This is a genomic window from Cupriavidus sp. a3, assembly GCF_051015765.1.
GTDB classification, from domain to species: Bacteria; Pseudomonadota; Gammaproteobacteria; order Burkholderiales; family Burkholderiaceae; genus Cupriavidus; species Cupriavidus oxalaticus_A.
In genome coordinates this window covers 1,030,300-1,087,726 of sequence record NZ_CP170644.1, presented here as the reverse complement: position 1 = coordinate 1,087,726, position 57,427 = coordinate 1,030,300, and the positions used below count along the sequence as shown (strand labels likewise).

48 protein-coding genes and 2 pseudogenes are annotated in these 57,427 nt (G+C 65.7%); 21 read left to right on the top strand and 29 right to left on the bottom strand.

The window, feature by feature from the left end:
• The first annotated feature begins 524 nt into the window (after positions 1-524).
• A complete protein-coding gene (locus ACAD63_RS26780; RefSeq protein WP_368671209.1) occupies positions 525-1,157 on the top strand; it encodes a TVP38/TMEM64 family protein in 633 nt (210 codons plus the stop codon).
• A 141-nt stretch (positions 1,158-1,298) separates the two neighbouring features.
• The gene (locus tag ACAD63_RS26775) at positions 1,299-2,249 is read left to right on the top strand and encodes a Bug family tripartite tricarboxylate transporter substrate binding protein (RefSeq protein ID WP_240745854.1); all 951 of its coding nucleotides are present in this window, start codon (positions 1,299-1,301) and stop codon (positions 2,247-2,249) included.
• Between the two features lie 74 nt (positions 2,250-2,323).
• Here ACAD63_RS26775 and ACAD63_RS26770 read toward each other — a convergent pair whose 3' ends face one another.
• Both ACAD63_RS26770 and ACAD63_RS26765 read right to left on the bottom strand, forming a co-directional pair.
• A complete protein-coding gene (locus tag ACAD63_RS26770) occupies positions 2,324-3,040 on the bottom strand; it encodes a DUF899 family protein (protein WP_135702743.1) in 717 nt (238 codons plus the stop codon).
• Positions 3,041-3,150: 110 nt separating this feature from the next.
• Positions 3,151-4,635 carry a PLP-dependent aminotransferase family protein gene (locus ACAD63_RS26765; protein ID WP_135702744.1) on the bottom strand — a complete coding sequence of 495 codons (1,485 nt, stop codon included), beginning with the start codon at positions 4,633-4,635 and terminating at the stop codon, positions 3,151-3,153.
• An 81-nt stretch (positions 4,636-4,716) separates the two neighbouring features.
• Here ACAD63_RS26765 and ACAD63_RS26760 point away from each other — a divergent pair, with 81 nt between their 5' ends.
• Entirely contained in the window at positions 4,717-5,340 is a 624-nt protein-coding gene (locus ACAD63_RS26760) for an FMN-binding negative transcriptional regulator (RefSeq protein ID WP_135702745.1), read from the top strand.
• Between the two features lie 128 nt (positions 5,341-5,468).
• Here the strand turns inward: ACAD63_RS26760 and ltrA are convergent.
• The 16 genes and pseudogenes from ltrA to ACAD63_RS26680 form a co-directional block, all read right to left on the bottom strand.
• Positions 5,469-6,832, bottom strand: a pseudogene (ltrA, locus tag ACAD63_RS26755) (group II intron reverse transcriptase/maturase).
• A 452-nt stretch (positions 6,833-7,284) separates the two neighbouring features.
• On the bottom strand, positions 7,285-9,027 hold the full coding sequence (locus ACAD63_RS26750) for a tannase/feruloyl esterase family alpha/beta hydrolase (protein ID WP_135702746.1): 1,743 nt from the start codon (positions 9,025-9,027) through the stop codon (positions 7,285-7,287).
• A 313-nt stretch (positions 9,028-9,340) separates the two neighbouring features.
• Entirely contained in the window at positions 9,341-10,363 is a 1,023-nt protein-coding gene (locus ACAD63_RS26745; RefSeq protein ID WP_434034626.1) for a class I fructose-bisphosphate aldolase, read from the bottom strand.
• A gap of 98 nt (positions 10,364-10,461) precedes the next feature.
• Positions 10,462-10,966, bottom strand: a pseudogene (locus ACAD63_RS26740) (Dyp-type peroxidase).
• A gap of 68 nt (positions 10,967-11,034) precedes the next feature.
• Complete coding sequence (fba, locus tag ACAD63_RS26735; RefSeq protein WP_133094601.1) at positions 11,035-12,072, bottom strand: class II fructose-bisphosphate aldolase; 1,038 nt, start codon at positions 12,070-12,072, stop codon at positions 11,035-11,037.
• Between the two features lie 36 nt (positions 12,073-12,108).
• Entirely contained in the window at positions 12,109-13,344 is a 1,236-nt protein-coding gene (locus tag ACAD63_RS26730) for a phosphoglycerate kinase (RefSeq protein ID WP_434034625.1), read from the bottom strand.
• A gap of 12 nt (positions 13,345-13,356) precedes the next feature.
• Complete coding sequence (gap, locus tag ACAD63_RS26725) at positions 13,357-14,367, bottom strand: type I glyceraldehyde-3-phosphate dehydrogenase (RefSeq protein WP_434034624.1); 1,011 nt, start codon at positions 14,365-14,367, stop codon at positions 13,357-13,359.
• A 59-nt stretch (positions 14,368-14,426) separates the two neighbouring features.
• Positions 14,427-15,122 carry a phosphoglycolate phosphatase gene (gene gph, locus ACAD63_RS26720; protein ID WP_434034623.1) on the bottom strand — a complete coding sequence of 232 codons (696 nt, stop codon included), beginning with the start codon at positions 15,120-15,122 and terminating at the stop codon, positions 14,427-14,429.
• Complete coding sequence (gene tkt / locus ACAD63_RS26715) at positions 15,119-17,134, bottom strand: transketolase (RefSeq protein WP_434034622.1); 2,016 nt, start codon at positions 17,132-17,134, stop codon at positions 15,119-15,121. The genes gph and tkt overlap by 4 nt, the downstream gene beginning before the upstream one ends.
• A 28-nt stretch (positions 17,135-17,162) precedes the next feature.
• Positions 17,163-18,041, bottom strand: a complete 879-nt coding sequence (locus tag ACAD63_RS26710; protein ID WP_135702750.1) for a phosphoribulokinase — start codon at positions 18,039-18,041, stop codon at positions 17,163-17,165.
• Positions 18,042-18,052: 11 nt separating this feature from the next.
• On the bottom strand, positions 18,053-19,147 hold the full coding sequence (locus tag ACAD63_RS26705; RefSeq protein WP_133094596.1) for a class 1 fructose-bisphosphatase: 1,095 nt from the start codon (positions 19,145-19,147) through the stop codon (positions 18,053-18,055).
• A gap of 51 nt (positions 19,148-19,198) precedes the next feature.
• The gene (gene rpe, locus ACAD63_RS26700; RefSeq protein ID WP_135702751.1) at positions 19,199-19,903 is read right to left on the bottom strand and encodes a ribulose-phosphate 3-epimerase; all 705 of its coding nucleotides are present in this window, start codon (positions 19,901-19,903) and stop codon (positions 19,199-19,201) included.
• Between the two features lies 1 nt (position 19,904).
• Positions 19,905-20,669: an HAD family hydrolase gene (locus ACAD63_RS26695; protein WP_135702752.1), complete on the bottom strand. Its 765-nt coding sequence runs from the start codon at positions 20,667-20,669 to the stop codon at positions 19,905-19,907.
• Between the two features lie 3 nt (positions 20,670-20,672).
• A complete protein-coding gene (cbbX, locus tag ACAD63_RS26690; RefSeq protein ID WP_135702753.1) occupies positions 20,673-21,596 on the bottom strand; it encodes a CbbX protein in 924 nt (307 codons plus the stop codon).
• A gap of 146 nt (positions 21,597-21,742) precedes the next feature.
• A complete protein-coding gene (locus tag ACAD63_RS26685; RefSeq protein ID WP_135702754.1) occupies positions 21,743-22,162 on the bottom strand; it encodes a ribulose bisphosphate carboxylase small subunit in 420 nt (139 codons plus the stop codon).
• Between the two features lie 39 nt (positions 22,163-22,201).
• Complete coding sequence (locus tag ACAD63_RS26680) at positions 22,202-23,662, bottom strand: form I ribulose bisphosphate carboxylase large subunit (RefSeq protein WP_133094591.1); 1,461 nt, start codon at positions 23,660-23,662, stop codon at positions 22,202-22,204.
• 181 nt (positions 23,663-23,843) lie between these two features.
• On the opposite strand from ACAD63_RS26680, the gene ACAD63_RS26675 reads away from it, so the two are divergent.
• Complete coding sequence (locus ACAD63_RS26675; RefSeq protein ID WP_133094590.1) at positions 23,844-24,797, top strand: LysR family transcriptional regulator; 954 nt, start codon at positions 23,844-23,846, stop codon at positions 24,795-24,797.
• A gap of 105 nt (positions 24,798-24,902) precedes the next feature.
• Here ACAD63_RS26675 and ACAD63_RS26670 read toward each other — a convergent pair whose 3' ends face one another.
• Positions 24,903-25,310 (bottom strand): hypothetical protein, encoded by a 408-nt coding sequence (locus ACAD63_RS26670; RefSeq protein WP_195427216.1) that lies wholly within the window; start codon positions 25,308-25,310, stop codon positions 24,903-24,905.
• A gap of 463 nt (positions 25,311-25,773) precedes the next feature.
• On the opposite strand from ACAD63_RS26670, the gene phaZ reads away from it, so the two are divergent.
• Positions 25,774-27,024 (top strand): polyhydroxyalkanoate depolymerase, encoded by a 1,251-nt coding sequence (phaZ, locus tag ACAD63_RS26665; protein WP_434034621.1) that lies wholly within the window; start codon positions 25,774-25,776, stop codon positions 27,022-27,024.
• 11 nt (positions 27,025-27,035) lie between these two features.
• Here phaZ and ACAD63_RS26660 read toward each other — a convergent pair whose 3' ends face one another.
• The 4 genes from ACAD63_RS26660 to ACAD63_RS26645 all read right to left on the bottom strand — a co-directional run bounded on the left by ACAD63_RS26660 (position 27,036) and on the right by ACAD63_RS26645 (position 36,158).
• A complete protein-coding gene (locus tag ACAD63_RS26660) occupies positions 27,036-28,376 on the bottom strand; it encodes a TolC family outer membrane protein (RefSeq protein WP_434034620.1) in 1,341 nt (446 codons plus the stop codon).
• 190 nt (positions 28,377-28,566) lie between these two features.
• Entirely contained in the window at positions 28,567-32,508 is a 3,942-nt protein-coding gene (locus tag ACAD63_RS26655; RefSeq protein ID WP_434034619.1) for a beta strand repeat-containing protein, read from the bottom strand.
• 88 nt (positions 32,509-32,596) lie between these two features.
• Positions 32,597-33,979 (bottom strand): HlyD family type I secretion periplasmic adaptor subunit, encoded by a 1,383-nt coding sequence (locus ACAD63_RS26650; RefSeq protein WP_135702758.1) that lies wholly within the window; start codon positions 33,977-33,979, stop codon positions 32,597-32,599.
• Complete coding sequence (locus tag ACAD63_RS26645) at positions 33,963-36,158, bottom strand: type I secretion system permease/ATPase (RefSeq protein ID WP_135702759.1); 2,196 nt, start codon at positions 36,156-36,158, stop codon at positions 33,963-33,965. The genes ACAD63_RS26650 and ACAD63_RS26645 overlap by 17 nt, the downstream gene beginning before the upstream one ends.
• A 494-nt stretch (positions 36,159-36,652) precedes the next feature.
• Here ACAD63_RS26645 and ACAD63_RS26640 point away from each other — a divergent pair, with 494 nt between their 5' ends.
• Complete coding sequence (locus tag ACAD63_RS26640) at positions 36,653-36,877, top strand: DUF2188 domain-containing protein (RefSeq protein WP_135702760.1); 225 nt, start codon at positions 36,653-36,655, stop codon at positions 36,875-36,877.
• A 128-nt stretch (positions 36,878-37,005) separates the two neighbouring features.
• Positions 37,006-37,263: a hypothetical protein gene (locus tag ACAD63_RS26635; RefSeq protein WP_240745800.1), complete on the top strand. Its 258-nt coding sequence runs from the start codon at positions 37,006-37,008 to the stop codon at positions 37,261-37,263.
• 29 nt (positions 37,264-37,292) lie between these two features.
• Here the strand turns inward: ACAD63_RS26635 and senA are convergent, their stop codons facing one another.
• Complete coding sequence (senA, locus tag ACAD63_RS26630; RefSeq protein WP_135702761.1) at positions 37,293-38,495, bottom strand: selenoneine synthase SenA; 1,203 nt, start codon at positions 38,493-38,495, stop codon at positions 37,293-37,295.
• On the opposite strand from senA, the gene senB reads away from it, so the two are divergent.
• From senB to phnE, 5 genes are all read left to right on the top strand, one after another.
• Positions 38,494-39,489, top strand: coding sequence for a selenoneine biosynthesis selenosugar synthase SenB (gene senB / locus ACAD63_RS26625; RefSeq protein ID WP_135702762.1), 996 nt, complete (start codon positions 38,494-38,496; stop codon positions 39,487-39,489). The two genes, senA and senB, sit on opposite strands and share 2 nt — an antisense overlap.
• A 104-nt stretch (positions 39,490-39,593) precedes the next feature.
• Positions 39,594-40,469 carry a putative selenate ABC transporter substrate-binding protein gene (locus tag ACAD63_RS26620; protein ID WP_135702763.1) on the top strand — a complete coding sequence of 292 codons (876 nt, stop codon included), beginning with the start codon at positions 39,594-39,596 and terminating at the stop codon, positions 40,467-40,469.
• Positions 40,466-41,293: a phosphonate ABC transporter ATP-binding protein gene (locus ACAD63_RS26615; protein ID WP_133094584.1), complete on the top strand. Its 828-nt coding sequence runs from the start codon at positions 40,466-40,468 to the stop codon at positions 41,291-41,293. Before ACAD63_RS26620 ends, ACAD63_RS26615 begins: the two co-directional genes overlap by 4 nt.
• Entirely contained in the window at positions 41,290-42,111 is an 822-nt protein-coding gene (locus ACAD63_RS26610) for a PhnE/PtxC family ABC transporter permease (RefSeq protein ID WP_135702764.1), read from the top strand. Before ACAD63_RS26615 ends, ACAD63_RS26610 begins: the two co-directional genes overlap by 4 nt.
• A 3-nt stretch (positions 42,112-42,114) precedes the next feature.
• The gene (gene phnE, locus ACAD63_RS26605) at positions 42,115-42,906 is read left to right on the top strand and encodes a phosphonate ABC transporter, permease protein PhnE (RefSeq protein ID WP_135702765.1); all 792 of its coding nucleotides are present in this window, start codon (positions 42,115-42,117) and stop codon (positions 42,904-42,906) included.
• Positions 42,907-42,916: 10 nt separating this feature from the next.
• Here phnE and ACAD63_RS26600 read toward each other — a convergent pair whose 3' ends face one another.
• Positions 42,917-43,195, bottom strand: a complete 279-nt coding sequence (locus tag ACAD63_RS26600; protein ID WP_434034618.1) for a DUF1330 domain-containing protein — start codon at positions 43,193-43,195, stop codon at positions 42,917-42,919.
• A gap of 26 nt (positions 43,196-43,221) precedes the next feature.
• Between ACAD63_RS26600 and ACAD63_RS26595 the strand changes: the two genes are divergently transcribed.
• A complete protein-coding gene (locus ACAD63_RS26595) occupies positions 43,222-43,686 on the top strand; it encodes a YaiI/YqxD family protein (RefSeq protein WP_135702766.1) in 465 nt (154 codons plus the stop codon).
• Positions 43,687-43,848: 162 nt separating this feature from the next.
• The gene (locus tag ACAD63_RS26590) at positions 43,849-44,712 is read left to right on the top strand and encodes a DUF4239 domain-containing protein (protein ID WP_240745802.1); all 864 of its coding nucleotides are present in this window, start codon (positions 43,849-43,851) and stop codon (positions 44,710-44,712) included.
• Between the two features lie 605 nt (positions 44,713-45,317).
• On the opposite strand, the gene ACAD63_RS26585 is transcribed toward ACAD63_RS26590, so the two are convergent.
• Entirely contained in the window at positions 45,318-46,190 is an 873-nt protein-coding gene (locus ACAD63_RS26585; RefSeq protein WP_135702767.1) for a LysR family transcriptional regulator, read from the bottom strand.
• 174 nt (positions 46,191-46,364) lie between these two features.
• On the opposite strand from ACAD63_RS26585, the gene ACAD63_RS26580 reads away from it, so the two are divergent.
• From ACAD63_RS26580 to ACAD63_RS26555, 6 genes are all read left to right on the top strand, one after another.
• Positions 46,365-47,351 (top strand): NAD(P)H-quinone oxidoreductase, encoded by a 987-nt coding sequence (locus ACAD63_RS26580; protein WP_195427223.1) that lies wholly within the window; start codon positions 46,365-46,367, stop codon positions 47,349-47,351.
• A gap of 864 nt (positions 47,352-48,215) precedes the next feature.
• Positions 48,216-49,052: a phytanoyl-CoA dioxygenase family protein gene (locus tag ACAD63_RS26575; protein ID WP_434034617.1), complete on the top strand. Its 837-nt coding sequence runs from the start codon at positions 48,216-48,218 to the stop codon at positions 49,050-49,052.
• A gap of 37 nt (positions 49,053-49,089) precedes the next feature.
• Positions 49,090-49,485: a RidA family protein gene (locus tag ACAD63_RS26570; protein WP_240745803.1), complete on the top strand. Its 396-nt coding sequence runs from the start codon at positions 49,090-49,092 to the stop codon at positions 49,483-49,485.
• A 90-nt stretch (positions 49,486-49,575) separates the two neighbouring features.
• On the top strand, positions 49,576-51,009 hold the full coding sequence (locus ACAD63_RS26565) for an MFS transporter (protein ID WP_135702770.1): 1,434 nt from the start codon (positions 49,576-49,578) through the stop codon (positions 51,007-51,009).
• Between the two features lie 68 nt (positions 51,010-51,077).
• Positions 51,078-52,409, top strand: a complete 1,332-nt coding sequence (locus ACAD63_RS26560; protein WP_434034616.1) for an NAD(P)/FAD-dependent oxidoreductase — start codon at positions 51,078-51,080, stop codon at positions 52,407-52,409.
• A 25-nt stretch (positions 52,410-52,434) separates the two neighbouring features.
• A complete protein-coding gene (locus ACAD63_RS26555) occupies positions 52,435-53,796 on the top strand; it encodes a flavin monoamine oxidase family protein (protein ID WP_255519656.1) in 1,362 nt (453 codons plus the stop codon).
• Positions 53,797-53,803: 7 nt separating this feature from the next.
• Here ACAD63_RS26555 and ACAD63_RS26550 read toward each other — a convergent pair whose 3' ends face one another.
• Positions 53,804-54,463 carry a TetR/AcrR family transcriptional regulator gene (locus ACAD63_RS26550; protein WP_434034615.1) on the bottom strand — a complete coding sequence of 220 codons (660 nt, stop codon included), beginning with the start codon at positions 54,461-54,463 and terminating at the stop codon, positions 53,804-53,806.
• 370 nt (positions 54,464-54,833) lie between these two features.
• On the opposite strand from ACAD63_RS26550, the gene ACAD63_RS26545 reads away from it, so the two are divergent.
• Positions 54,834-56,048, top strand: a complete 1,215-nt coding sequence (locus tag ACAD63_RS26545; protein WP_434034614.1) for a porin — start codon at positions 54,834-54,836, stop codon at positions 56,046-56,048.
• A gap of 110 nt (positions 56,049-56,158) precedes the next feature.
• Here the strand turns inward: ACAD63_RS26545 and ACAD63_RS26540 are convergent, their stop codons facing one another.
• Together ACAD63_RS26540 and ACAD63_RS26535 are read right to left on the bottom strand one after the other, a co-directional pair.
• The gene (locus tag ACAD63_RS26540) at positions 56,159-57,085 is read right to left on the bottom strand and encodes an MBL fold metallo-hydrolase (RefSeq protein ID WP_135702774.1); all 927 of its coding nucleotides are present in this window, start codon (positions 57,083-57,085) and stop codon (positions 56,159-56,161) included.
• A 199-nt stretch (positions 57,086-57,284) separates the two neighbouring features.
• Positions 57,285-57,427, bottom strand: a 143-nt coding sequence (locus tag ACAD63_RS26535) for an NAD(P)(+) transhydrogenase (Re/Si-specific) subunit beta (RefSeq protein WP_434034659.1), incomplete at its 5' end; no start/stop codon positions are given.

Genomic DNA, 57,427 nt, shown 5'->3' with positions numbered 1-57,427 from the left:
ACATGCGGTGCACCCGCAGCGTCGCAAGACAGGGAAGCGCGCGGGACGACATCCCTGGTCTCGGCTGCGCCCTCCAATACTGCCTTCGGGCGGTAGCTTCACTGCCAACTTGAGCGCGTGCCGGCATCGCCGGCCCACGCCCGGCATCTCCCCGGAATAGCGAATTGATTCAAATGGCTAAGCGAGATCGGTGCCAACCGGGCTAGCGTCTTGATTCTGTTCGGAAATTTTGCGGTGGAAGAATTGCCGGCCAGCGCAAACCGGAAAGAACGTTTCAGAGAGGAGACAACTACGTCGGGGCTCGTATGTCTCTAGCGGGGCAATGAGCCGTCAATCTCTTGCAGTTTGTGCCGCGAGCTAAAACTCGAAATTGCCGCCAGTGGCCGCGCGCACGGCGCCCCCCGTCGTGATCCACCGTGCCCTCGCATCGAAACTTCGGCCCTGCCCGCGGTTCTAATTTTTATATGCTGAGCAAATTGTCTGCCAATCGGCGCACCATCTGGTTCTGGTCTGCAGTCGGCACCGTGGCGGCGCTGATCGCCCTGGCCGTGCTGTCCCCGCCCGTCAAGGGCTTTGCCGACCAGGCCATCGCCTGGGCCCAGGCAACGATGGAACAGCATCCCGGGGCTGGCGCGCTGGTTTTCTTCCTGTTCTCCGCCGTATCTGCCATGCTCGCTTTCGCCTCGAGCGTGGTCCTGGTGCCGCCGGCCAGCGCCGTGTTTGGCAAGCCCCTCACCGTTCTTCTGCTCTGGGGCGGCTGGGTGCTGGGCGCGGTTGCCGCCTACGGCATCGGCCGTCTCGCCTATCCGTTGCTTGCCCGCAGCGGTTATGCGGACAAGCTGGCGAAGTACCAGGACTACGTATCGAAGCGCATCAGATTCTGGGCGGTGCTGCTGTTCTGCATCGCGGTGCCGTCCGAAATTCCCGGCTATCTTTTTGGCACGATGCGCTACCCCTTCGCGAAGTTCCTGGCCGCCATCGCCATCGCCGAAGCGGGCTATGCGATTGGCATCGTCGTCGCGGGCGAGAGCCTGGCGATCGACCGGCCCCTGCCCTTCTTCATCGCCGCCGGCATCCTGGCGGTCGTCGCGGTGCTGGCGGGACTGGCGCTGCGTACGGCCAGGAAGCACAAGGCTGGCGGCCTGCGTCGGCGCTGAGGCGGGCGTCGGCTCAGATCAGGTCGTTGCGGGCAGTCCCCGGGTGAATATAGGATTACCGGCACAAAAGACATACGCTGACGAGCCGATTCCCTGATCCACACACGGAGACAAGCCTTGACCACGAAATATCGATTCGCCTTGGGCCTGCTGGCCACGGCAAGCCTGATTGCCGCTACGCCGGCCTCGGCACAAGGGCAGTGGCCGAACAAACCCATCCGCTTTGTCGTGCCTTTCGCCGCTGGCGGCGCCAATGACCTGATGGCGCGCGCCGCGGCCGAGGGCGCTTCCAAGGAGCTGGGGCAGACCGTACTGGTCGAGAACCGCCCGGGCGCCGGTGGCACCGTCGGCGCGGACGTGGTGGCCAAGAGCAAGCCCGATGGCTACACCTTCCTGATCAGCGCCGCCGGTGTCATTTCCAACAGCATGATCAAGAAGTCGATGCCGTTCAAGGACGACGACCTGGTGCCGGTCGCCATGATCGGCCTCGCGCCGTCGGTGATCGTCGTGCCGAAGAACGCGCCCTACAAGGACTTGCGCGACTTTGTCGAGGCCTCGAAGAAAGGCACCGGCTTCAACTTCGCCACCGCGGGAACCGGCAGCACGCCCCACTTTGTCGCCGAGATCCTGAACGTAAAGTACGGCGCGAAGCTGCAGCCGGTGCCGTACAAGAGCGGGTCGGAGAGCACCACGGCAGTGCTGGGCGGCCAGGTGGAGGGCACCTCCGAGGCCAGCATCATCGCGCTGCCGCACATCCTGCACGAAGGCAAGTTCAAGGCGCTGGCCACGACCTGGACGCAGCGCATCTCGGCCTACCCGCAGCTCTCCACCGCGGTCGAGCAGGGTTTTCCGGATTTGCAGATCGCCCACTGGGCCGGTGTCCACGCGCCCAAGGGCACGCCCAACGCCATTCTCGACAAGGTCGCCGCGGCGGTCGACAAGGCCATGAAAGATCCCGACGCCTCCGCCAAGCTGAAGGCCGTCGGCATCGAGCCGATCGGCGGCACGCGTGCGGATTTCGTGAAGTTCGTCAATGCGGAACGGAAGCGGCTGGGCGAGATCGTCAAGGCGGCCAGGATGCAGGAGAAGTGATGGCAGCGCAGGCCGTCGCAATGGCCTGCGCTGTCAGCGCATCCTGCGACGAAGGACTGGTCGCGCGCGGGGCGTTAGTAGGCAAGCTTCGGCATGAACTGCCCACGCCCCTCGGGCGTCATGTCGAGCAGGCCCCAGAGCGCACTGACGGCGTCGCCGGATCGATGATCCGTGCCAACGTCCGCCGGTGCCCAGGTAAGGTCGCTGCCCCAGAAGTGGCGGACCTTGCCGTGGTCGAGACGGAATACGTTGAATGCGGTGTCGTCCCATTCCTCGCCGGGCTTCCCGCCGCTCAACGCCCGGATCTGCGCCGGCAGTTTCGTTGAGTCTCCGAAATAGTCGGCGTCGTAGCTGTTGCCCGCGGTCGAGAGGAACTGAAGATGCGCCCATCCCCGTTCGCGCGCCCACGCGACCAGCCGCGCGATGGGCGACTTGGCGACGATATAGAGCGCAGCACGCTGGCCGACATGCCTGGCCGCGCCGTTGACGGAGTCGAGCAAGAGCGTGCACATCGGGCATGGCGTATCGCGGTCCGGGCCGTACATGAAGCTGTACAGGACCAGGGTGGGATGCGGGCCGAACAGCCCGGACATTGCGACCGTTTCGGGCATGCCGTTCGCGCCGATCCGCTCGAACACGTAGTCCTGCGGCACTTCGCCGCCTGGCGGCAGCGCGCGGCGCTGCGCCGCGACGGCCTCGATATGCCTTCGCAACGCAATTTCCTCTTCAAGCAGTGCGTTCCGCGCCTTGCGGTACTCGGCGCTTTCGTTGGGGTAAGTGACGTGCAACATGCTAGCCTCCTGCGGTTGCTCCCTGTTAGGCTTGTCGACGCCGGGATCGGTTCTCCGCGCCTTCGAGCACACCGGCATAGACGCGATCCGATAGCACCGCAGCATAGGGTTCACGCGGCCATAGCCGCGATGACCGCGCCCAGGATGCGCATGCCTTCCTCAATCTGCCGGGTCGTCAGGCTGGCATAGCCCAGCACCAGCCCGGCCGGTCGTGTGGGTCCTGGCGACGGCGGCAAGGCAAACAGCGGCGACAACGGATAAACGCCCACGTCCTGCTCCCGCGCGGCAGCCGCCAGCGCCGCTTCGTCCCGCGGGCGCAGCGACGGCAGCCACAGCACCACATGCAGGCCGGCCGCCGTGCCGCTGACCTCGGCATCCGCGGGCAGGTAGCGGGCAATGCCATCCAGCAACGCCGCACGGCGGCGCTCGTTCTCCCGGCGCATGCGCCGCACATGGCGTTCGTAGGCGCCGCTCTCGATCAGCGCGGCCAGCGCGCGCTGCTCCAGCACCGGCGCATGGCGGTCGGCCAGCCGCTTGGCCTGCCGGAACACCGGCACCAGTTCGGCAGGGAGCACCAGGTAGCCGAGCCGCAGTTGCGGCGACAATGCCTTGGAGAGGGTGCCGACGTAGATCACGCGTCCGTCGGTGTCGATCGACTGCAGCGTGTCGATCGGGCGCTGGCCGTAGCGGAACTCGCCGTCGTAGTCGTCTTCGACGATCCAGGCATCGTGGCGCTGTGCCCATTGCAGCAATTCCATGCGCCGGCCGACCGGCAGCACGCCACCCAGCGGGAACTGGTGCGATGGCGTCACGTATGCCAGGCGGACGCGCTCGTGCTGCGGCAGGCTGGCGGTATCCAGTCCGTGTTCGTCCGCGGGCGTGGGCAGGCAGGTGGCGCCGGTCGCCGCGAAGCAGCACCGGGCCATCAGGTAGCCGGGATCTTCAAAGGCGAAGGCGTCGCCGGCATCCAGCAGCAGCCGCGCGCACAGGTCGATGGCCTGTTGCGAGCCGTTCACCACCACGATTTGCGCGGGCTCGCAGGCAAGCCCGCGGGCCCGCCGCAGATAGCCCTGCAGGGCGCGGCGCAGCGCAGGGTCGCCCTCCGGCGCCGCATAGTAAAGGCCGTCCTGCTGACGCAGCAGTTCGGCCTGATAGGCGCGCCGCCACGCCAGCGTAGGGAAATCCCGCGACGCCACCGCGCCATAGCGGAAGTCGAAACGAAGCGGTTCCGCGTCGGGGAATGCCGGCATGCCGATGTCCGCCAGCCGGCGTGCAAAGCGGGACAGCGGCAAACGGGAGGCAAGGCGCGGCGTCCCGGCCGCGCTGGCAGGCGCCGGCGCCGTCAGCGCATTGGCAACCCGCGCCGCGCGCCCCGCCGACGTGACGAGAAAGCCTTCGGCCGCCAACTGCTCATAGGCCGCGGTGACCGTGGTGCGGGATACCCCCAGCTCGGCTGCCAGCGCCCGCGTGGACGGTGCGGGCGCGCCCGGCGGCAGCACGCCGTCCGAGATCTGGCCGCGCAGCAGGTCGTAGATGCGGCGTCCCGCGCCGCTGGCGCCCGGCCGCGGGCCGTTGGGTCGGGGAAACTGGCCCATAAAAAATCCTGAAAACTGGACCTTCCGATTGTGCCAGTTACAGGAGACAGTATCTACGACGCCAGGACACCCGTTCGCCCCATGTACATCCCCGCCCACTTCGCAGAAACCCGCCCAGAAGAACTTGCGCGCATCATTCGCGCGCACCCGCTCGGCATGCTGGTCACCCAGGCAAGCGGCACGCTGGATGCCGACCACATTCCGTTCGAGTTCGACGCCGACGCGGGCTCGCACGGCGTGCTCAGCGCCCACGTGGCGCGTGCCAACCCGGTCTGGCAGCGCTGCCCTTCCGGCACGCCGGTGATGGTCGTCTTTCGCGGCGCCGAGGCCTACATCTCGCCAAACTGGTACCCGAGCAAGCACGAGACGCACCGCCTGGTGCCGACCTGGAACTACGAGGTGGTGCACGCGCACGGCACGCTCACCGTGCATGACGACGAACGCTTCGTCCGGCGCATCGTCGCGCGCCTGACGCGCCGGCACGAAGCGGACGAGCCCAGGCCGTGGAAGATGGGCGACTCCACGCCCGAATTCATCGACGGCATGCTGCGCCATATCGTCGGCATCGAGATCGCCGTCACTGCGCTGCAGGGCAAGGTCAAGCTGAGCCAGAACCGGGAAGCGCGCGACCGGCTGGGTGCCGCGGAATCGCTGCAAGCGCGGGGATTCGGCGAACTCGCGCAGTCCATGCGTCGTGCCGGGTAAGGCAGGCAAGTAAAAGAGCAAGTAAAAGCGCAAGCAAGCAATCGGCATAGGGGGCAGCCCATCGGGCTGCATCCCCTGCCACACCACCCGGCATGCGGGTCCGCACCGGGCGGTTCGAGAGGTTGAGGTCAGACGAGACGGGGCAGTCCCAGACTATCGAAGTAGGCAGTGGTCAGCACCCGATGAATCGCCGATAGGCTGTTGTGCCACCAGCGACGGCTTAACGCCGCCACCGACTGCGCCACCGGTAGTGAGGCCCCCAGGCGAAGCAGTTCGCGGTGGATAGTCTTGCCCCTGCGCCACTGTTTGAGCTGCAAGGCCCGAAGCCGCCGCCTTATCCAGCTGTCCAACTCACGCCAGATTCTGGAGGTCTGCGCCAGCCCGAAGTAGGCTTTCCAGCCCAGCAGGTAAGGGCGCAACTGATCGACTACGGCTTGGAGGCTGCGCCCACCATTGCGCCGCGTCAGTACCCTGACACGCTGTTTGAACGCCGCCATTGGCTTAGCAGCCACCACACGTTTGATCACACCGTCCCGGGCTTGCCATAGGCCATACCCAAGGAACTTGCGACCAAATACCGGCGCCACGGCGCTTTTGGCTTCGTTAACTTTCAGCTTGAGGCGGTCATAGAGCCTTCGTAGCAGAGCCATCACCCGCTCGCCAGCGCGACGACTGCCAACGTAGACGTTGCAGTCATCGGCATACCGCGCGAAGCAGTGACCCCGCCACTCTAACTCCTTGTCCACCTCATCTAGCAAGACGTTGGCCAGCAGCGGCGACAGGGGACCACCTTGCGGCGTTCCCTGATGCCGTTCCATGACCACCCCGCCATCCATGATTCCCGCGTTCAGGTAGGCTCGTATCAGCCGGATGATCCCGGCGTCGGCGATGCGTTGCCTTAGGCGGTCGATCAGAATGTCGTGGTTGACCCGGTCGAAGAACTTCTCCAAGTCCACGTCCACCACCACATGACGGCCCGACTGCACGAACGACTGAGCGGCTAACACCGCATCATGTGCCCGCCGTCCAGGCCGAAACCCGTAGCTATGCTTGCTGAAGGTCGGGTCAAGCAGCGGTTGCAGGACTTGCAGCAGCGCCTGCTGGATCAGCCGATCCGTCACCGTCGGGATGCCAAGCTCGCGCTCGCCACCTTCCGCCTTCGGGATCGTCACCCGTCGTACCGGACTGGGCCGGTACGTCCCCCGCAGCAGTTCCTCACGGATACGAGGCCACTCGGACGCCAGTTTGCGCGACGTCTGGTCAATGTCCAGTCCACACCCGCCGACCCCTTGTTCGCCCGCACCCGTTTGAACGCCTGCCGCAAGTTCTCGCGCGTCAGCGCCGCTTCCAGCAGCGCCGACCCTGTGCCGTCCGTTTCATGCCGCGGGATTTCGGCTTCGCCGCGACACACTCCATCCGGGGCTTCACCCCTGGCTTCGGTGTCCCGCCCCGCTCGCGCGGGCTTCTGGCGCCTGGCCTCCAACATCGTCATGGCTTCTGACACTTCCTCTCGTTCGGCCCTTCGCCAATAGCTCCAACCTTGCCGGTCTGTCCTCTGGCTACTACGGCCTCTGCTGACTCCTCACTCCGGCTCGACGCCGTTACCCTTTCGGGATCGAGGTGAGGTCTCCCCAGGTAAGAACGCACTCCTTCATCGCACAGCCGCCACATTTACGCTGCCTCGCCTTGATCACAAGAGCTTCGCGGTTTCTCGCCCGCTCGCCCTGCTCAGCCGCGCCTTCTATGTGGTTCTTGTTCATCGGCTCACGATTTACGCTCCACGCTTCCTCCCCACGCTCGGTCGCCCTCACGCAGTTGCGCTTCGCTTCGTTCGCTGTGATCAGCTTACGGTGGGACTTGCACCCACAAGAGTGCGCCCATGCTGGGCGCACAAAAGAAGCGAGCCGCACGGGCTCGCCCCTTTTTCCTACGCCTGCCTCCGCATTATTGCGTCGCGCAGGTAAAGCTCGATGCCAGGTTCACATCGCCGGCGCCGTTGTACTTCGGCCAGCTCGGGTATTCGCACAGCGGCCGCGTGCGGCCCGGCACGCCGACCGTGTCGGTCACCGTCAGCGAAGCCGGCGCGGTGCCCTGCTCGACCCACTTCTCAAGCGCCGTCAGCGAGTCCCACGAAGCATTGAACACCGAGCTTATCGAGTGTCCGTAGCCCGGGATTTCGTAGTAACGCATGAAGTTGGCGACATTGCCCGCGCCCATCGTTCCCTGTACGCGCGTGAAGTAGTCCTCGGTCGCGCGCGTGCTGACCAGCGCATCGGACTTGCCGTGCGCCATCAGGATCTTGCCGCCCTTGTTCATGAACGCGGACAGGTCGGTCTTGTTGATGTCCTGCAGCCCGGCAAGCTGGCTGATGCGGTCCTGCCAGGGCCCCGGGTTCTGCGGGTCGAGCGTCAGCGAGTTGAAGGTCGGATCGCGCGTGACGAAGTAGCGCACCCACTGGTCCCAGAACACGCTCATGTACGGCGCGGTAGCGGGCATCGGATTGACCGGGGCATCGATGTTGAGCGCCAGGGCAATGACTGTCGGCTGGACGGATGCGTTGCCGGCCAAGCCGAGGTCGGCGCCCCAGACGTTGAAGCCCGGATACTGCGTCTCGCCGCTGCCCAGCGCATAGCCGAACACGATCTGCGAGTTGTACACCTTCAGCGCGTTGATCTGCGCGTCGGACAGGCACGTGTCCCCGGCGTCGGCGCCGTTGGCGCAGCGGACCGGCTGGCCGTTGAGCATGGCCGTGGATGGGTCGAAGCTGGCATTGCAGGCGGCGACATTGCTGATCAGGCCGTCCTTGACGCCGTCGAGGTCGTCGCACGCGGCAATGGCGGCGTCGTATAGCACCTTGCGCTTGGGCTGGTTCGGGTAGGCGCCCGGCGCGGCCAGCGCGCGGGTGATGCGGCCGAACTGCAGGTCCAGGCTGGCGGCATTCCAGGCGGGATAGAGCACGATGGCGCCATCCCAGTCCTGCGGCCAGCGCTGCACCACGGCCAGCGCTTCGCGGCCGCCGGTCGATCCGCCGGCAAAGTAGGCCTTCTTCGGGCCATCGGCCTGGTAGTGCATCTGGATCAGCGCGATCGCCACGTCGCGCGTCTTCTTCAGCGCGTCGCTGGCATAGTTGCGCAGCGCCTCGTCATTGACGCCGAACGAGCCGTCGCGGCTGCCGAGCGCACCCGCCTGGTGGCCGGAATCGCTGGCGAAGGTGGCATAGCCGCGCGCCAGTGGCGAGGGCTGGTCAGTCGGTCCGGCCGGCACATTGCCTGCCGTGTTGGGAATGGTCCCGTCATAGCCGCCGCCGCCGAACATCACCACCTTCTGGTTCCAGCTGGCGGGCATGTTTATCTCGAACCGGATCGGTGGCGCCGTCGGATCGACGGGCGCGATGGTCCCCGTTACCTTGCAATACGCGCCAGTGCCCAGCTGCCCGCCGCCGGTAGCCGGCACCATGTCGGTCTCGGCAACCGTTGCGCCCTTGGTAGGCAGGCCGATGCTGCTCGCGGGGACGGTCTTGCCCGGCAAGTTCTGGCACGATACCGGGGTCTTTACCGGCGGGGGATGATCGTTGTCACCGTCACCGCCGCCGCAGGCACTCAGCACAAGGCCGGCCACGGTCGCAACGAGGACGGGAGCCAGTTTGAAGGTCACTGGCAAAACTCTGCTTTGCAAGTCGGTTGACATTTGTCTTCTCCACGGGGTCTCCTGGGACGGGATAGCGCCGCCGGGACCTCGGCCCCGGCGGGATAATCCTCGGTGCCTGCGTCTGCATTCGGCATGCCAGCACGCAGGTGATGAGACGGATGTGGAGCGTGAAATATGTTCCGTATTGCCGAAGCGGAGGGCCGGGTGTTTGCCGGATGCGCGCGTCACACGCGCACCCGGGCCGGCGACCGGAAGTTCTTTCAATCGAATCGGGAAGGACCTGCAAACGGCGCGGCAGGCCGCCGGCGATTCAGCGATAGAAGAGCACGCCCGCCGGCACCTTGCGCGCTGATCAGGCCGCGGCGTTCTCCATCGCCGCTTCGTATTGCCCCAGGCACGCCATGGCGTTGAGCCGCGAGCGCTGCAGCAGCGCCCGTTGCGCCAGCGCGGCGTTGGCCGGCTCCCCGCGCCACGCCAGCAATGGCGGCTCCTGCAAGGCGCGCCCATAGGAGAAGCTGAGCCGCCAGGGCAACGGGCCGAGCCGGTTCATCGCATCGAGATTGGCGGTGGCTTCGGCGGGCGTCTGGCCGCCGGACAGGAAAAAAATACCCGGCACCGCGGCGGGCACGGTGCGCCTGAGCACCTGTACGGTCTGCGTGGCAACCTCTGCCGGTGCCGCCTGCCCCGCATCCTTGCCTGGAAGCACCATGCTGGGTTTCAGCAGCATGTGCTCGAACACCACCGCATGCCGCTGCAAGGCGTCGAACACCTCATGCAGCACGGCTTCGGTGACTTCCGCACAGCGCGCCATGCTGTGCGCGCCATCCATCAGCACCTCGGGTTCGACGATGGGCACGATCCCTGCCTCCTGGCAGATCGCGGCATAGCGCGCCAGCGCCTCGGCGTTGGCGTGAATGGCAAGCCGGCCCGGCAGCTTGTCGGACACGTTGTAGACGGCACGCCATTTGGCAAAGCGCGCGCCCTGCTGGCGATAGCCGGCAAGCCGTTTTGCCAGCCCGTCGAGGCCTTCGGTGATTTCGTCCCCGGGTGCGTGCGCCAGCGCGAGCTTGCCCTTGTCGACCTTGATGCCGGGCACGATGCCCTGGCGCGCGGCCAGTTCGGGCAGCGGCGTGCCATCGTCGGCCCGCTGGCCCAGGGTCTCCTCGTACAGGATCACGCCGCCGATGAACTCGCCCAGGCCCGGCGTGGACAGGAGCAGGTTGCGCCACGCCCGGCGGCTCTCCTCGCTGGATTCCACACCGATGCGGTCGAACCGCTTGGCGATGGTCGGCCCGCTTTCGTCGGCGGCCAGCAGGCCTTTGGCGCCCTGCACCATGGCGTCGACGGTGGCTTGCAGTTCGCTTGCTGTGTCCATGGAGTTGCTCCGGGAGGGGGTATAACAACAAGCATTGGCGCCTCGGTGCGATTGCGCAAGCGACCGGCGTGCGGGCCGTCGCGGACCGCCACGCGGAACTACCGAGCCTCACCGGTATCGGCGCCTCCCGGGCGGCGTTCGGCAAGCGCCTCCAGCAGCGAGGCAGGCGGCACGAAGAACAGGTTGCCGCTGACCGCCTCGCTGAAGTCCAGCAGCCGGTCATAGTTGCCGGGCGGGCGCCCCACGAACATGTTCTCGAGCATCTGCTCGACCGGCGCGGGAGAGCGGGCGTAGCCGATAAAGAAGGTACCGAACTCGCCCTTGCCCGGTTGCCCGAACGGCATGTTGTCACATGGCCATGGCGCGGCGCGCGCCGCTGCCGAATTCGCGGAACGGATGCAGCGAGGCCGGCCGTGGCTGTCCGAACAGCGTGTCCCAGGCCCCGGATCCGAAGCCGCAGACACAGGAAAGGTTGCCGCCCTGGACCCGCTTGCCTACGGCACGGACCAGCGCGGCCACATCCGCGCACCACGCCCGCACGGTTTCGGCGTGCGCGGCGCCGGGTGAAAGGGTCGCGACGATGAAAATCGCGCTACGGGTGATGGGGCTGCTGACGGCTTGCGGCTCTGCAGCCGGATCGCCGTGGCGGGGTGGTGGTACTGCGAGCGCCGCTAGCGGTAGAGCCCCGCCATCCTTTCCATCCCCACCGGCTTGATCCGCGACGCCTGCCCGGCGCAGCCGAAGGCCTCGAAACGCAGCTTCACCACGCCCTTGGCCCCTTTCTTGGCCGCCAGCAGGGCCTTGCGCGGATCAAACTCGCTGCGGTCCTCGGACAGCGACTTGCGGATCGCCCCGGTCATGGCCAGGCGGATATCGGTGTCGATATTCACCTTGCGCACGCCCATCCTGATGCCACGCAGGATTTCCTCGACCGGCACGCCGTAGGTCTCCTTGATCTCGCCGCCGTACTGGCGGATGATCTCCAGCCATTCCTGCGGCACCGAGCTGGAGCCGTGCATCACCAGGTGGGTATCGGGGATCTGCTCGTGGATCTCGCGGATGCGGTCCATCGCCAGGATGTCGCCGGTGGGCTTGCGCGAGAACTTGTAGGCGCCGTGGCTGGTGCCGATGGCGATGGCCAGCGCATCCACGCCGGTGCGTGCGACAAAGTCGCGCGCCTGCGCCGGGTCGGTCAGCATCATGTCGTGCGACAGCGTGCCTGCCGCGCCCACGCCGTCCTCTTCGCCGGCCTGCCCGGTTTCGAGCGAGCCCAGGCAGCCGAGTTCGCCTTCCACCGACACGCCGACCGCATGCGCCATCTCGCACACGCGCCGCGTGACCTCGACGTTGTAGTCGTAGTCCGACGGCGTCTTCATGTCTTCGCGCAGCGAGCCGTCCATCATCACGCTGGTGAAGCCGGAGCGGATCGAGGCCTGGCACACGGCCGGGCTGGAGCCGTGGTCCTGGTGCAGCACGATGGGGATGTCCGGATGGGTTTCGGCAGCGGCCAGCACCATATGCCGCAGGTAGGCCTCGCCGGCATACTTGCGCGCGCCGGCCGAGGCCTGCAGGATGACCGGGCTGTCGGTCTCCTCGGCCGCTTCCATGATGGCGTGAATCTGTTCCAGGTTGTTGACGTTGAATGCCGGCACGCCGTAGCCGTACTCTCCCGCGTGGTCCAGCAGCTGTCGCAAGGAAATGAGTGCCATGGTGAAGCTCCTTTAGTCGATGCTTGGTAATACGGGTCAGCCGGCGGCGCGCTGCTCCAGCACGTCCAGTGCGGGCAGCTTCCTGCCTTCCAGGAATTCCAGGAACGCGCCGCCGCCGGTGGAGATGTAGCCGACACGGTCGGCAATGCCGTACTTGGCGATGGCGGCCAGCGTGTCGCCGCCGCCGGCGATCGAGAAGGCCTTGGATTCGGCGATGGCCTGCGCCAGCACCTTGGTGCCGTTGCCGAACTGGTCGAATTCGAACACGCCCACCGGGCCGTTCCAGACGATGGTACCGGCGGCCTTCAACTGCTCGGCCAGCAACGCGGCGGTTTGGGGGCCGATGTCCAGGATCATGTCGTCGTCGGCCACATCCTTCACATCCTTGACGATGGCCGCGGCGGTCGCGCTGAATTCCTTGGCGCAGACCACGTCGACGGGAATGGGCACCGAGGCGCCGCGCCTGGCCATGATGTCGATGATGGCCCTGGCATCGCCGACCAGCTCGGCTTCCGCCAGTGACTTGCCGATCTTCAGGCCGGCGGCCAGCATGAAGGTGTTGGCGATGCCGCCGCCGACGACCAGGTTGTCGACCTTGTCGGCCAGCGACTTCAGGATGGTCAGCTTGGTCGAAACCTTGGAGCCGGCCACGATCGCCACCAGCGGACGCGCCGGCTGGCCCAGCGCCTTGCCCAGCGCGTCGATCTCGGCGGCCAGCAGCGGGCCGGCGCAGGCGACCGGCGCATACCTGGCGATGCCATGGGTAGTGGCTTCGGCGCGATGCGCGGTGCCGAAGGCATCGTTGACGTAGATGTCGCACAGCGCGGCCATCTTCTGGGCCAGCTCGTCGCTGTTCTTCTTCTCGCCCTTGTTCACGCGGCAGTTTTCCAGCAGCACCACCTGTCCGGGCGGCACCTGGAAGCAGCCCGCGGTCCAGCCGGACAGCAGCGGCACCTGCCGGCCCAGCAGCTCCGACAGGCGGCGGCCCACCGGCGCCAGGCTGTGGCGCGGGTCCGGCTTGCCTTCCTCGGGACGGCCCAGGTGCGAGGTGACCATCACCGCGGCCCCCGCCTGCAGGCAGGCCTCGATCGCGGGCAAGGAAGCACGGATGCGGGTATCGTCGGTGATCTGTCCCGCATCGTCCTGCGGGACGTTGAGATCGGCGCGGATAAAGACCCGCTTGCCGGCCAGCCCGCCGGCGGCGAGCAATGCGGCCAGCGTGTGCGGCGCCGCGGGTTTCGGTTGCGTGTCCGTAGCATGGAAAATGCTCATCGTAGCCACCCTTCAGCGTGCGTTGGCCAGCGCCACCGCGGTATCCAGCATGCGGTTGGAGAAGCCCCATTCGTTGTCATACCAGGCCGAGACCTTGACCAGCGTGCCGTTGACCTTGGTCAGCGTGGCGTCGAAGGTGGACGAGGCCGGGCTGTGGTTGAAGTCCACCGAGACCAGCGGCGCGGTGTTGTAGTCCAGGATGCCCTTGAGCTCGGCCTCGGCGGCGCTCTTCAGGATGCCGTTGACCTCGTCCACGGTGGTCGGCCGCGCCGCCACGAAGGACAGGTCGACCAGCGACACATTGATGGTCGGGACACGCACGGCAAAGCCGTCCAGGCGGCCATCCAGCTCGGGCAGCACCAGTCCCACGGCGGCGGCGGCGCCGGTCTTGGTCGGAATCATCGACATGGTGGCCGAGCGCGCGCGGCGCAGGTCGTCGTGGTAGACGTCGGTCAGCACCTGGTCGTTGGTGTACGAGTGCACCGTGGTCATCAGCCCGTTCACCACGCCCAGCTTCTCGTGCAGCGGCTTGACCAGCGGCGCCAGGCAGTTGGTGGTGCACGAGGCGTTGGAGATGACCGTGTCGGTCGCCTTCAGCACGCCGTGGTTCACGCCATAGACGATGGTGGCGTCCACGTCCTTGCCGCCCGGGGCGGAGATGATCACCTTCTTCGCGCCGGCCTTCAGGTGGGCCGATGCCTTCTCCTTGCTGGTGAACAGCCCGGTGCACTCCATCACCACGTCCACGCCCAGCCCGGCCCACGGCAGCTCGGCCGGATTGCGCTGCGCCACCACGCGGATGCGGTCGCCGTTGACGCGGAAGGCATCGCCGTCAACCGAGACCTCGCCCGGGAAACGGCCGTGGACGGTGTCGTACTGCGTCAGGTGGGCATTGGTGGCGGCGTTGCCGAGGTCGTTGATGGCAACGACCTCGATATCGTGGCGCTTGCCGCCTTCATAGTGGGCGCGCAGTACATTGCGCCCGATGCGCCCGTAGCCGTTGATGGCAACCTTGATGGTCATGATGTCTCCTGATGTCTCCGTTTACTTGTCTTGGTATCCTTGCCGGCCCGCGCCGGATATCAGGCGGCGGGTGCGAGCCACGCCGGCGTCAGCAGCACCGGCAGTGCCTCGATCGAGTCGATCAGCGCATCCGCGCCCAGTGCCGCGGGCCCGTCGGGGCCGGCGTAGCCGTAGCGCACCAGGCAGACCGGCATGCCGGCCGCGCGCGCAGCGGCCACGTCCACTGGCGAATCCCCTACCAGCACGCCTTGCGCCGCATCGACGTCGAGCAGCCGGCAGGCATGGCGCAGCGGTGCGGGGTGCGGCTTCATCTGCGCGATCGAATCGCCGGCCACCAGCACGTCGAGGTACGCCGCCAGGCCGGTCATGGCCAGCAGCGGCGCCGCCAGCGCGCGCGGCTTGTTGGTGACGCAGGCCATGCGGTAGCCCTCGCGCCTGAGCGCAGCCAGGCCCGCTTCCACGCCCGGGAATACCGAACCCAGGCGGCCGTTGGTGTCGTCATAGTGGCGATGGAACAGCGCCTCGGCAGCGGCGGCCTCCACCCGCGGCGCCAGCTGCGCGGTCTCCAGCACGCGCCGCACCAGGTTGGGTACGCCGCGGCCGATGAAGCCGGCCACCGTATCGAAGGGCAGCGGCGCGCTGTCGAGACCGGCGAGCATGCGGTTGGCGGCCTCGACGATGTCCGGGGCGCTGTCGACCAGCGTGCCGTCGAGGTCGACCAGCACCGCGGTGCAAGGCAGGGATACGGCAGTCATGGCTTCTCCTCCAGCAAGGCGCGCGCGGCAGCCGCAACGTGCGCCGGAGTCAGTCCGAAGTGCTGGTACAGCGCCTCCGCCGGGGCGGACTCGCCGAACGTGTCGATGCCCAGCGCCACGCCGCCCTCGCCCACCACGCCGCGCCAGTACCAGGTGGCGCCCGCCTCCACGCTGACGCGCGGCACGCCCGGCGGCAGCACCGTGTCGCGGTAGGCCGCGTCCTGCGCGTAGAACAGCTCCACGCACGGCATCGACACCACGCGCGCGGCGATGCCGGCGTCGGCCAGTTCCTGCGCGGCGCGCACCGCGATCTCCACTTCGGAGCCGGTGGCGACCAGCACCACCCGCGGCGCCGCGGCATCGCGCAAGGCGTAGCCACCGCGCGCGATGTCCGCACGCCGGGCGGCATCGCGCTCGAACGGCGTCAACGCCTGCCGCGACAGCACCAGGCAGGTCGGGCCGTGCTCGCGCTGCAGCGCGGCCTGCCACGCGTAGGCGGTTTCGGCGCCGTCGCACGGGCGCCAGACCCGGTTGTTGGGGATCAGCCGCAGGCTCGCGGCATGCTCCACCGGCTGGTGCGTGGGGCCGTCCTCGCCCAGGCCGATCGAATCATGCGTCAGCACGTGGATCACGCGTAGCCGCATCAGCGCGGCCATGCGGATGGCATTGCGCGAGTAGTCCGAGAAGGTCATGAAGGTGCCGCCGTAGGGGATCAGCCCGCCATGCAGCGCCACGCCGTTCATCACCGCCGCCATGCCGAACTCGCGGACGCCGTAGCTGACGTAGTTGCCGTGCCCTTCGTGGTTGACCCAGACCGAAGCCTTCACATTGGTCAGGTTGGAGCCGGTGAGGTCGGCCGAGCCGCCCAGCAGTTCCGGCAAGGCCGGCGCCAGCGCCTCCAGGCAGAACTGCGAGGCCTTGCGCGTGGCGATCCTGCCCTGCAGTGCCGAGGGCGCGTCCAGCAGCGCCATCAGTGCCGCATCGAAGCCTTCCGGTAGCTGGCCTTTGATGCGGCGCAGGAATTCCCCGGCCAGTTCGGGATGCGCGGCGCTATAGGCGGCGAAGCGCGCCTCCCATTCAGCCTCCCTCGCCGCGCCCTGGACGCTTGCGTCCCAGGCGTCGGCCACGTCCGCCGGTACGGTGAAGGGCTCGGCCTCCCAGCCCAGCGCCTCGCGCATGGCTGCGATCTCCGCCGCGCCCAGCGGTGCGCCATGCACATCGTGCCCGCCCGCCTTGGCCGGGGCGCCCTGGCCGATCACGGTGCGGCAACAGATCAGCGTGGGCCGGTCGCGCTCCGCCCTGGCCGCGTGCAGCGCCGCGTCGACGGCGTGCGCATCATGCCCGTCCACGCCGGCGATCACGTGCCACCCGTACGCGGCAAAGCGCTTCGGCGTGTCATCGGCAAACCAGCCGGCGACGTCGCCGTCGATGGAGATGCCGTTGTCGTCGTACAGGCAGACCAGCTTGCCCAGCCCGAGCGTGCCCGCCAGCGAGCAGGCCTCGTGGCTGAGGCCCTCCATCAGGCAGCCATCGCCGAGGAAGACATAGGTGTGATGGTCGACGATGTCGAAGCCGGGGCGGTTGAAGGTGGCGGCCAGCAGCTTCTCCGCCAGCGCCATGCCGACGGCATTGGCCAGGCCCTGGCCCAGCGGCCCGGTGGTGGTCTCCACGCCCGGCGTCACGTCGACTTCCGGATGCCCCGGCGTGGCCGCGTGCAGCTGGCGGAACTGGCGCAGCTGCGACATGGGCAGGTCGTACCCGGTCAGGTGCAGCAGCGCGTACTGCAGCATGGAAGCATGGCCGTTGGACAGCACGAAGCGGTCGCGGTCCGGCCAGGCCGGGTTGGCAGGGTTGTGGCGCAGGTGGCGCCGCCACAGCGCCTCGGCCATCTCGGCCATGCCCATGGGCGCGCCGGGGTGGCCCGACCTGGCCTGTTCCACCGCGTCGGCGGCCAGGAAGCGCAGCGCGTTGGCGCAGCGGGCCGCGGAGTCGATGCGTTCGGGTGCGTTCATGTTTCTTGTCCTCGCAGCTCAGCGGTTGTTACAGGGCGGCGCGCTTGCGGCGCTCCATCATGCGCAGCACGAAAGGCGTGAAGATCAGCTGCATGGCCAGTTCCATCTTCCCGCCCGGCACCACGATGGTGTTGGCGCGCGACATGAACGAGTCGTGGATCATGCTCAGCAGGTACTGGAAGTCGATGCCTTTCGGGTTGGCGAAGCGGATCACCACCATGCTTTCATCCGGCGCCGGGATCTCGCGCGAGATAAAGGGGTTGGAGGTATCCACGCACGGCACGCGCTGGAAGTTCACATGGGTGCGCGAAAACTGCGGGCAGATGTAGTTCACGTAGTCCGGCATGCGGCGCAGGATGGTGTCGGTCACCGCCTCGGTGGAGTAGCCGCGCTGCTTCTTGTCGCGCCAGAGTTTCTGGATCCATTCCAGGTTGATGACCGGCACCACGCCGATCAGCAGGTTGGGATATTGGGCGACATTGATTTCGTCGGTGACCACGCCGCCGTGCAGGCCCTCGTAGAACAGCAGGTCGGTGTCGGCGGGCAACGGCTCCCACTCGGTGAAGGTGCCCGGCTCCTGCCCGAAAGGGGCGGCCTCCTCCGCGCTGTGCAGGTAGTGCCGGTGCATGCCGGTGCCGGTTTCCGCATAGGAGCGGAACAGGTTTTCCAGGTCGCCGAACAGGTTGTTCTCCGGGCCGAAATGGCTGAAGTTCATGTTGCCGGTGCGCTCGGCCTCGGCCATCTTGACCTTCATCTCGGCACGGTTATAGCGGTGGAAGCTGTCGCCTTCGATCACGACTGACTTCACGCCTTCGCGGCGGAAGATATTCTCGAAGGTACGGGTCACCGACGTGGTGCCGGCGCCGGAGGAGCCGGTGATGGCAATGATGGGATAGCGTTCTGACATGGCCGTGCACCTCAGGCAGACGCGCGAAACAGGCTGCGCTCGTTGAACAGGGGATTGGGAAGGTCGGGATCCGACTGGTTGGCGTGGTAGTCCTCGATCCGCTCCACTTCATTGCGCGAACCGAAGATCACGCCGATGCGCTGGTGCAGCCCGCCCGGCGCCACCGCCATCAGCGGCTGCCGGCCGGTGCTGGCGCGCCCGCCGGCCTGCTCCATCAGGAAGGCGATCGGGTTGGCCTCGTAGAGCAGGCGCAGGCGGCCCGGCTTGGCGGGATCCTTGGTATCGCGGGGGTACATGAAGACACCGCCACGCATCAGGATGCGGTGCGCCTCGGCCACCATCGACGCAATCCAGCGCATATTGAAATCCTTGCCGCGCGGGCCGCTCTTGCCGGCCATGCACTCGGAGATATAGCGCTGCACCGGCGCCTCCCAGAAGCGGCTGTTGGAGGCGTTGATGGCGAATTCCTGGGTCTCGGCGGGCACGCGCAGGCCCGGGTGCGTCAGGAAGAATTCACCCAGGTTCGGATCGAGGGTGAAGCCGTTGACGCCGTTGCCCACGGTCAGCACCAGCATGGTGGTGGGGCCGTAAAGCGCATAGCCGGCAGCCACCTGGGCCGTTCCGGGCTGCAGGAAGTCCTGCTCCGTCACGGCGTCCGCGCCTTCGGGCGCGCGCAGCACCGAGAAGATGCTGCCCACCGAAACGTTGACATCGATGTTCGAGGAACCGTCGAGCGGGTCGAACACCAGCAGGTACTTGCCGCGCGGGTAGCACGCGGGGATCTGGTATGGCGCCTCCATTTCCTCCGAGGCCATGCCGGCCAGGTAGCCGCCCCACTCGTTGACGCGCAGGAAGGCCTCGTTGCTCAGCACATCCAGCTTCTGCTGGATCTCGCCCTGCACGTTAATGGCCGACTCGTTACCTTCCGCACTACCGGCGCGGCCGTGCAGGCCGCCCAGCGCGCCGAAGGCCACCGCGCGCGCGATCTCCTTGCAGGCCATGGCCACGTTAAGGATCAGGCCGTTGAAGCCGCCGCCGGCATCCGGGTAGCGGCGGCGCTCCTCGATCAGGAACTGCGTCAGGGTCATCCTCTGGACTTCGGGCATGACAGGTCTCCTCTTCATTTGCTATGTGTTCTTGTCTGGCGCCGGCGCGGGCTAGGTGAGCGTCGCGGCCTCGCGCAGTCGGCGCAGGATGCCGCGGTAGCCGCCGCCGGCGTCCGGCGCGCCAAACACGGCGCTGCCTGCAACGAAGGTGTCGGCGCCCGCGCGGGCGATCTCCGCAATGTTGTCGGCCTTGACGCCGCCATCGATTTCCAGCCAGACCGCTCGCCCGCCGGCCTCCACCTGCCGGTCGATGCGCGCGCGCACCTGGCGCAGCTTGTCCAGCACGCCGGGGATGAACGCCTGGCCGCCGAAGCCGGGATTCACGCTCATCAGCAGCACCAGGTCGAGCTGGCCGAGCGTGTGGTCGAGCCAGCCCAGCGGCGTGGCCGGGTTCAGCACCAGGCCGGCCTTGCAGCCGTGCTCGCGGATCAGCGCGATGGTGCGATCCACATGGCGGCTTGCCTCGGGATGGAAGCTGATGATGCTTGCGCCCGCCTTGGCGAACATGGGGATCAGCGCGTCGACCGGCTCCACCATCAGGTGCACATCGATAGGGATGGACACATGCGGCCGGATCGCCTCGCACACCAGCGGCCCGATGGTCAGGTTCGGCACGTAGTGGTTGTCCATCACGTCGAAGTGCACCAGGTCCGCGCCCGCTGCCTCGATCGCGCGCACCTCTTCGCCCAGCCGAGCAAAATCCGCCGACAGGATGGACGGCGCGAGGCGGACGGCATGTTGGTCGTTGGCATGCATGTCAGGCTGCCTCGAACAGGGTGCCGCGATGCCAGTTGCGCAGTGCGCCCAGGTCAGCCCAGCGCTGCGCCGCGCCGGGCAGCTGCTGCGGCAGCGGCTGCCCCGGATCGCCCAGGTGCGGCAGCACCAGCAGCGCGCCGTCGAAGCGTTCGTGGGCGGTGTAGGCGCTGGGCGTGACCAGGGTGGCAATGCCGGCCGCCTGCGCGGCGCGCAGCCCGTTCTCCGAATCCTCGATCGCCAGGCAATCCCCGGCTTCCAGGCCGAGGCGTTCCAGCACGGCCAGGTACACATCCGGGGCCGGCTTCTTGATGGCGGTGGTGCCGGCGTCGCCGATGGCGGCGAAGCGCTCGCGCCAGCGCTGGCCCAGCGGCACCTGCAGCAGCGCATCGAGATTGGCCGGCGTGGTGGTGGTGGCGATGGCGATGGGCACGCCGGCACTGCCGGCCTCGTCGATCAGCCGGGCAATGCCCGGGCGCAGCGGCAGCTGGCCGCTGCCGACGCGCTCGGCGTAGTGGCGTGTCTTGATGGCATGCACGGCGTCGATAGTCTCCCTGACCTTGCAGCCGCGGGCCTCTTCCGGATCGACCATCCCCCAGTAGTGCAGCAGCCGCTCCTTGCCGCCGGCCACCTTGAGCAGGCGCGTGTAGAGCGCCTCATCCCAGCACCAGTCGAGGCCGACCTCGGCAAAGGCGGCGTTGAAGGCCTGCAGGTGGGCGGTCTCGGTATCGGCAAGCGTGCCGTCGACATCGAAGATCAGGGCTTTCATGGCTTACTCCGCGGCCGAAGGCTGCGAGAACACGCGGCTGGCGCGCAGGTCCCCGGCCGTGATGGTGGTCAGGGCACGGTCATCGACCACCGTGCCGGGATCGTCGAGCAGCCGCGACGCATGGCGCAGGCGCGCGCGGTCCAGCGCGTTGCGCACGCTGCGGGCATTGGCGAAATGCGGCTGCGCCATGCGCCGGGCCAGGTAATCGGCAAATACGGCGCGGCTCTCGTCATCGAAGTGGTATTGCATCTCCGCCAGCATCAGGTCGGCGATCCGGCGCAGTTCCTCGAGCTGGTAGTCGGGGAAGTCGATATGGTGGGCAACGCGCGACGACATGCCCGGGTTCGATTCGAAGAACCGGTCCATGCGGTCCTTGTAGCCGGCCAGGATCACCACCAGGTCTTCGCGGTTGTTCTCCATCACCTGCAGCAGGATCTCGATGGCCTCCTGGCCATAGTCGCGCTCGTTCTCCGGGCGGTAGAGGTAATAAGCCTCGTCGATGAAGAGCACGCCGCCCATGGCCTTCTTCAGGATCTCCTTGGTCTTGGGCGCGGTATGGCCGATGTACTGGCCGACCAGGTCGTCGCGGGTCACGGCCACCAGGTGGCCGCGGCGCACGTAGCCGAGCTGGTGCAGGATCTGCGCCATGCGCAGGGCCACCGTGGTCTTGCCCGTGCCGGGATTGCCGGTGAAGCACATATGCAGGCTGGGCGCCCCCGCGCTGAAGCCGCGCGCGGCGCGCAGCTTGTCCACCAGCAGCAAGGCGGCAATGTCGCGGATGCGCGCTTTCACCGGCTTCAGCCCGATCAGCTCGCGGTCGAGCTGGGCCAGCAGCTCGGTGATGCCGGAGCTGGCCAGCGACTCGGCCAGCGAACCAGGCAAGGCAGCGGGGTGCTGCAGTGGTGCGGTCGTTTCAGGTGCGGACATGGCAGGCTCCGTAGGTTTCATCGAATCCGGGGCGCAGCTTCCCCCCGCGCGCTGCCTGACCGCGGCGCGCCCGTGGGACTGCACAGTGAGGGAATCGCCGGCGGGCAGTGCGTGGCTGCGCTACGCGCCGGTGCGGCCGCTGCCGTTCAGTAGCGGCAGCCTTCGGGCCGCGCCTGCACGGCGTAGCTCTCGATCGAGTAGCGCAGCGTGCGGCCGGGCTCTTCCTGCCGCACCAGGCGGAAGCCGGGTTCGTCGGCCGGCCGGTTGACGATGAACGACATCACCACCGACTCCACCGTATGCGTCGAATCGAAGGCCGTGACGCGGATGTAGTGGTTCGGGAAGGTGTTCCGCGCGTTGTTGATTTCCATCAGGATGCCGGCGGCATCGCGCAGGTCGAACATCGGCAGCCCGAACATCTCCCAGTACGTATTGCGCGGGTGCGGGTCGTCGGTGTATTCGATGCCGACCGCCCAGCCCTTGTTCAGGCAGTATTCGAGCTGCCTGGTGATCTGCTCGTCGGTGAGGTCGGGCAGGAAGGAGAAAGTGCCTTGAGTGATGCGCATGATGTCCTCTCGTTCTGTGGTGTTCAGGGGCTCGGGGGCTCAGGCCACCGACGCGGTGGGCACGAAGTCCGAGGTATCGGTCGGCGTGTAGTTGAAGGTGATGTCGCCCCAGGTATCGAGCGCCGCCCGCAGCGGTGCGCACCAGCGCGCCGCGTCGCGCAGGATCTCCGGCCCTTCGTTGAGGATGTCGCGTCCTTCGTTGCGCGCCAGCACCATCGCTTCCAGCGCCACGCGGTTGGCCGTGGCACCGGCCTGGATCCCCTGCGGGTGGCCGATCGTGCCGCCGCCGAACTGCAGCACCACGTCGTCGCCGAAGAGGTGGATCAGCTGGTGCATCTGGCCCGCGTGGATGCCGCCCGAGGCCACCGGCATCACCTTGCGCAGCGAGGCCCAGTCCTGGTCGAAGAACAGCCCGCGCGTCAGGTCGGTCTGGGTATAGGCATCGCGGCAGACGTTGTAGTAGCCCTGCACGGTGAGCGGATCGCCTTCCAGCTTGCCCACCGCGGTGCCGGTGTGCATGTGGTCGACGCCGGCCAGGCGCAGCCATTTGGCGATCACGCGGAACGACACGCCATGGTTCTTCTGGCGGGTGTAGGTGCCGTGGCCCGCGCGGTGCAGGTGCAGGACCATATCGTTCTGGCGGCACCAGTTGCTCATCGACTGGATGCAGGTCCAGCCCACGATCAGGTCGACCATGATGATGACCGAGCCCAGCGACTTGGCGAACTCCGCGCGCCGGTACATCTCTTCCATGGTGCCGGCGGTCACGTTCAGGTAGCTGCCCTTGACCTCGCCGGTGGCGGCCGAGGCCTTGTTTACCGCGTCCATCACGAAGAGAAAGCGGTCGCGCCAGTGCATGAAGGGCTGCGAGTTGATGTTCTCGTCGTCCTTCATGAAGTCCAGCCCGCCCTTCAGGCCCTCGTACACCACCCGGCCGTAGTTGCGGCCCGACAGGCCCAGCTTGGGCTTGGTGGTGGCGCCCAGCAGCGGGCGGCCGAACTTGTCCAGGCGCTCACGCTCGACGATGATGCCGGTCGACGGGCCGGCGAAGGTCTTCACGTAGGCCACCGGGAAGCGCATGTCTTCCAGGCGCGCCGCCTTGATCGGCTTGAAGCTGAACACGTTGCCGATGATCGAGGCGGTCAGGTTGGCGATCGAGCCTTCCTCGAACAGCGACAGGTCATAGGCCACGTAGCAGAAGAACTGCTCGGGGTTGTTGGGTACCGGATCGACCCGGTAGGCCTTGGCGCGATACATGTCGCACGCGGTCAGGCGGTCGGTCCACACCACCGTCCAGGTGGCCGTCGACGATTCGCCGGCCACCGCGGCGGCGGCCTCGACCGGATCGACGCCGTCCTGCGGCGTGATGCGGAACAGCGCCAGGACATCGGTGTCCTTGGGCACGTAGTCGCCGTCCCAGTACCCCATTTCCTTGTACTTCATCACGCCGGCGTCATAGCGCTTGCGCGGCTTGCTTTGGATCGTTTCAGGTGCGTTCATGCTGGTCTCCCTTCCGTGGTTTGGCGGCGTGACTGCTCGTTGGAAAGAAAGATATCCGGCCACCAACATAAGGTAAATTCAGATATTCTTAGCCCCTGTATAAGCCATCCTTTAAGTGAGGCGCGGGCCGCACACCCGGGCCTCAGATCAAAGGACAAACCCCAAGCCGCCCCCACTGCCCATGTCCTCCTTCCTGCGCGCCCTCACGCTTCGCCAGCTCCAGATCTTTGTCACGGTGGCCCGCCACGCCAGCTTCGTGCGCGCGGCCGAGGAGCTGCACCTGACGCAGCCGGCCGTCTCGATGCAGGTCAAGCAGCTGGAATCCGTGGTGGGGCTGGCCCTGTTCGAGCGGATCCGGGGCCAGCTCACGCTGACCGAGCCCGGCGACCGGCTGCTGCACCATGCCTCGCGCATCCTTGGCGAGATCAAGGATGCGGAGGAAGGCCTGCAGGCGGTCAAGGATGTCGAGCAGGGCTCGATCACGATCGGGCTGATCAGTACGGCCAAGTACTTCGCGCCCAAGCTGCTGGCGGGGTTTACGGCGCAGCATCCCGGCATCGACCTGCGCATTGCCGAGGGCAACCGCGAAACGCTGCTGCAGCTGCTGCAGGACAATGCCATCGACCTGGCCCTGATGGGCCGTCCGCCACGCGAGCTGGACGCGGTGTCAGAACCGATCGCCGCGCATCCGTACGTGGTGGTGGCCTCGCCGCGGCATCCGCTGCGCGGCGAGAAGCGCTTCGACCTGCAGGAACTGCGTCACGAGACGATCCTGCTGCGCGAGCCCGGATCCGGTACCCGCACCGTGGCGGAGTTCATGTTCCGCGACCACCTGTTCACACCGGCCAAGGTGATCACGCTGGGCAGCAATGAAACCATCAAGCAGGCGGTGATGGCGGGCATGGGGATCAGCCTGCTGTCGCTGCATACGCTGTCACTGGAACTGCGTACGGGAGAAATCGCGTTGCTGGATGTGACGGGTACGCCGATCGAGCGCGTCTGGCATGTGGCGCATATGGCAAGCAAGCGCCTGTCTCCGGCCAGCGAGAGCTGCCGGGGCTATCTGCTTGAGCACACTGCGGAGTTCCTGGGGAAGGAATATGCGGGGCTGCTGCCTGGGCGGCGCGTGGCGTGATGAAACAAGGGGACGCCGGGATTTGCAGGTGATCGGCGGAAGCCGACAGGCGCAGGATTCAGTGGATGGGCTGTCGCACCCGCATGAACGGCTGTCGCCAGATAATCAATCCGGTTGTTCGTCGTCCGTCGGTGCTTGAAGCAGGTGCCCGTACGCGTGCTCGGCATTCGCCTCGTCGACCCCGACGCGCGTCACGGTGCAAACCTTGGAGATCATGTATCCCACACCGGCGATCCGGTGCTGGTGGCGGGGCGCGAAGGCGTTCAGGTGCGCGGTGATGCAACGGTCGATGGCCTGGCAAGCCGCAGCGTCATCGAACTCTGGCAGGAATGCAATCGAGATACCGGGTAGCTGGTAGTCGAGCAAGCGCGCCTCTGCCAGACGGGTGTACAGATTGCCGTTGCGGAAGTCCGCCGGGATGTCGTCCCATTCCGGCAGCAGTTTCATGGTGCTGCACTGCACGTCGCCATCGGTAATGCTGTCCACTTCGGCGCGCGAGAGCGAATAAGTCATGCTGGTTACATCCTTCCAAGAACATCGCGACACGAGACATGCCGGCAACGCGCCCAGGCTGGACACGCGTTGATTTCGGTCATGACCTACATGGCATAGCCTAACGGCGCCAGCGGGCCGCCCGCCATGCAAAGGATGCCAACGACTTTGCATTACATGCCACTGTGTCGGATTGGTGCCCCATAGGGCACACCAAAACGCGGCATAGCGTGTTTGGCGAGGATGGAGCCCCCTCCGCGTACCCTGCTTACAGTCGAGTCACAGGCCGAACCCGCCTGGACTATGCTGGAGTGGTTCCGGGCTGAGGCATTGCCGGCAGTCCGCTTTATCGGCAGCGGCAGCAGAACGAGCCCATAGCGATTGGAACGGTCCGACTTTGCCTCGCTCGGCATTGCGGGTCGTGCCATGTTCGGTGCTGGTGGCGCGTGATTATCTGGCAGACCTACTTCGACGTGAGATCGGTATGCTCTATCAGATTGTGGAGTATCAGAGGGCAACAATGGCGGCCTTGGCGATACAAGCGAGCCGCGCGTTTATCCACCCCATGAGTCCGTTTTCTTATGTGCCTGGCGCAAGCGACTTTGCCGCTTGCTGGGAAATGCTCAGTCGCGTCGGCTCGCCCTGCGATGAGCCCTCGTTCAGCATTACAGCGATTCAGCTTCGTGGCTGCGTTGTCCCGGTGGAGGAGACTGTCCTTTTAGAAAACCCGTTTTGCCGCCTGCTGCGCTTCACGACTGGCTCCGCCAAACATGAGGCTGGACAACCGTCTTCATCAATACTTCTGTGCGCACCGTTGGCGGGTCACCATGCCGTCATGCTCCGCGAGGTCGTGGAGTCGTTGCTGCACGAACATATCGTCTATGTCACAGATTGGAGCAATGCGCGCAACGTGCCTGTGAGTGATGGCCCCTTCCATCTGGACGACTATGTGCTTTTCATCAAACGCCTTATTCGTCAGATCGAAGCGGAATCGCTCCATGTCCTCGCCATCTGCCAGGCCACTGTGCCGACGTTGGCCGCCGTTGCGCTGCTGGCGAGCGAGGATGAGCCAACACCGCAAACCTTGACTCTGATTGGCGGTCCGATCGATGCGCGTCGCAGCCCGACCGCGATCGGGGATCTCGCCGCTCGTCATTCCCTGCAGTGGTTTCAACGCAATCTGATTCACGCGGTGCCCGAGCCGTACATGGGCGTCGGACGCCAGGTTTGCCCAAGCTTCGTGCAAGTCGCCGGCCTGGCCGCGGCGGATTCATCTTCATTGACGACCCTGTATCGGGACTTCTGCCTCAGTCTTGCGCGCGGCGACGCCGATCTTGCGCAGAGGCATGGGCAAGCATTGGACGCCTATAACGCCGTGCTCGACATGGCGGCAGAGTTCTACCTGGATACCATCAGCACAGTGTTTCAGGACTTCCGGCTGCCGCGCGGAACATGGCAGGTGCAAGGACATGCGGTGCGACCACAAGACATCCGTACGACCGCATTACTCACCATTGAAGGCGAGTGCGACGAAATCTCTGGCCGGGGACAGACCCATGCGGCTCATGATCTGTGCCAAGGCATTGCCCTGCGCGGCAAGCGGCTCGTTACGGTGCCGCGCTGCGGCCATTATGACCTTTTCTCTGGCCCTTGCTGGCATAGGGAAGTCTTTCCCACGATATGCGATATGACGCGACGCGGCATTGACGCCCGGGCGAGCATGGGAAGCGTTTGACATGGCGCCGGCTAACGTGGGCGGCTGCGTATCCCCGCCTGCATCAGCGCCTCGCCCGGCGGTGCCACCTGCAGCGTCGCCAGCAGCAAGCCCATGCCGGCCAGGATGCGGTACTGGCTGGCCAGCTGGGTGTACTGGCCGGTCACGTACGCCGTGCGCGCGCTGAAGTACTCATTCTCGGCATTGAGCAGGTCGAGCAGGCTGCGTTGCCCGATGCGGAACTGCCTGCCGTAGCTGACGCGGGTGGCGTCGCTAGCCTGCACATATTGCTCCAGGCTTGCCAGCCGGTCCTGCGCGGTGCTATAGGCGTTATACGCCAGCGACACGCTTTCCTGCACCTGACGGCGCAGCCGCTCCAGGTTCTGCTCCGCTTCCTGGATCTGGTAGCCGGCCTCGTTGATCCGTGCCTTGTCGGCATTGCCGCGGAACAGGTTGTAGCGCACCCGCAGCATTACACTGCGCTCATCCGTGGTGCCGAGCACCCGGTCGCGGTCGCGCGCCGCGCCCACCTCCAGTTCCAGCCGCGGCCACATGGCCGAGCGGGCCAGCGAGCGCGCGGCCTCGGCTTCGGCGATATCGGCCTGCCCCGCGCCCAGCGCCGGATGGCTGGCGCCGGCCACCAGCATCGCCTCGCGCTCGGTGGCGGGCAGCACGGCCGCCAGCGATTCCGGCCGGGACAAGCCTTGCGGCGGCGCGCCGACCACGCGCAGGAACGCCGTCACGGCCTCCTGCAGCGCGCCCTGCTCGGCGCGCAGGTTAGCCTGCGCCAGCGCCAGCCGGCTTTCGGCCTGGTAGAGATCGGCGCGGCGCAACACGCCGTTGTCGGCACCGAGCCGGATCTGGTCGTAGATGTGCTGGTGCGCTTCAAGGTTGGCCATCCCGATGGCCACCGTTTCCTGCCGGCGCAGCACCTCCACATAGACGCCCACCGTGCGCAGCGCGATGTCTTCGGCGGTGGCGCCCACCCGGTAGGCCGCGCCTTCGATGCGCGCGCCCTGCCGCTCCACGTCGCTGCTGACGCCAAAGCCGTCAAACAGCATCTGTGTAATCGTCACGCCGGCCAGGTGGCTGGCATAGGAGGAATCAGCCAGTCCCATCGCACGCGTGCTGTGGCTGTCCAGGCGCACGCGGCCGGTGGCGGCATTGACGTCGACCCGCGGCAGGTAACCGGCGCGCGCCTGCTTCAGCCCCTCGTCGGCGGCCAGGCGGCGGCTGCCCGCCGCCAGCACTTCGGGATTGGTGTGCACGGCCTGCTCCACCGCCTGCTGCAGCGCCTGGGCGGCCGCGTGCGGCGGCGCCGCCATGGCTGCCCATAGCAGTACGGATGCCAGCCGGCACCATGCTGTCGTCATGCTTCCCCCAGATCGGGTACACCGCGCTCGCCGTGCCAGTGCGTGCGCAACGCGGTGCCCTGCCCGTTTATTATGGTTTTCTACTGCGCCGGCAGCGGTGCCGCCGGTCCTGCCTTGCCCAGCTTGCTGCTTGCGCCTGATGCTTGCCTTTGACGCCAGCGGTGAAGTGATATGAAATCAGCGGTATGAATCAAGCGGTATGAATATTGCCGTTGCTCAGCAGCGTATTCAGGTCGAGCCCGACCACGCCCTGCAGCACCGCCACGTCCTGGAAGGCCGCGCCCGAACCACCGCCATCCCGGTCAAGGCTGACCACGGTATTGCCATCAATCTCGGCGAGCCGCACGAATTGCGCCGCGTTCGCGGTGGTGACACTGGCGCCGGACAGCAGGTCGGACAGGTCCAGCACATCGCCACCTGCCGCCGCGGGCGTGACATCGAAATCGGAGATCGTGTCGACCGAGGCCGCATCGGCGCGCAGGAAGCGGTAGGTATCGCTGCCGCCGCCGCCGCTCAGCTGGTCGGCCCCGGCCCCGCCCACGAGCAGGTCGTTGCCGCCGCCCCCTGCGAGCTGGTCGTTGCCCGCGCCCCCACGCAGCACGTCGTCGCCGCCCGAGCCGGTAATCGTATCGTTGAAGGCCGACCCGATCACCCCTTCCATGTTCCGGTAGCTGTCGATGCCCAGGCCGGACGCCGTCCCCAGATCGACGGTAGTCGTCGCGCTGCCTTGCGTCAGCGTGAAGACAACCGAGCTCATCGCATCGGCAAAGTCCAGCAGGTCGAGGCCTTCGCGGCCGTCGATGATGTCATTGCCGGCGCCAGCGCGAATGATGTCGTTGGCCAGGCTGCCCGTCAGGGTGTCGCCAAAGCGCGAGCCGATCACACCCTCCATATTCTGGTAGGTGTCGGTACCGAGTCCGGTCCCCGAGCCCGTGTTGAACTGGGTGGCGACGTTGCCCTGCGTCAGCGTGAACGTCAGCGACGCGCCTGCGTCGGAGAAATCCAGCAAGTCGATCCCTGCGCCACCGTCGATGTTGTCGTTGCCGGCGGCACCGCGCAGTACGTCGTCGCCGGCACCACCGTTGAGCGAGTCGGTACCCGATCCGCCAATGAAGACGTCGGCAATGCCGGCGCCGGTCAGCGTGTCGTTCTGGGAGCCGCCATCGAGATAGGAAGCCTGGTATTCCAGTCCCTCAAGGGACACCTTGGCACCGTTCTCGGTGAGCATGACATTGACCGAGACAGTTGCGGTACTGGTGCCGCCGGCGGCGTCCGAAACGGTATAGGTGAAGCTGCCGGAGGTCTTGTCGACGTCGAAGCGGATGTAGCTGCCGTTGGTATCCGCGACGAAAGCCAGGTTGCTGACGCCCCCGTTCGCGGAGCCCAGCCCCGTGACCGACAGCGCCATGCCATCGACATCGCCATCGTTGGCAAGCAGTGCGCTGACCGGAATCAGGATGGTGCTGCGGCTGTTGCCATTGCTGTCGTTGGAGACATAGACCAGGTCGGATGCCGCCACCGGTGCATCGTTGACAGCACTGAGCGTGATGGCAACGGCGCTGGTGTCGGCTGAGATGCCGTCGCTTGCCTGCATCTGCACCGACGCCGTGCCGGCATAGTCCTTGTCGCCGACGAACGTCATCCCGTCCAGCGCGGCATTGATCGCCGCGTCGGTGCCCGTAAACGTCATGGTGCCGTCCGCGGTGCCATCTCCCGCCAGGAACTGCAGGCCGGCAATGCCGTTCAGCGTGATCGTGCCGGCTGCCGCCGTCAGCGTCACGGTATGGCTTGCGTTGTCCACATCCGCGATGCTGAGCGCATTGCCCGTGGCCGAACTGAAAACCAGCGGTGTGTCTTCCCGGCCCGCCTGCACCGTTGGCACGGTGTTCACAACGGTATCGTTTTCACCGGTGATATTGACCGTGATGACCTGGCTGGCGCTGAGATCCGACGATTGCACGGTCAGCGTGTCGGTCACGTGCTGCCCCGCTGCCAGCGCGTCCGCCTTGCCCTGGTCAAGCGTGTAGGTCCACGCGCCCGTGTCGCTGTCGAAGGAAAAATTCCCGTACTGGCCGACCAGGCTGTCCGGCGCCACGGCGGCAAAGTGCGACTGCCCGGCATCGCCATCGCTAACGGTCAGCATGCCGCTTGCGAATGCGTCGCCCGTGGTGCCGTTGGCCACGCCACCCGCCTCGGTCACCGAGGTCTCGTCGCCGGCCGATGCGGTGATGATGGCCTGATCGTTGGTGCCGGTGATATTGACACTAATCGTTTGCCGGGCGGTCTGGTCCGCTGACACCACGGTCAGCGAATCGCTGGCCTGCTGGCCTGCGGTCAGCGATTCGGCCTTGATGTTGTCAAGCGTGTAGGTCCAGGCGCCGGTATTGCTGTCGAAGGTGAAGGTGCCATAGTTTCCGGAAAGGCTGTCCGTCGGCACAGCGGCGAAATGCGCTTCACCGGTATCGGCATCAGTGACCGTCAGCGTTCCGCCGGCCGAAGGATCACCGGCAATGGCGTTGGCCAGCCCTCCGGCCTCCGTCGCCAACGTATCTTCGCTGGTCGATGCCGTGATGGTGGCGTGGTCGTTGGCGCCGGTGATATTGACGGTGATGGTCCGCTGGGCGGTCTGGTCCAGTGACACCACTGTCAGCGAATCGGTGACCTGCTGGCCTGCGGTCAGCGATTCGGCTTTGCTGTCGTCAAGAGCGTAGGTCCAGGCGCCGGTGTTGCTGTCGAAGGTGAAGGTGCCATACTGCCCGACCAGGCTTTCCGCCTGCACGGCGGCGAATTTCGCTTCACCGGTATCGACATCGCTGACGGTGAGCCTCCCACTGGCCGAAGGATCACCCGCAACGGCATTGGCCACCCCGCCAGCCTCTGTCGCCAACGTATCTTCGCTGGCTGACGCATGGATGGTGGCCACATCGTTGGCACCGTCGACCCGGATGGTCAGCACCGACGATGCCGACGCCTGCCCATCGGTCACGCTGTAGCTGAAAGTCTCATCGACATGGTCGCCACGCCTCAGTGCCTGCACCTGCGCATTGCTGTTGTCCAGCGTGTAGCTGTAGCTGCCGTCGGCGTTGATCTGCAGCGTGCCGTACTGGCCGACATAGATGCCGGGACTGGCCACCGCCAGCACGTTGCCGGCGTCGATATCGCTGTCATTGGACAGCACATTGCCGGTAATCGGATTCGGATGATTGTCTTCGGCCATGCCATGGGTGTCGGCGGCGGCCGTGGGCGCATGATTGTCGTAGCCGGCAAAATCGCTCCTGGCGAGTTCATGCAGGCCGTTGAGCTGGATGACCATCTCCGCTGTGGCGGGATTGCCATCGACATCCACATAGACATAGGTATTGCCGCCCGATTGCCCGAACCAGGCGCCATGAGCCGTCGGCGTGCGGCCTCCCCATTCGAAGCCGGTCTGTCCCAGCACCGGCCGCAGGTCGAGACGGTCGGTGCCGCGCTGGAAGTCGGTGATGACATCCATGCCGCCCGCAGAAGAATCCATCACGGCGCTGTAGACGAACACATCGCGGCCTGCACCGCCACTCAGCAGATCGCCGCCACCGCCGCCGCCGATGGTGTCGTTGCCACCTTCGCCATAGACGGTGTCCTTGCCGTTGCCGCCGGCAATGATGTCGTCGCCGCCCACGACGGCGTTGTTGCCGTTGTCGCCGTAGATCAGGTCATCGCCATTGCCGCCAGCGATGCGGTCGTTTCCAGGCTGGGCCGACTCATGGCCGCGCCCAAGCTGGTAATCGGCGTAGCTGTCGAAGCCGTCGCCATAGATGGTATCGCCGCCGTTGTCGCCGGTGTAGAGCGCAGAGCTCGCATCGAGGCTGCCGATTACATCGTCGCCGCTGCCGCCATAGACCGCATCGGCCCCGTTGCCGCCCGCCAGGCTGTCGCTGCCGCGCCCGCCGAATACCCGGTCCTTGCCATTCGCACCCAGCAGGGTGTCGTCGCCGTCGCCGCCTTCGACGATATCGTCGCCGTTGCCCGCGTCGACGTAGTCATTGCCATCGCCGGCGCTGACATAGTCGTTGCCGTTGCCGCTCAGGATGGTGTCGCTGGAAGTGGTGCCGCTGATATTGTCGATGCCATTGCCGCCGGTCAGTGTTGCCATGGTTCCCCCGTCCTGAATGCCGGCCTGGTGGCCGTGCCTTGCTGGTTGTGATTGTGCGCGGGCTGCGCGCGTGCCTTTTTTGTTGCGCTTACCGTTCCCGGAACGCCAGCTCCCGGGTCTTGATGATGGGCTTGAGCAGGTAGTGGAGCACCGTCTTCTGGCCAGTCAGCACATCGACCGTGGCCACCATGCCGGGCAGGATGGGCACCTGCACGGCGCTGCCGCCGGGCCGGTTGTCGCGAGTGCGCACGCGTACCAGGTAGTAGCTCTCCGGCCGCTCGCCCGGGCGTTCCGGCGTCAGCGTATCGGCGCTGATATGTTCGACCGTGCCGGGAAAACCGCCATAGATCGAGAAGTCATAGGCCGACAGCTTGACCACCGCCGGCTGCCCCGGGCGCAGGAAGGCGATATCGGCCGGGCGCACGCGCGCTTCCACCAGCAGCGTGTCTTCCAGCGGCACGATTTCCACCAGGTCCATGCCGGGCTGCACCACCCCACCGACGGTATTGACCTTGAGTTGCTTGACGATGCCGGCGAGCGGCGCGCGCACCAGGGTGCGATCGACACGGTCCTGCAGCGCGGTGTTGGTGGCGCTCTGCGCCGCCTGCTCGGCCTTGGCCTGGTTCAGTTCGCGCATGGCCTCCGCGCGGAAATGCGTGGCCGTCTCGTCCAGCTTCTGCTGGCTCTCGCGCAAGGCCGCTTCCAGGCGTGGCATGGCCAGCCGCGTGGCGTCGAGCTCGCCCTTCAGGTCGTTGGTCTGCCGCTCCAGCCGCAGCACGTCGACGTCGGACACGACGCCCTGCGCCACCATTGGCCGCATCATCGCCAGCTCCTGCGCCACCAGGCGATGGCTCTGCCGCAGCTGCTGCTCGCGCGAGCGCTTCTCGGTCAGTTCCTGGCGGCGCTGCTCGGACTGCTGGCGCAACACTGACAGATTGGCTTCGAGCGCGCGCTTGCGTGATTCGAACAGCGCGTGTTCCTCGGCCAGGAACCGGCGGTTGTCTGCATCGCCGGCCGCGCTGGCGACGAACGCCGTGCCGGCAGACTCGGCACTCAGGCGCGCAATACGCGCCACCAGCGCATCGTCCCTGGTGCGGCCTTCCTGGTACGAGGCGGTAAAGCGGGTATCGTCGATACGCATCAGCGCCTGGTCCTTGTTCACGACCTGCCCCGGGCGCACCATGATCTCGGCGACGATGCCGCCTTCGAGGTTCTGCACCACCTGCACCTGGCTGGACGGGATCACCTTGCCCTCGCCCACCGTCACTTCATCCACGCGCGCCAGCGCGGCCCATGCCAGCGCCACCAACACGAACAGCAGCGTGCACAACAGGATCCAGTGCGTGAACCAGCGCGGCCCCGCCACCGCTGCGGCCTCGCGCTCGCCCATGAACACGGTGTCATCCGCGTGCGGCCGCAGCGCTGCGGCCAGGCGGCGCAGGCGATTCCGGGTCTCATGCAGACGCGACATGGAGCTTCCTTCCTGCAAGCGCGTTCAGCACATCGGCCTTCGGCCCGTCGGCGACAATGCGGCCCTGGTCCATTACGATCAGGCGGTCGACCAGGCTCAGCAGCGAGCCCCGGTGCGTCACCAGCAGCAGCGTGCGCCCACCCAGCGCCGCGGACAACCGCGACTTGAACTGCTCCTCGGTGCGGTTGTCCATCGCGCTGCTGGGTTCATCCAGCAGCAGCACCGGCGGTTGCAGCAAGTCGGCGCGGGCGATCGCGATCGCCTGGCGCTGCCCGCCCGACAGCCCTTCGCCGCGCTCGCCAAGCCGCAGGTCATAGCCATCCGGCAGGCGATCGATAAAGTCGCTGACGCCACCCAGCCGCGCCGCGCGCAGCACCGCCTCATCGTCGGCATACGGTGCGCCCATCACGATGTTCTCGCGCACGGTGCCGCTGAACAGCATCACCTCCTGCGGCACATAGCCGATATCGCGCCGCAGCGCCGCGGGGTCTAGCTGGCGCACATCCGCGCCATCGACCAGCACCGAGCCAGTCTCCGGTGCGTAAAGGCCCAGGATGAGCTTCTCGATGGTGGTCTTGCCCGAGCCGATGCGGCCGATCAGGCCAACGCGCTCGCCGCTGGCAATGCGGAAGGACACGTCGTCCAGGACGGCGCCGTCGCGGCCCGGATAGCGAAAGCTCACCTGCCGGAATTCGATCTCGCCCCGCAACGGCGGACGGTGCACGAAATGCCTGCCGGGCGGGCGCTCGACTGGCAATGCCATCATCCGGTCAATGCCGGCCAGCGCGGTGCGTGCCTGGTGGTAGCGCGTGGTCAGCCCTGCCATCTGCGACAGCGGCGCCAGCGCACGCCCGGCCAGGATGGTGCAGGCAATCAGGCCTCCCATGGTGAGCCGGTCTTCGGCGATCAGGTAGACGCCGATAACCACCACCACCAGCGTGGCGGCCTGCTGTGCGAACAGCGACACGTTGATCACGCACGCTGACAGCAACCGTGCCCGCAAGCCCAGCCTTGCCATCTGCCCGACCACCTGTTCCCAGTTGCGCTGTGCGGCACCGTCGGCGCCGACCGTCTTGATGGTCTCGAGCCCGACCAGGGTTTCCACCAGCGCGGCTTGCCGCTGCGCCGCGCAGGCACTGCTGGCGCGCACCGCGCGCGACAGCGGTCCCTGCAATGCCAGGCTGACACCCAGCACCAGCGGCACCGTCAGCAGCGGCACCCAGGCAAGCGGGCCGCCGACCCAGAACATCGCGACGATGAAGACCGCGGCAAACGGCAGGTCGATCAGCGTGGTGATGGTGGCGGAGGTCAGGAAGTCGCGCACCGATTCGAACTCGTGCAGCTGGCTGCTAAGGCTGCCCGCCGACGCGGGCCGCGACTTCATCTCGATGCCCAGCACTTTGCCGAACACCGTTGCGGAGACGGTCACGTCGATGCGCCTGCCCGCCACGTCGACAAAATAGCCACGCAGCGTTCGCATCGCCAGCTCGAACAGCAGCACCAGGCCAACCCCGACAGCCAGCGCCCATAGTGTCTCCAGCGCATGGTTCGGCACCACGCGGTCGTAGACGTTCATGGTGAACAGCGGCATGGCCAGCGCGAACAGGCTCAGCAGCAGCGAGGCGACCATTACCTCGCCATAAACCGGCCAGGACTGGCGCATCACACCCCAGAACCATTCATGGGGCGCAGCCGGCGCGCCATCGTGCGCCGCCGCATCCGTGCGATGCGCGGGCCGGGCAAAGATGGCATGGCCGGAGTAGCGCGCCAGCAGTTCTTCTGCGGGCACAACCTGCTCGCCGTTCCCGCATTCGGGCAGCGCCAGCACCACGGTGCCCGCCTCGCCCCGGCGCAGCAGCACGCAGGCCTGTCCCTGGTCAAGCAGCAGGATCGCGGGCAAGACCAGGTCAGGAATCCCTTCCAGCTTGCGCCGCACCAGCCGCGCCGACATGCCGGCCCTGGCCGCCGCCCGCGCGAACAGCGCCGGGGTCAGGCGATGCGAGGCAAGCGGCAGGCCGGAAAGCAGCGCCTCTGCTGACGCCGGCTGGTGGAAGTGGCGGGCCAGCCAGAGCAGGCAATCCAGCAACGGATCGTCCGGACGCGCCTCGCGGCATGCCGGGTCCGGCAGGTTCCAGCCGGTATCCCCGGCCTCCCGGGCAGGGATGGCGGCAGCATGCATGGCCATTGCCCTCGCGCTTCAGCGTGCGCGCGCGCCACGCCGCCGCGGCGCGGCATGGCATGCCGCCAGCAGCCTGGCGCGGCCTGCCGCCGCCTCACGCCATGCACGCCGTGCACAAGGCGTGCGTCGATTGCATCCATCCATGTTTTCCCCGGTCCCATTTGTTATGACGTTTTTTGCAAGCGTATGCGGCGGAGGTCTGTGCGCCCATCCTGCAAATGGCGCAACCGGGCCATCGGAGACGCTCGAAGCAATCATCCGTATGGCGTTTCATACATGCAACATCCGGGAAAGAGCGCCAAGAATCAGGGACCGCGCGGGCCACCAAATATCAAGGCATGATGTATTCGCGCCACGCCCTACTTAAGTGGTGTATATCCCTCGGGCGGGCGCATAAGACAATACAAAGACAATATAAGACAGTGATAGTGCGCCAGCCCGCTCTGGCAGGGTGCGCTTGTTTTTCTTGTCACAACTACGGCGGGGTCATCCAGATGCCTACGCGAATCTTTCGCGTTGTTCCGGCAGTTCAAGGCTGGGCCCTTGAAATTGAAGGTCTTGCGGAAAAGCCCCTGCTTTATACCTCTCTTGAAGCTGCGATAACCGCGGGATGGCACCGGGCGAAGCATGATAACGCCGAGCTTCACATCCACCGCCAGGATGGAACCGTCCGCCTGCTGACCGCTCTCGCAGCCGATTCAGGCGGCAACAAGGAGTGAAGGCTTTCTGGCAGGCTGCACCGCGGATAATCCGGCGTGTGACGCCATCTTCACCAGGTGTAGGACGCCGCCCGATAGCTACGCGATTGCCGCTGATCTATCACAAAGGCATGAGCACAGGCTTCCGCATGGAGATCATCATGCAACCCGGATTAGAGGCGCGATGCATAGAGCAGGATCTGCAAGACCTGGACGACACGGATCTGGCCATCCTGCGGGCCGAGAAACGTATCGCCGCGCAGGAGCTACGGATCGCTCAGTTGAACCGGGATGGTATCGATAGCGCCAGTGCGCAGGCAATGCTGACCAACATGCGTGAAGGTCTCAAGGAACTCATCATGCACCGTGCGCTAATCGTGCATGGCATCACCTATCGCGAACCCTAGGCAAACCCGGCACGGCCTATGGCACCTCCTCAACCGCAGCAGCGGAATCCGACGAAGAGGTCGCTGCGGTGCGGCAGGTAGAAGTTGCGGTAGCGGGGATGCTTCATGCGTGCATGGGTAGCGAACGATCCGCCGCGAACCGAGCGATGCGTGTGAAACCAGGGGGCGGAATATTCCTGGTACGGGTCGGGCGAGAATCCTGCGTAGGGTACGAACGGATCAGCCGTCCATTCCCACACGGCCCTCCCCCAGCGGATCAGGTCATGCGTTGCCGCATACTCCCATTCCGCTTCCGTGGGCAAGCGCTTGCCGGCCCAGCGGCAATAGGCTTCCGCCTCGTAGGCATTGATATGACACACGGGCTGTTCGGGCGGCAGCGGCACCCATTGCCCGAACCAGCGCAACGCCCATTGCCCGGGGGGGCCGCCGGCTGGCCGGCGCCAGCGACCCGGATGCGCCAGCCCGCCCTGCTGCAGCCATGCGCGTCCGTCGCCGGACCACCACTGCGGATCGCGGTAGCCGCCGGCGGCCACGAAGTCCGCAAACTCGGCATTGCTGACACAAGTGCGATCGATGCGGAAAGGGGCGAGGTGGACGGGGTGGGCCCACTTCTCGTTGTCGAAGACAAAGCCGTCGCCCCCTGCGGGCGCCCCCATCAGGAACGTGCCGCCGCCTGCGGCTGCCGAGCCGGCGCCTGGCGCAATGGAAGGCATGCCAAGCGGGGCATGCAGCGGATAATCGAGCGTCTGGCGCATATAGGTCAGCGCCTCCGCGTGCATGTCTTCGTGGAACAAGGCGAGCCGGAAAAAATAGAGCGCCTGGTCGGTATCATCCGCCACGGCGAGGCTGGCCCGGACACGCTCCAGCACCGCCGCCACGTAGCCGCGTACTTCCCGCAGCGGGGGCAAGGCGAGCTTCCAGCGATCCGTGTGAGGAACGAGCGAGGAATCGAAGAAGCGGTCGGCATTATCGAGCATCGACGGCAGGCTCGCGACCAGGCGGCCGCCCGCGCCCGGACGCGGATCCCGCAGCACCCAGTGCTCGGTGAACCACGCGACATGCGCGTATTCCCACAAGGGTGGATTGATCCCCGGGTCGTAGCGAACCTGCCACTGGGACGGCGACAGATCCTGCAGGATGGCCCAGGTGCGCCGATGCGCATCGGTAAAAGCCGCATCGAGCCCGAATTTGTTTATCCTTCTGGCTGCACCCCCTTCAGAGCCGATCGTCATGCGTCCTCCCAAGGCCACTGTCGCGATTATCAGCCCGGCACTCCGCAAAGCCAATAACGGCAACTGGCAGACCGCACATCGCTGGTCGCACTTCCTGCAGGCAGATTACGGTGTGACCGTGGCCGCGGAGTGGCCGCCGGGCCACTCAGGCGGTGCGGTCCCGGCGTGCCTGATCGCGCTGCACGCCCGGCGCTCGGCAGATTCCATCGCCAGGTTTGCCGAAGCCTGCCCCGGCCGTCCACTGGTGGTGGTGCTGACCGGGACGGACCTGTACCGCGATATCCGCAGCGACGCATCCGCCCGGCGCTCCCTGGAGCTTGCCACCCACCTGGTGGTGCTGCAGGACGAAGGGCCCGCCGAACTGGCCCCCGGGCATCGTGCCAAGTGCCGGGTCATCTACCAGTCCGCCCCGGCAATCGTGCCGGCAGCGACCAGCCACGATGCGTTTGACGTCGTCCTGGTGGGTCATATGCGGGCGGAAAAAGACCCGGCGACGCCCATGCTGGCCGTGATGCTGCTTGCTGAGGATTCGCGCGTGCGCCTGACCCATATCGGCGCCGCCCTGGACGAGAGCTACCGGGAGTCAGCCGAGGCGCTGCAAGCGCAGCGCTGGCCAGGGCTCCAGCGCTATGTCTGGCTGGCAAACCTGCCTCACACCGAGACGCGGCTGCGCATCGGCCAGGCGCAGGCGCTGGTCATATCGAGCGTGATAGAAGGCGGCGCCAACGTGATCATCGAAGCCGTTACCAGTGGCGTACCGGTGCTCGCCAGCCGCATCCCCGGCAACATCGGCATGCTGGGCCGCGACTACGAGGGCTATTTCCCGCCGGGCAATGCCGCGCATCTGGCGGAGCTGCTGGAACGCGCCAGCCGCGACGCCGCCTTCCTGGCGCGCCTGCGGCAGCAATGCGCACAGCGGGCGCCGCTGTTCGCACCGGAGCGCGAACGCGCCGAAGTCATTGGGCTTGTCGCCGAAGCCCTGAAGCCGGATTAACCTAGCCGGATTGACCAGGAGAGGCCTTGCCCGGATTGCGGTAGCATAGGCGCCCTTTTGGATAGTCCATCACCATCACCGCCGTTCTTCGACCACGCCCGATCATGATCCCGACCATATTCCCGCGTATCGCGAAACGCCTTGCCGCGCTTGCCCTGTTTGGCCTTGCCGGCCTGTCCGGTGCCCAGGCGGCACAGACCGTGCTGAAGGTGTCGGCCATCCCCGACGAGGCACCGACCGAACTGCAGCGCAAGTTCGCGCCGCTCGGCAAATACCTGGAGAAGGAAACCGGCATGAAGGTGGAGTTCGTGCCAGTGACGGATTACGCCGCCGTGGTCGAGTCCCTGGCGACGGGCAAGCTCGACATGGCATGGCTGGGCGGTTTCACCTACGTGCAAAGCAAGATCCGGACGCAGGGCGCCACCATCCCCATCGTCCAGCGACAGGAAGATGCCGCGTTTACCAGCAAGTTCATCACGGCCGACAGCAGTATCAAGACCCTGGCCGACCTCAAGGGCAAGACCTTCGCCTTCGGCTCGCCGTCCTCGACTTCCGGACACCTGATGCCGCGCAGTTTCCTGCAGCAGGCCGGCATCGATCCGGACCGGGACTTCAAGACTGTCGCCTACTCGGGCGCCCATGATGCAACGGTCGCCTTCGTCCAGGCCGGCAAGGCCGACGCCGGCGTGCTCAACGCCTCGGTCTGGGACAAGCTGGTGGAGCAGCACAAGGTGGACCCCGGCAAGGTCCGGGTGTTTGCCGTCACGCCGCCCTACTTCGACTACAACTGGACCGTGCGCGGCGGGCTCGACCCGGCCTTGGCCAAGAAGCTGACCGAAGCGTTCCTGCGCCTTGACCCGGCCAATCCCGAGCACAGGGAGATCATGGCACTGCAAAGGACCGTCAAGTACATCCCCACCCGGCCGGAGAACTACGCCGGCATCGAGGCCGCGGCCCGCGCCGCGGGCCTGGTCAAGTGAGTTTCAGTCTCGACGCAGCCAGCGTCACCTACCCCAACGGGCAGCGCGCGCTGAGCCGGATCGCCTTGTCGGCGGGCAGCGGCGAGCGCATCGCCGTCATCGGTCCCTCGGGCGCCGGCAAGACCTCGCTGCTGCGCCTGCTGGCAACGTCGCTGCGGCCCGGCGAAGGCCGCGTCGAGATCCTGGGGCAAATTCCCTGGGCACTGAGCGCCGCGCGCCTGCGGCGCCTGCGCTGCCGCATCGGCATGGTGCACCAGGCACCGCCCATGCCTCCGCGCCAGCGCGTGATCACCGCCATCCTTGCCGGCCGCCTCGGTATCTGGCCCGGCTGGAAATCCATGCTCTCGCTGGTCTATCCGGCGGATATTGCCGGTGCCAGCGAACAGCTGGCGCGACTGGAGCTGGCCGACCGCCTGTTCGATCGCTGCGACCAGTTGTCGGGCGGCCAGTTGCAGCGCGTCGGGGTGGCCCGCGTGCTCTACCAGCGCCCGGAACTGATCCTGGCCGACGAGCCGGTCTCGGCGATGGATCCCGTGCTTGCCAACCTGACCCTGGGCGAGTTGCGCAAGGAAGCCGATACGCGTGCGGTGACGCTGGTCGCCAGCCTGCACGCGGTAGATCTGGCGCTGCGCTGGTTTCCCCGCATCATCGGCCTGAAGTCGGGCGAGATCGCCTTCGACCTGCCGGCCGGGCACGTCACTGACGCCCTGCTGCGCGAACTCTACGCCTCCGAGAGCGAATCGCCACCCGTGCAGGGCAGCCGGTCCGTGGCCATCGCCGCCACTGCCGGCAGCGTTGACCCACGCAGGGCGGCATGCCGATGACCACGCATCCACGCGACCCGCAGGCGCTGCGGCGGGCCAGCGGCCTGCTGCTGGCGCTGCTGCTGCTCTGGCCCCTGCTGCGGCTGTCCCGGTTCAGCCCGTCGGCGCTGTTCGACGCGGCAAACCTCAAGGTGATGGGCGGCTTCCTGCGCAACTTCCTGCCCCCCGAGGTCTCGGTCGAATTTCTTGGCTACGTGGCCAAGGCAACGCTGGAAACGCTGGCTATCGCGACCGCAGGCGTCGCGCTGGCCTTTGTCATTGCTGCGCCGCTGGCTGTGGCAATGTCCAGGAGCCTTTCCATCTCGCGTATCGGCCCGGGCCCGGGAAAGCGGGTGCGGGCAGCGTTGCGCACCGCCGTGCGGGCGCTGGTGCTGCTGCTGCGTGGCGTACCGGAGCTGGTCTGGGCGCTGGTCTTCGTGCGCGCCCTGGGCCTTGGCGCGGCGGCGGGCGTGCTGGCGCTGGCGGTCACCTATGGCGGCATGCTGGCGAAGGTCTATGCGGAAATCCTCGAATCGAGCGACCAGCGCGCGGCGCAGGCCCTGCTCACCGGCGGCAGCGGGCGCCTGGCGGCGCTGTCCTACGGATTGCTGCCGAATGCCGCGCAGGAGCTGGTCTCGTACACGGTGTATCGCTGGGAATGCGCCATCCGGGCGTCGGTGGTGATGGGCTTCGTCGGCGCCGGCGGGCTTGGCCAGCTGATGGACCAGGCCATGAAGCTGCTCAACGGCGGCGAAGCCGCGACCATCCTGCTTGTATTCCTGCTGCTGGTCCTGCTGGCCGACGCGCTCAGCGCCCGGCTGCGCAAGATGCTGGAATGAACCATGGCGACGAACACGCCCACGGCCGCCCAACTCTGCCTGAAGTGCCTGCTTACGCTGCTCGCCGTGGCCATAGCGGTTGCGGCAAGTTTCGCCTGGCTCTCGCTTGACCTGGGCCAGCTCATTTCCCGGGACGCTGCAGCCGGGATGCTGCGCTTCCTGCTGACGTTCTTCCCGCCGGAGCTGTCGCCGGCGTTTCTTGCCAGAACCGGTGTCAGCATGCTCGAAACGCTCGCGATTTCCGCCGTGGGCACGCTGTGTGCGGCGGTGCTGGGTTTTGGCCTGGCACTACCGGCTTCCGGGCTCTACGGCGATGCGCTGCGCACCTTGTCACGCTTGCTGCTGAACCTGCTGCGCTCGATTCCCGAGCTGGTATGGGCTGGCCTGACCGTGCTCGCGGTCGGCCTTGGACCGTTTGCCGGCACCCTTGCCCTGGCACTGCACACGGCGGGCGTGCTCGGCCGCCTCTTCGCCGAGGCGCTGGAGAATGCGCCGCGCACACCCGCCCGCGCGCTGGCGGAAAAAGGCGCCCCCGCCGCACTGGTCTTCATGTATGGGACGCTGCCCTGCGTATGGCCCCAGTTCCTGTCCTACACCCTGTACCGCTGGGAAACCAATATCCGCGCGGCGGCGATCCTTGGCTTTGTCGGCGCCGGCGGGCTTGGGCAGATGCTGTATTTCGAGCTGTCCCTGTTCCATATGCCCCAGGCTTGCACGGTGATCATCGCCATGCTTGTCCTGGCGGCCGTGGTCGACACGGCCAGCGCGATCATGAGGGTTGACCGGCCATCCTGAAATTACGAGGTTACGGGGCAATCCCTTCTAGCGCGACAATCCTTGTCGTCGCACATTTTTGACGGATCGCCTTAAGACGAGCGTACTCTGGTGACTCATACCAGGCCATCAAGGAGTCCATGCTCGGGAACGCGACGATGACGAGACGATGTGGCTGCCAGTCGCCTTCGAGAACTTTGGTCAGACCACCACGGCCCAAATATTTTCCGCCGTAGCGGAACTCAGTGGCAGGTACTTCTCGCTTGTACTCGTCGAAAATGGCAGGGTCCGTTAGCAGTAATATGAGCATTCCGCCCTTCAATTGGAAATACCGCGATGCAAGTACTGGTTGACGCAGACGCCTGCCCGGTTGTCGTCAAGGAAATGTTGTATCGGGCCGCGCAGCGTGTCGGAGTGTGCGTCACGCTGGTGGCGAACAAGTATATGCGCACGCCGCCTTCCCGCTTTATCAAGGCACTGCAAGTGCCGGCGGGCTTCGACGCCGCCGATGACCGTATCGTCGAATTGGTCAGCAACGGTGACCTCGTGATTACGGCGGACATACCCCTTGCCGCCGCTGCCCTCGGCAAGGGCGCTTTCGTGCTCGACCCACGAGGAATCTGGTTTAGCCGAGAGAATATCCAGGAGCGCCTGACGATGCGCGAGGTGATGGACCAGCTCCGCGGCTCGGGCGTCGATACCGGCGGTCCGGCACCGTACGCCTCACAGGATAGCAAGGCGTTCGCTGGCCAATTGGACCGATTCCTGGCACGCCATGCGCCGCCAGGTGCGGTCGCCTGAAGCGTGCTACCCACAGCAACGCAATAGTGGACCGGCTCTGATAAACGTGGCTCCCGCCAGTCGCTTGCCGGCCATCTACGGGCGTTGGCTTATGCCGTGACGCCGACGTTCAAGCGTCAGTTCCACCCAGCTATCGGACGCCGGTGCGGAAGCGCACATACTGTGGCGAAACTTTTCCATACCGTCTTCAACGTTGAAAGCGCGCATCGCGGCAATGCACCGGAGACGATTTTGGCATCACTACTTTATGGTGCCGGTTGGGCCGGCGGGCTGGTGTTGGCGGTCGCAATATTCACAAGTATCCTGATCGCCCTGGAGCTCGGCCGGCTGGTGTGGCAATGGCAGGTTGCCTCCGGTCGCGAACCGGAGACAACGGGCGTCAGCGCGGTCGCAAGCGCGATATTCGCACTGCTTGGGCTATTGATCGCCTTCACCTTTTCCGGCGCGGCAAGCCGCTTTGATATGCGGCGTACGCTGATCGTCCAGGAAGCCAACGATATCGGCACTGCTTACCTGCGTCTGGATCTGCTGCCGCAACCAGCACGTGGTGAGTTGCAGGAGATACTCCGGCAATATCTCGATACCCGGCTTGGCGCCTATCGAGCCGTCCCTGACCGCAAACGCGTCGAGGCTTTCTTGGTACGTTCGGACGTACTGCGTGAACACCTCTGGACAAGATCCGTAACGGAGTCCCAGCGATCCGCTAGTACGGCGGCCACCATGCTTCTGTTACCAGCGCTCAATGCAGCATTCGACACGGCATCGACCCGACTCGCCGCAACAAAGGAACATCCGCCCGGCGTCATCTTCGGCATGCTTTTCGCGCTTTGCTGGGTTGGGGCATTGTTTGCGGGCTATGGCATGGCCAGCCGCAGTCCTCGAAACTGGTTGCATGCGCTTTTCTTCGTGGCCTCGCTGACGGTGACACTCTATGTCATCGTCGACTTGGAGTTTCCGCGGTTAGGCCTGATCCGCGTTGACGCTTTCGATGAGGTGTTGCAGGAAGTCCGCAATGGAATGCGATGAACCAACAGGTGCAGCAGCGCGCCAGCGGCAAGAGACAGGTTGAGTGACGTCTGGATGCGCTCGAGAGTCCTGAGCTGACGGTACACCAAGTTAACGAGCGGAGTAAAGCAATCCACCCAGCCCCCCCGACTCCGCCGACCACGACAAATGCCAGTGGCGACGATGCGGCTTGTCAGGGCCACCCAATCGCGGCTATCGCTGTCCGGACGACGTCATCAGCCGCACTGTGCGCTGGGCAGATCCCAGAAAGTATGTGCGGAATTGAGCAGTGGCCGCTGTACTCTGAAAGTGGCCGTCGCGGCGTCTTGTGCTCGAAGGGCAGCAGTGGGTCGGGAAGCGCCTGCTGGCAAGTGGCTGGCAGAGGTCGCTTGCCGATCTCTATCTGGCCGCAGGCAGAAACGGAATCCCATTGGTGGCGCCTCCATTGATTTAAGGCGTGGCGACATCGCTGCCCCGTGAGCACTCGAGAAGGCGGTCAAGGTCATTCGCGCACCATCTGCGGACGACCGCAGTTCGGCCGACGCGGCCGTCCAAGGTCTGGGAGGTGTTTTTCATACGCTCCTGGCCACTTGGTATCCTTGTTGCTGCCAATACCCCGCCCTCGCTCAGCGGCTGCCCTCGAATTCTGCCACGATGGCCTCGATCATCGCCCGCACCCGGGCGGTGTGGCGCAGGTCCTGATGGGTGACCAACCATACCTCGTAGGGCTGCGCGCGCTCGCGTTTGGGCCAGATCCGCACCAACCCGTCGCGCTCGGCCAGGTGCACTGGCACTTCGCCGATGGCAATGCCGGCCTGGATCGTCGCGCGCAGCATCAGGCTGGAGTTGACCGCCGACACGAGCCGGCCCGCGTGGGTCGGCTCGCCCACCAGCGTCGGAAGGCGGCTGCCGCTGGTATGGGGCTGGTAGATGACGAGGTCGTGCCCGGCGAAGCCGGTGCCGACGGCCGGCTCGCCGTGCCGCTTCAGGTATGCCCTCGATGCGTAGAGTCCCACCGCCCAGCGGGCCAGCAGGCGGGCCGCCAGGTCGGGGTTCTCGGGCTTGATCGTGCGCACCGCGATATCCGCCTCGCGTCGTGCCAGGTTCATCATCTGGGTGGACGTGTTGAGCTGCACGCGCACGTCCGGGTGCTCGGCGTGCAGCCGCTCGATGGCCGGGATCAGGAACCCCAGCGCCAGCGTGTCGGTGGTGGTCACTCGCACCTCGCCTTCCAACCGGGTATCGACGCCTTGTGCCTGCCGGGCCAGCTCGTGGGCCGACTGCTCCATCTTCTCGGCGGACCTGAGCGCGTTCTCGCCCGCGTTGGTCAGCACGTATCCATCGGAGGTGCGCAGGAACAGCGTGGCGCTCAGCGCGTGTTCTAGCGCGGCGATACGCCGGCCCACGGTGGCCTGGTCCATGTTGACTACCTTGGCCGCGCGCCGCAGAGTGCCCTCGCGCTGCACGGCCAGGAATACACGGGTGTCGTCCCAGTTCATATCGGATCCTTCCGAGGAGGCGGATGAGGTGATGCAAAAATGCATTGCTGACCTGGAATATATCAGCATGACTGCATCGCCGCGCCGACCTACATTGAGGCCCTGGCACAGAAACCGGGCCGCGTATGGCTGATCTGCCCATCGGCCTCCGGCCCATCCACTAAGGACATTCCCATGAAAGCCATCGACTTCCAGGACTTCGGCGACGCCGACGTCCTGCAACTGCAAGATCTGCCCGTGCCCGAACTGCGCCCGCAGGACCTGCTGGTGCGCACTCACGCCGCCGGCGTGAACCGCGCCGACATCATCCACCGCCGCGGCGGCTATGGCCGCGCCAGCTTTGGCGATTCCACGGTGATGGGCCTGGAAATCGCCGGCGAGGTGATCGCAGCCGGCGCCGAGGTGGCTGGCTTTGCGACTGGCGACCGCGTAATGGGCATAGTGGGCGGCGGCGGCTATGCCGAGGTGGCGCGCATCGACTACCGGCAGGCCATGCACATCCCCGACCGGCTTGACTACGTGCATGCCGCCGCGATTCCCGAGGTGTTCGTCACGGCGCACGAGGCGCTGCTGCACCTGGGTCGTCTGCAGGCTGGCGACAAGGTGCTGATCCACGCGGGCGCCAGCGGCGTGGGTTCGGCCGCCGTGCAATTGGCGCATGCCACTGGCGCGCGGGTCTTCGCCACGGCCAATGGCGGCAAGCTGGCGCGCGTTCGCGGCTTCGGCGCGGACGTGCTGATCGACTACAAGGCCGAGGACTTCGGCGAGGTGGTGAGGCGCGAAACCGATGGCAACGGCCTAGACGTGATCGTTGATTTCATCGGCGGTTCCTACCTGGAGCGAAACGTTCTTTCGCTGGCCAATGGCGGCCGGCTGGTGCAGGTCGGCCTGCTTGGCGGCGCAGAGGGTGCGAATCTACCGCTGGAGCGGCTGCTTTACCGCCATCTGCAGATCATCGGCACGGTGATGAAATCGCGTACGCCGGAGGTCAAGCGGCAGATGGTAGCGCGCTTCTCGCAGCGCTGGCTACCGGGCTTTACTGAGAGCGGACTGGTGCCGGTGGTAGACAGCGTGTACCCGCTGGCCCGGGCCGCCGATGCGCACCGGCGCATGGAGTCGAACCAAAACGTGGGCAAGATAATTCTGTCGACCGGGGCATAGCGGGATCACTACGTTGCCGGCAGGCGGAAAACGACGGTGGATTCAATCCGCCCTGACCTCGCTCAGGCCGCCTGCCAGTTGGCGCTTGCCAACCCGCTCAAGCGTGGTTTCCCTGGCCTGCCCCGCCCGCAGTCGACGCGAGCGCGTGCCTATCATGCAAGCCATCGTTGCTACCAAGCTGGTCGAGCGGCAGTAGTGGGGGAGGAAGGCAATCAGGTAGCGGAGGGCCGAGGTCCCTTCCCGGCCATAAGCGGCCTTTGACCTCGACGAAGCGAAGGACCGTTCTAAATCCACTTGCAGCCATTTGCCCAGGTAGCGTTTCGGGAAACCCCTACGTTGTCGATGGCCTTCAACTGAGCCTTGGTCGACCGCGGGCGTCGCGCCAGTCCCCACACTTTGCACGCCTCACGCCTTTCATGACGGCGGCCATGGGCCGGCGGCGCACAGCACCTTCCACGACCCAGGTGCGCACGGCCCGGTGGGGACATTCAACTACCCGATCTGCGACCAGCCCGGAAAAGCCGGTGGGTGCGGGCCCATCCCGATCCGACCAAGACCCGTCTGGCGGTCATGGCCCTCTGCTACGAATCGAGGCGGGATGTTGCCACAGCATACGCCGCGGTATCCGCACCTCCGTTTTGCCCGAGTTGAAGCCATATACCTAGACAACGCCTTCTTGTCCGCGGAGAACCAAGCACGGCCGAGCTCTCGTCACGATTACACGGACGGCAAACTCGACGATTCTCCAAGAATCCCGATGCTCGCACTTTAACACAACGAGTGTTGTCTTAAATCGAATTGCGAGTTATTGTTCATGCATCGCGCCGGCCAGCGTCCATCACCGAGGAATGAAGGAGACTTATCATGCTTACCACCCAATCCCAACGAGAGGCGTTTCGCGAGGACGGCGCCGTACTTATAAAGAACTGCCTCGACCCTGTGCAGCTAGCCCGGTGCTATGAGGCTTTCAAGTGGAACGTCGCCAACCCGGGCCCATATCACTTCCGCTCGCTGGACGGCACCAGCCTGCAGACCCATATCGACAACGCCAATCCGGTGGTTAAGCAAAAGCTTGACGACCTGGTCACGACGCTGCCGTTCGGAATGGTGTTCCAGGAGTTATGGGGCTCGGAGCATGTTTGGTATTTCGCCGAGGAGGTGTTCGCCAAGGAAGGCGGCAACAGCGGCCGCGGACCGTGGCATCAGGACACCGCGAACCTGCCGTGGGCCGGCCAGCATTGGGGCAACGCGTGGATTACCTTCCAGGCCATTCCAAAGAAGAACTCGCTGGAGATCATTCGCGGCTCCCACCTCGGCATCCAGTACGACGGGGCCAGCTTCGCAAATGCCGATGACCCGACCGATCCGCTGTACGGCGACGGCACCCTGCCCCGCCTGCCGCATATCGACAAGGAGCTCGCCGAAGACCCCAATTCCTGGGACGTGCTCTCCTGGGAGGTGCCCCCTGGCGATGTCGTGTTCCTGCATCCACGTTCGCTTCACGGAGGAGCCGCCGTCGATGCCGCCTGCCCGACCCGCCACACGCTGGTGCTGCGCTTCTTCGGTGACGACGCCACGTTCCGCGCCCTGCCAATGTCGAACCCGCGCTATGCCCGCAACGGGCCGCTCTTCCGGGAAGAAATGGCCAGGCTCAATGAAGGCGAACCGTTCCGCTCGCCTGTCTTCCGCCAACTCGCCTGATATCGCCTTGCACGGAGCAGCAGCCATGAAACGACAAATGATCAATCCCGGCCGCACGCAGGCAAGGCACTACGACCAGCTTCACTTCTCTTCGGCGACCCGTGTCGGCGACATGATCTGGGTGTCCGGTCAGGTGGGCTTCGATCTGGTGACGGCCACGGTGGGCCAGGGAATGGAAGCGCAGGCCCGGCTGGCGTTTGAAAACCTGAAGGCGGTGCTCGAAGCCGCAGGAGCCGGCCTTGCCGACGTCGTGGAAATCATGACTTTCCACACCGACCTGCGCGGCGACATCCAGGCATTCGTGAAGGTCAAGGATGAATACCTCCCCGACCGCTATCCCTCCTGGACCGGCGTGGGCGTAAGCCAATTGGCCCGGCCCGAATTCCTGGTCGAGATACGCGCGATTGCGGTCGCCGGCTGCGGCGCCGGCTGACAGCAGAGGCCGTGCCCCGTTTGCACACCGGGGCCGCGGCACGACATCCTTAGAAAAAAGAACAGCGACAAAGCTGATGGAGACATAAACATGAAGCGTCCGAATGCGGTCGTCAGACCGGACAAGCCATCCAGCATTCTTGCGCGGCTTGACCGCCTGCCGGTAATGGCTTCCCACTACGTCTGGGCCGCGCTGCTCGCGGCCAACCTGATGCTGGAGTACTACGACAACGCCATCTTTGCCTATGCCAGTCCCACGATCAAGGCCCACACCAATCTGAGCACCGAGCAGATCGGCGTCATCAGCAGCGCGTTCTTCATCGGGATGATCATCGGGGCTCTGGTGGGAGGAAGACTGTCTGACCAATGGGGACGACGTTCGGTGCTCGTATGGACCACCGTCCTGTACTCGCTGGGAGCGTTGGCGACGGCATTCGCACCTACCTACGAGACCATACTGGCCTCCCGCGTCATCACCGGTATCGGCGTGCAGGCCGCCACATCGGTGCTGCTTGTCTATATCGCCGAAATGTTTCCCGGCAGGGCACGTGGCCGCTTCGTCTCCATAGTGACGATCGGGTTCGTGGTCTCCGGCATCGGTGCTGCCGCGCTGGCGATGTTCTATCTCCCACACGGCAGTAGTGATGCCTGGCGCAACCTGTTCCTGGGCGGCAGCGTCGGCCTGCTGATTGCGCCCCTGGCACGCTTCATCCTGCCGGAATCGGTGCGCTGGTGTGTCTCGCGCGGTCGATTCGACCGCGCCGAACGCATCGTAAGCGAGCTGGAAGCGCGCGCGCTGCGCCGCGGTCCGCTCGACGAACCCGCAATTGCCACCGTTCAACCGACCGCCGCAGCGCCCACGCTACGCGACCTCTTCAACGACAAGGCCTTGCTGCGAACCATAGCCGTGCTCACGCTCGGCTACTTTGGCGCCAGCCTGGCCTATTACCTGTTCGGCCAATGGGGCGTCTACTCGCTCGTATACAGCCTCAGGTACTCCGAGGAACATGCGTATTTCATCCAGTTCCTGTGGAACGTGATCTATGGCGCCACGCCGTTAGTCGCCATGCTGTTTCTCGACCGGTATGAACGCAAGTCCACCATCCTTGTCGTGTCCGTGCTAAGCGCACTGCCGTTGGCCGTGCTCGGCATCTCGGCCACCAGTTGGGCAGTGATCGGGGCAGGAGGACTCGCCGCCATCATCACGGGGCTCGTCGTCAACGCCTACTACACCTACATCCCGGAGACGATACCGACGCAGCTGCGCGCCCTCGGCAGCGGGATCGTGATGTCTGGCGGGCGGTTCGGCGGAGCGGCAGCCGGCGTCCTGGGCGCCGCGCTGTTCTCCGCAAGCGGCATGGCTGGCGTCATGCTAGCGGCGGCAGCCTGCTACATCGTCTTCTCCATCCCCGTCGCGCTGTTCGGCCCGCGCACGACCAACCGCTCGCTGGAAGCCGTTGCCGGCGACGAGTCGGGCGCTGCCAACGGAGCGCGCCAATGCCCGGACACGTCCATGGCCGCCTGACACGGCATTTGCGTCTAGCGCGGATTGTTCCCGCCCGCATAGATCACCAGACAAAGGAAAGCGGCAACGTGACTGAAGACTTCAAGACATATCGAACGCTGGGCGGCTGGATAGAAAGGCCGGCTGACCTGCAGCCATCGCTCGAGGGCCATACCAACGCCGATGTGGTCATCGTCGGCGCCGGCTTTGCCGGGCTATGCGCGGCGCTGGAGCTCGCCCGGCAGCGCGTGAAGGTGGTCGTGCTCGAACGCGAGTTCTGTGGCTATGGAGCGAGCAGCCGCAACGCGGGCTATCTCGCCGGCGGGCAGGGACTCAAGTACGACCGCTTCCTCAAGCGGGCAGGCCATGAGAAAGCGAAGCAGATCGTCCGCTTCTACCAGGAAGGCGTTAGCTTCGCCGAAGGCAAGTTCGCGGAGCATGGGATCGACTGCGACTACAACCGGTCGGGATTGATCCGTGCCGGCATCGACCCGTCGCAGGAAGCCAGGGTGCGCGAGGATATGCGGATTGGCGCCGAACTCGGATGCCCATCGGAGTACCTGGACCAGGCCGAGATGCGAGCACGCGGCATCCCGCCAGCGTTCCTGTTTGGCAGCTACGTGCCGACCGGCGGCACGCTCGATCCCGGCAAGTACGTCCTGGGACTGCGGCGCGCGGCCCTGCGGGCAGGCGTGACGATCCACGAAAACACGCCGTTGCTGTCCTTCACCGAAGGACCAACCGTCAGGGTGCAGACACCTCGCGGCAGCGTCAGCGCGCCGGTCATGATCCTGGCCACCAACGCCTATACGCCCCAGCTCGGCCCGCTCGCGGACAAGGTGGTGCCGTTGCGGCTTTCGGCCCTGGAGACCGAACCGCTTTCCCCTGTACAGCTGGCGGCGCTTGGATGGCACCGCCGCGAAGGCATCACAACCATGCACCGGGTCATGGAGAGCCATCGCCTGACGGCGCGCAACACGCTGGTCTTGACGACCAAGCGCCTGCGCTACCCGTTCGGCTCGCGGACGCCCGAAGTGCCCGAGCACGACCAGTATCGAGCGCTGCGGATGGCCCTGCATTACCGCTTCCCGCCCTTGAGGGGCATCGCCATCCGGCGCTGCTGGAGCGGCTACATCAGCTACGCCGACGACGGCCTGCCGGTCATAGGCCGCACAGGAGCAGACAGGAACATTTACTACGCGGCGGGATGTTCCGGCCACGGCGTCGGCACACAGGGCATGGTCGGACACATGCTGGCGGAAGACATCCAAGGCATCGGCAACCCGCTGCTTGTCATGCTGATGCAACACGCGTCACCCGCGACGCTGCCGGAACCCCTGCGCTGGCTGGCCCTCAACGGCGCCCTGAAAGTCGCAAGCGGTCTCGATGAACGTTCGAACCGCAAGGCGCGCCGGGCATGAGGCAGCGTGAGAGGCGGACTCGCAATTGCCGGGAGCATCCTTTCCCGCCCACGTATCACCTGAAACTCAAACGGAAATTCCCATGACAGATCTGTACGATGTTGCCGTGATTGGCGCTGGCTTCGCAGGCGTGACCGCTGCGCGGGACCTCAGCATGGCAGACCACTCTGTGGTACTGCTTGAAGCGCGTGACCGCATCGGCGGTCGGACTTGGTCGAGCACGGCGCTTGGCCTGGAGCTTGAACTGGGCGGCACCTACGTGCACTGGACGCAGGCGCATGTGTGGCGCGAACTCAAGCGATATGGCATCGGCCTGGCGACACCGATGCCGGTGACCAGGGCCTATTGGTACGCCGACGGCGTTGTACACGCCGGGACGTGGGAACAACTCAACCAACTGGCCACGCCGCTGGTCGCCCGCTTCTTTGCCGATGCGCGGATGCACTTTCCCCAGGTGGATGACCTGGCAGCCGCCGACGTCGGCACGATCGACAGGCAAACCATCGGCGACCGGCTTGACGCGCTTGAACTCTCGGCGCACGACCGCGACGTGCTGGTCAACGCGATGTCCATCCTGGTTTGCTCCGAACGCGAGCAAGGGCTCGCACAACTGCTGTTCTGGTGCGCGATCTGCTTCGGCAACTGGAGCGCGTTCAAGGAAATCGCCGGGCACTGGCCGATCGAGGGCGGCACCGGTCGCCTGATTGGCGCCATGAGCGCCGAATCGAAAGCCGAACTGCGCCTCTCGACGCCAGTGGCCGCTGTCGATGACAACGGGCACGAGGTCATTGTGACCACACGCGATGGACAGCGTATCCGGTCCCGGCGAGCCGTGGTGGCATTGCCGCTGAACATGCTGAGCGAGTTTTCCGTCACGCCTGCGCTGCCGCGCCCCGTGCGCGCCATGATCGAGCAAAAAAACCCGATCATGCCCAGCAAGATCTGGGTACGGGTCAAGGGCGAGATCGAGCCCTTCGTGATCTATGCACCAGCGGGCAAGCATCCCATCAACACCGCCCATGCCGAGCGGCGCGCCGATGGCGATACGCTGGTGGTGTGCTTCTGTTCCGACAGCTCGGCGCTGGACGGCAATGACCGCGAGGCAGTACAGGAGGCGCTGCGGGATTTCATTCCGGACATCGAAGTGTTGGACACGGTCTGCCAGGACTGGGCGAACGACCCGTTCTCCAAAGGAGGATGGATGCATCACCGCCCCGGCAATCTGACGCAGGCCGCGCCCTTGATGCGGCAGACCCACGGCCGCATCCATTTCGCGGGCGCGGACATAGCGCCCATCGGGGTCGGCGGCATCGACGGTGCCATCGAGACCGGCGCCAAAGCCGCCATTGACGTCGCTTGCGCCCTGCGTGGCGACCACCGGTTGTGATCCCGTGCTACGCGCGCGCCGCCCGTCCGCCGGACTTCTGCTCGCCCGGCACGGGCGCAACCAGCACCGCCAGGGCATCGATGAGCGCCCGCATTCGCTTGGGCGTGAAGCGCTTGGGTTCGATCGGGTACATCATCATCCATCCATCCCCCATGGCAACGAGCTGGTCGGTGAGGATGTCGGCCGGAATATCGTTGCGGACCGCCCCCCGTTCCTGCGCGTCCTTGACAATGGCGGCGAGCAGGCGACGATAGCGCGCGTAGCGCCTGCTGATGACTTCCGCAAACGCAGGCTCGTGTCGTCCCTGCGCCAGCAATTCCGATGTCGCCGGCCAGAACCTGGTGCTGCGGTCGGTCAGCCTGATCCAGCTTTCGAACGGCGCGAGGATGTCACCGCTTTCCCGAGCGGACTCCAGCATCGCGTCGAAACGATCGAATGCGCTTTCCATCAGCGCCACGACCAGCTCTTCCTTGTTTGCGAAGTAATAGGTCACCGCGCCGGTGGTGTAGCCCGCATGCTTCGCAACCTTGCGCAGCGATGCGTTGGCATAGCCCTCCTGTGCGATCACCGTTGATGCCGCGTGCAGCAACTCCTTGCGCTTCGCTTCGCGGTCGCCGACCGGACGACCCCGGGTTGAGACCTGCTCGATATCGTCGTCGCTTTCCATTGTCTTGTTCTGTCTCTTGAGCATTACGATCACTGGCTGCCAGCCTGGTTAGCCGCCAGATACGTGATTTTACAGAATCATCGTTATGTTTTGATTCCACGTGGCCCCTCTCCGGCTAGCTCCTCTCGGGCAAGGCCTATGCGCAGTCTGTTCCACCCAGGTAGTGTGCCGGCGTCCGCACGCCCCCACGTAGCCACACCTCTGCTCGCTCATGGTACCGCCCAGGCAGGGAATACCCGGCCTTTTTATTTAACATCACGCTCGTTATTCTAATTCACGATTTGCGCGAATCGCCGACAGATTCAGGACGAGTGCGCGGCCGACGCGCTGCATGCGGCCGCCAGGCAACTGACAAACAAGGAGATCGTTGATGGATGCATTCAGGCGCTATGCCTCTAACAAGGATGGGGCTGTGGTCACGGCGGTGCCGTGCAAACTGGCACGCGACTGGGGCAAGACGCCTGCCGTCGCACTTGCAGCATTTGGTGTCTTCGCAGGCGCGGCGCACGCCCAGTCATCCGTCACGTTGTACGGTACGCTCGACACCAACCTGGAGTTCAACACCAACTTCAAGAGCGCCGGCAGCGGCTCGGCCAATCGATACGCGCTGAACGGCGAAGGTCTGTCGGGTTCGCGTTGGGGCCTGCGCGGCGTGGAAGACCTCGGCAACGGACTGAGCAGCGTCTTCGTGCTGGAAAGCGGCATCGGCGCAGACGATGGCACCATGCAGCAAGGCGGTCGCCTGTTTGGCCGGCAGGCGTTTGTCGGCCTGCAGAGCGCCACCTACGGCAAGATCACCTTCGGTCGCCAATACACCTCTATGCTGGAGGCACTGGCCAACTTCTCGCCAGCGGCGATGTCGAGCCTGTATGAGCCCGTGATCGCCCAGATCGGACCGGTGTACCGCGAGGACAACACCGTCAAATATTCGGGCACCTTTGGTCCGGTCAGCGTCGGGGCACACTGGAGCTTTGGCACCGGCGGGAGCAGCGGCACCGTGGACCTGAGCCGCCTGGGTGGCTCGGGCGAGGTTCCGGGCCAGTTTCGCCGCGATACCGGCTTTGGCGCCCGGGCGTCCTATGCGGCGGGGCCATTCAGTGCCACCGTCACCTACGACCAGGTGAACCCGAGCATCGTCGGCAATGGCGGCTTCGCCGGTACCGGCACATTCAAAAAGGCCGCCGCAGCAGCCAGCTACGCCGTCGGTCCGGCGATCTTCATGACTGGATACCGCTGGGGCATGTCGACTGCGCCGGGGCAGACACTGACGCGCGATAACTTGTACTGGGCCGGCGTCTACTACGAGATGACGTCTGCGCTGAGCCTGACGCTGGACTACTACCACCAGACGTTCCGGTCCTCGACCTTGCCGGTGCTAAGGCCTGTCGGCAATCCGAGACAGTGGATGCTAATCGCCGACTACCGCCTCTCCAAGCGTACGGACCTGTACCTGACTACCGCTTACGCAAAGAATGCCGGCCTGTGCCTGGACACCGCTTCCATTGCGTTCAACAACGGCTATCAGCCCGCTGCTGGCAAGGACAGCATGTTCGGCGTCGCGCTGGGCATCCGCCACAACTTCTGAGCGCGACGGAAATCGTCAGACCGATGCAATCCCGATGCGGGCAGCTTCAGCAATCCGCATCGGGACATGATGCAAGGGCGGCCACTACCGAAGTGGTCCTCCCGGGTATCTCATCCCACCCGGTAGACGCCGTCTTTGTTCACCTCAACCCGCCCGTCCGCCAGCAGTTCTGCCAGATGCTGGGAAATCGTACGGGTCTCGGCATCGACTACCCATGAGCCTTGAAAGTCCGGCGGATACAGCAGCCGCAGGTCGACCAGCTGTGCCAGTGTCTTTGGCGATTCGCGCAGCAAGGTCAGCAGGCGCTGTTCGCGTTGGTCCAGCTTGGCCGCATAGGCAGCGAGATCGCGCAGGAAGTGCTCACGATCGGTATAGACGCCCCGATGATGGGAGGTAACCCACACCTTGGCCGGAACCTCGGCCAACCGTGCCAGGCTACGACGGAAGTCCCCCAGGCTGGACCCTGCATCGCCATAGTAGGGCCCGAATCCGGTCAGGTCGATGTCGCCCGTGAAAGCCACCCCCTCCGGTTCCACAAGGAGAACGGTATGGCCCGCGGTGTGCCCTGGCAGGTGGAAAGCCCGAATGCCGGTCTGCCCTAGATCCCAGCACGCACCGTCCACGTAGCCCTGCGCATCGGGCCGCGGCGCATAAAAGAATTCGCGCTGAAACCTGAGCAGGGTCTCCGATGCATACGCCGCATTACCGAAAGCGGCGACCATGCCATCCCAGCTCCTTGCCGCCGGTAAATCGCCTTCGTGCACATAGACCGATGCATCCGGTAGACGATGCAACCCAGCCATATGGTCCTCATGCACATGGCCCATCACCACCAGCTCGGTGGCGTCAAACTCGGGACCGATGTAGTTCGCGACAAGCGGCGTGTCGAAAGCCGCGCGGGTTTCGGAGCCCCGTATCAATACCTGGTTGCCGTCGGGATACTTGCCGCTCTTCTCGCCAAAGAAGACCGAGACGCGCCCGAGATCCACGCGCTGGATATGTCGATTCGTGCCGGAGTTGCTGAACGCTGTGCTCATGTCGATCATCCTCGCTGGGCAGTCTTAGCGATTTCCGCAGCCGGGGCGTTCCGGTAGCGATCAGGTCAGGCTGCGCAGCTTTGTTCTCTGTCTATTTATAGTAACACCAGTCATCAAAATAAAGATGCCCGCAAACGCGGCACAGACAGAACGTGGGATGTCGTTATAGACGTAGACGCCTTCACGCCAGGCGTCAGGGTTATGCTTCGACCGCCTTGAACATGTCCTCGACCACCTTCTTGGCGTCGCCGAACACCATCATGGTCTTGTCCATGTAGAACAGCTCGTTGTCCAGGCCGGCGTAGCCGGCCGCCATCGAGCGCTTGTTGACGATGATGGTCT

What these genes read in the sequence shown, in the direction of transcription:
- ACAD63_RS26650 (WP_135702758.1), bottom strand. Translation starts at nt 33,979, where the DNA reads ATGTCGCGTCTGCATGAGACCCGGAATCGCCTGCGCCGCCTGGCCGCA.
- ACAD63_RS26760 (WP_135702745.1), top strand. Translation starts at nt 4,717, where the DNA reads ATGTACATCCCCGCCCACTTCGCAGAAACCCGCCCAGAAGAACTTGCG.
- ACAD63_RS26680 (WP_133094591.1), bottom strand. Translation starts at nt 23,662, where the DNA reads ATGAACGCACCTGAAACGATCCAAAGCAAGCCGCGCAAGCGCTATGAC.
- ACAD63_RS26570 (WP_240745803.1), top strand. Translation starts at nt 49,090, where the DNA reads ATGATCAATCCCGGCCGCACGCAGGCAAGGCACTACGACCAGCTTCAC.
- ACAD63_RS26655 (WP_434034619.1), bottom strand. Translation starts at nt 32,508, where the DNA reads ATGGCAACACTGACCGGCGGCAATGGCATCGACAATATCAGCGGCACC.
- fba (WP_133094601.1), bottom strand. Translation starts at nt 12,072, where the DNA reads ATGGCACTCATTTCCTTGCGACAGCTGCTGGACCACGCGGGAGAGTAC.
- ACAD63_RS26540 (WP_135702774.1), bottom strand. Translation starts at nt 57,085, where the DNA reads ATGAGCACAGCGTTCAGCAACTCCGGCACGAATCGACATATCCAGCGC.
- ACAD63_RS26635 (WP_240745800.1), top strand. Translation starts at nt 37,006, where the DNA reads ATGGAGATCATCATGCAACCCGGATTAGAGGCGCGATGCATAGAGCAG.
- cbbX (WP_135702753.1), bottom strand. Translation starts at nt 21,596, where the DNA reads ATGTCCGCACCTGAAACGACCGCACCACTGCAGCACCCCGCTGCCTTG.
- ACAD63_RS26765 (WP_135702744.1), bottom strand. Translation starts at nt 4,635, where the DNA reads ATGGGCCAGTTTCCCCGACCCAACGGCCCGCGGCCGGGCGCCAGCGGC.
- ACAD63_RS26595 (WP_135702766.1), top strand. Translation starts at nt 43,222, where the DNA reads ATGCAAGTACTGGTTGACGCAGACGCCTGCCCGGTTGTCGTCAAGGAA.
- ACAD63_RS26575 (WP_434034617.1), top strand. Translation starts at nt 48,216, where the DNA reads ATGCTTACCACCCAATCCCAACGAGAGGCGTTTCGCGAGGACGGCGCC.
- phaZ (WP_434034621.1), top strand. Translation starts at nt 25,774, where the DNA reads ATGCTCTATCAGATTGTGGAGTATCAGAGGGCAACAATGGCGGCCTTG.
- ACAD63_RS26750 (WP_135702746.1), bottom strand. Translation starts at nt 9,027, where the DNA reads ATGTCAACCGACTTGCAAAGCAGAGTTTTGCCAGTGACCTTCAAACTG.
- ACAD63_RS26675 (WP_133094590.1), top strand. Translation starts at nt 23,844, where the DNA reads ATGTCCTCCTTCCTGCGCGCCCTCACGCTTCGCCAGCTCCAGATCTTT.
- ACAD63_RS26610 (WP_135702764.1), top strand. Translation starts at nt 41,290, where the DNA reads ATGACCACGCATCCACGCGACCCGCAGGCGCTGCGGCGGGCCAGCGGC.
- ACAD63_RS26620 (WP_135702763.1), top strand. Translation starts at nt 39,594, where the DNA reads ATGATCCCGACCATATTCCCGCGTATCGCGAAACGCCTTGCCGCGCTT.
- rpe (WP_135702751.1), bottom strand. Translation starts at nt 19,903, where the DNA reads ATGCATGCCAACGACCAACATGCCGTCCGCCTCGCGCCGTCCATCCTG.
- ACAD63_RS26550 (WP_434034615.1), bottom strand. Translation starts at nt 54,463, where the DNA reads ATGGAAAGCGACGACGATATCGAGCAGGTCTCAACCCGGGGTCGTCCG.
- ACAD63_RS26660 (WP_434034620.1), bottom strand. Translation starts at nt 28,376, where the DNA reads ATGACGACAGCATGGTGCCGGCTGGCATCCGTACTGCTATGGGCAGCC.
- ACAD63_RS26545 (WP_434034614.1), top strand. Translation starts at nt 54,834, where the DNA reads ATGGATGCATTCAGGCGCTATGCCTCTAACAAGGATGGGGCTGTGGTC.
- ACAD63_RS26565 (WP_135702770.1), top strand. Translation starts at nt 49,576, where the DNA reads ATGAAGCGTCCGAATGCGGTCGTCAGACCGGACAAGCCATCCAGCATT.
- ACAD63_RS26685 (WP_135702754.1), bottom strand. Translation starts at nt 22,162, where the DNA reads ATGCGCATCACTCAAGGCACTTTCTCCTTCCTGCCCGACCTCACCGAC.
- ACAD63_RS26730 (WP_434034625.1), bottom strand. Translation starts at nt 13,344, where the DNA reads ATGAGCATTTTCCATGCTACGGACACGCAACCGAAACCCGCGGCGCCG.
- ACAD63_RS26580 (WP_195427223.1), top strand. Translation starts at nt 46,365, where the DNA reads ATGAAAGCCATCGACTTCCAGGACTTCGGCGACGCCGACGTCCTGCAA.
- ACAD63_RS26600 (WP_434034618.1), bottom strand. Translation starts at nt 43,195, where the DNA reads ATGCTCATATTACTGCTAACGGACCCTGCCATTTTCGACGAGTACAAG.
- senB (WP_135702762.1), top strand. Translation starts at nt 38,494, where the DNA reads ATGCGTCCTCCCAAGGCCACTGTCGCGATTATCAGCCCGGCACTCCGC.
- ACAD63_RS26705 (WP_133094596.1), bottom strand. Translation starts at nt 19,147, where the DNA reads ATGCCCGAAGTCCAGAGGATGACCCTGACGCAGTTCCTGATCGAGGAG.
- ACAD63_RS26695 (WP_135702752.1), bottom strand. Translation starts at nt 20,669, where the DNA reads ATGAAAGCCCTGATCTTCGATGTCGACGGCACGCTTGCCGATACCGAG.
- ACAD63_RS26710 (WP_135702750.1), bottom strand. Translation starts at nt 18,041, where the DNA reads ATGTCAGAACGCTATCCCATCATTGCCATCACCGGCTCCTCCGGCGCC.
- ACAD63_RS26640 (WP_135702760.1), top strand. Translation starts at nt 36,653, where the DNA reads ATGCCTACGCGAATCTTTCGCGTTGTTCCGGCAGTTCAAGGCTGGGCC.
- gph (WP_434034623.1), bottom strand. Translation starts at nt 15,122, where the DNA reads ATGACTGCCGTATCCCTGCCTTGCACCGCGGTGCTGGTCGACCTCGAC.
- tkt (WP_434034622.1), bottom strand. Translation starts at nt 17,134, where the DNA reads ATGAACGCACCCGAACGCATCGACTCCGCGGCCCGCTGCGCCAACGCG.
- phnE (WP_135702765.1), top strand. Translation starts at nt 42,115, where the DNA reads ATGGCGACGAACACGCCCACGGCCGCCCAACTCTGCCTGAAGTGCCTG.
- ACAD63_RS26745 (WP_434034626.1), bottom strand. Translation starts at nt 10,363, where the DNA reads ATGGACACAGCAAGCGAACTGCAAGCCACCGTCGACGCCATGGTGCAG.
- senA (WP_135702761.1), bottom strand. Translation starts at nt 38,495, where the DNA reads ATGACGATCGGCTCTGAAGGGGGTGCAGCCAGAAGGATAAACAAATTC.
- ACAD63_RS26585 (WP_135702767.1), bottom strand. Translation starts at nt 46,190, where the DNA reads ATGAACTGGGACGACACCCGTGTATTCCTGGCCGTGCAGCGCGAGGGC.
- ACAD63_RS26645 (WP_135702759.1), bottom strand. Translation starts at nt 36,158, where the DNA reads ATGCATGCTGCCGCCATCCCTGCCCGGGAGGCCGGGGATACCGGCTGG.
- ACAD63_RS26770 (WP_135702743.1), bottom strand. Translation starts at nt 3,040, where the DNA reads ATGTTGCACGTCACTTACCCCAACGAAAGCGCCGAGTACCGCAAGGCG.
- ACAD63_RS26670 (WP_195427216.1), bottom strand. Translation starts at nt 25,310, where the DNA reads ATGACTTATTCGCTCTCGCGCGCCGAAGTGGACAGCATTACCGATGGC.
- gap (WP_434034624.1), bottom strand. Translation starts at nt 14,367, where the DNA reads ATGACCATCAAGGTTGCCATCAACGGCTACGGGCGCATCGGGCGCAAT.